The organism is Methylophaga sp. UBA678, from assembly GCF_002299105.1.
Taxonomy (GTDB): Bacteria; Pseudomonadota; Gammaproteobacteria; order Nitrosococcales; family Methylophagaceae; genus Methylophaga; species Methylophaga marina.
Map to the genome: position 1 here is coordinate 1 of NZ_DBNG01000010.1, position 47,236 is coordinate 47,236.

Annotated in this window: 44 protein-coding genes; 20 read left to right on the forward strand and 24 right to left on the reverse strand. The window is 43.7% G+C overall.

Annotated elements, in window-relative coordinates; translation table 11 throughout:
* Positions 1–19 precede the first annotated feature (19 nt).
* Positions 20–574 (reverse strand): NUDIX domain-containing protein, encoded by a 555-nt coding sequence (locus B3014_RS06260; RefSeq protein ID WP_289245260.1) that lies wholly within the window; start codon positions 572–574, stop codon positions 20–22.
* Between the two features lie 109 nt (positions 575–683).
* Between B3014_RS06260 and B3014_RS06265 the strand changes: the two genes are divergently transcribed.
* Entirely contained in the window at positions 684–1,808 is a 1,125-nt protein-coding gene (locus tag B3014_RS06265) for a choice-of-anchor A family protein (protein WP_289245259.1), read from the forward strand.
* 70 nt (positions 1,809–1,878) lie between these two features.
* Here B3014_RS06265 and B3014_RS06270 read toward each other — a convergent pair whose 3' ends face one another.
* Positions 1,879–2,313 carry a hypothetical protein gene (locus B3014_RS06270; protein WP_289245258.1) on the reverse strand — a complete coding sequence of 145 codons (435 nt, stop codon included), beginning with the start codon at positions 2,311–2,313 and terminating at the stop codon, positions 1,879–1,881.
* A gap of 67 nt (positions 2,314–2,380) precedes the next feature.
* Positions 2,381–3,364 carry a helix-turn-helix domain-containing protein gene (locus B3014_RS06275; protein WP_289245257.1) on the reverse strand — a complete coding sequence of 328 codons (984 nt, stop codon included), beginning with the start codon at positions 3,362–3,364 and terminating at the stop codon, positions 2,381–2,383.
* Between the two features lie 123 nt (positions 3,365–3,487).
* On the opposite strand from B3014_RS06275, the gene B3014_RS06280 reads away from it, so the two are divergent.
* Entirely contained in the window at positions 3,488–3,955 is a 468-nt protein-coding gene (locus tag B3014_RS06280) for a hypothetical protein (protein WP_289245256.1), read from the forward strand.
* Positions 3,956–3,997: 42 nt separating this feature from the next.
* Here the strand turns inward: B3014_RS06280 and B3014_RS06285 are convergent, their stop codons facing one another.
* From B3014_RS06285 to B3014_RS06300, 4 genes are all read right to left on the reverse strand, one after another.
* On the reverse strand, positions 3,998–4,219 hold the full coding sequence (locus B3014_RS06285; protein WP_286304756.1) for a plasmid stabilization protein: 222 nt from the start codon (positions 4,217–4,219) through the stop codon (positions 3,998–4,000).
* A 73-nt stretch (positions 4,220–4,292) separates the two neighbouring features.
* Entirely contained in the window at positions 4,293–4,499 is a 207-nt protein-coding gene (locus B3014_RS06290; protein ID WP_289245255.1) for a hypothetical protein, read from the reverse strand.
* A 229-nt stretch (positions 4,500–4,728) separates the two neighbouring features.
* Complete coding sequence (locus B3014_RS06295) at positions 4,729–6,900, reverse strand: TonB-dependent receptor family protein (RefSeq protein WP_289245254.1); 2,172 nt, start codon at positions 6,898–6,900, stop codon at positions 4,729–4,731.
* Positions 6,901–7,408: 508 nt separating this feature from the next.
* Positions 7,409–8,818: a TonB-dependent receptor gene (locus tag B3014_RS06300; protein WP_289245253.1), complete on the reverse strand. Its 1,410-nt coding sequence runs from the start codon at positions 8,816–8,818 to the stop codon at positions 7,409–7,411.
* A gap of 136 nt (positions 8,819–8,954) precedes the next feature.
* Between B3014_RS06300 and B3014_RS06305 the strand changes: the two genes are divergently transcribed.
* Together B3014_RS06305 and B3014_RS06310 are read left to right on the forward strand one after the other, a co-directional pair.
* Positions 8,955–10,454, forward strand: a complete 1,500-nt coding sequence (locus tag B3014_RS06305) for an FAD-binding domain-containing protein (protein WP_289245252.1) — start codon at positions 8,955–8,957, stop codon at positions 10,452–10,454.
* A gap of 162 nt (positions 10,455–10,616) precedes the next feature.
* Positions 10,617–11,801 (forward strand): MFS transporter, encoded by a 1,185-nt coding sequence (locus tag B3014_RS06310; protein ID WP_289245251.1) that lies wholly within the window; start codon positions 10,617–10,619, stop codon positions 11,799–11,801.
* Positions 11,802–11,839: 38 nt separating this feature from the next.
* On the opposite strand, the gene B3014_RS06315 is transcribed toward B3014_RS06310, so the two are convergent.
* Both B3014_RS06315 and B3014_RS06320 read right to left on the reverse strand, forming a co-directional pair.
* A complete protein-coding gene (locus B3014_RS06315; protein ID WP_289245250.1) occupies positions 11,840–13,930 on the reverse strand; it encodes a putative bifunctional diguanylate cyclase/phosphodiesterase in 2,091 nt (696 codons plus the stop codon).
* Positions 13,931–14,327: 397 nt separating this feature from the next.
* Complete coding sequence (locus tag B3014_RS06320) at positions 14,328–14,921, reverse strand: YgjP-like metallopeptidase domain-containing protein (protein ID WP_289286928.1); 594 nt, start codon at positions 14,919–14,921, stop codon at positions 14,328–14,330.
* Positions 14,922–15,036: 115 nt separating this feature from the next.
* Between B3014_RS06320 and B3014_RS06325 the strand changes: the two genes are divergently transcribed.
* On the forward strand, positions 15,037–15,231 hold the full coding sequence (locus B3014_RS06325; protein ID WP_289245248.1) for a hypothetical protein: 195 nt from the start codon (positions 15,037–15,039) through the stop codon (positions 15,229–15,231).
* A 65-nt stretch (positions 15,232–15,296) separates the two neighbouring features.
* On the opposite strand, the gene B3014_RS06330 is transcribed toward B3014_RS06325, so the two are convergent.
* From B3014_RS06330 to B3014_RS06340, 3 genes are all read right to left on the reverse strand, one after another.
* Positions 15,297–15,974: a GGDEF domain-containing protein gene (locus tag B3014_RS06330; protein WP_289245247.1), complete on the reverse strand. Its 678-nt coding sequence runs from the start codon at positions 15,972–15,974 to the stop codon at positions 15,297–15,299.
* A 168-nt stretch (positions 15,975–16,142) separates the two neighbouring features.
* Complete coding sequence (locus tag B3014_RS06335; protein ID WP_289245246.1) at positions 16,143–16,601, reverse strand: hypothetical protein; 459 nt, start codon at positions 16,599–16,601, stop codon at positions 16,143–16,145.
* 365 nt (positions 16,602–16,966) lie between these two features.
* Positions 16,967–18,274 carry a sodium-dependent transporter gene (locus B3014_RS06340; protein WP_289245245.1) on the reverse strand — a complete coding sequence of 436 codons (1,308 nt, stop codon included), beginning with the start codon at positions 18,272–18,274 and terminating at the stop codon, positions 16,967–16,969.
* 212 nt (positions 18,275–18,486) lie between these two features.
* Here B3014_RS06340 and nfsA point away from each other — a divergent pair, with 212 nt between their 5' ends.
* From nfsA to B3014_RS06355, 3 genes are all read left to right on the forward strand, one after another.
* The gene (gene nfsA, locus B3014_RS06345) at positions 18,487–19,218 is read left to right on the forward strand and encodes an oxygen-insensitive NADPH nitroreductase (RefSeq protein WP_289245244.1); all 732 of its coding nucleotides are present in this window, start codon (positions 18,487–18,489) and stop codon (positions 19,216–19,218) included.
* A 186-nt stretch (positions 19,219–19,404) separates the two neighbouring features.
* Entirely contained in the window at positions 19,405–21,708 is a 2,304-nt protein-coding gene (locus B3014_RS06350) for an FdhF/YdeP family oxidoreductase (protein ID WP_289245243.1), read from the forward strand.
* Between the two features lie 233 nt (positions 21,709–21,941).
* Positions 21,942–22,637: a hypothetical protein gene (locus B3014_RS06355; protein ID WP_289245242.1), complete on the forward strand. Its 696-nt coding sequence runs from the start codon at positions 21,942–21,944 to the stop codon at positions 22,635–22,637.
* Between the two features lie 510 nt (positions 22,638–23,147).
* On the opposite strand, the gene B3014_RS06360 is transcribed toward B3014_RS06355, so the two are convergent.
* The 9 genes from B3014_RS06360 to B3014_RS06400 all read right to left on the reverse strand — a co-directional run bounded on the left by B3014_RS06360 (position 23,148) and on the right by B3014_RS06400 (position 32,032).
* Positions 23,148–23,537, reverse strand: a complete 390-nt coding sequence (locus B3014_RS06360) for an Ltp family lipoprotein (protein WP_289245241.1) — start codon at positions 23,535–23,537, stop codon at positions 23,148–23,150.
* A gap of 32 nt (positions 23,538–23,569) precedes the next feature.
* Positions 23,570–23,839, reverse strand: a complete 270-nt coding sequence (locus B3014_RS06365) for a hypothetical protein (protein WP_289245240.1) — start codon at positions 23,837–23,839, stop codon at positions 23,570–23,572.
* 12 nt (positions 23,840–23,851) lie between these two features.
* Entirely contained in the window at positions 23,852–24,169 is a 318-nt protein-coding gene (locus tag B3014_RS06370) for a hypothetical protein (RefSeq protein WP_289245239.1), read from the reverse strand.
* Positions 24,170–24,312: 143 nt separating this feature from the next.
* Positions 24,313–25,146 (reverse strand): SHOCT domain-containing protein, encoded by an 834-nt coding sequence (locus B3014_RS06375; RefSeq protein WP_289245238.1) that lies wholly within the window; start codon positions 25,144–25,146, stop codon positions 24,313–24,315.
* Between the two features lie 324 nt (positions 25,147–25,470).
* The gene (locus B3014_RS06380) at positions 25,471–27,276 is read right to left on the reverse strand and encodes a TniQ family protein (RefSeq protein WP_289245262.1); all 1,806 of its coding nucleotides are present in this window, start codon (positions 27,274–27,276) and stop codon (positions 25,471–25,473) included.
* A 13-nt stretch (positions 27,277–27,289) separates the two neighbouring features.
* Complete coding sequence (locus B3014_RS06385) at positions 27,290–28,249, reverse strand: AAA family ATPase (RefSeq protein WP_289245237.1); 960 nt, start codon at positions 28,247–28,249, stop codon at positions 27,290–27,292.
* Between the two features lie 10 nt (positions 28,250–28,259).
* Positions 28,260–30,281, reverse strand: a complete 2,022-nt coding sequence (locus B3014_RS06390) for an integrase catalytic domain-containing protein (protein WP_289245236.1) — start codon at positions 30,279–30,281, stop codon at positions 28,260–28,262.
* Complete coding sequence (locus B3014_RS06395; protein WP_289245235.1) at positions 30,269–31,063, reverse strand: hypothetical protein; 795 nt, start codon at positions 31,061–31,063, stop codon at positions 30,269–30,271. The genes B3014_RS06390 and B3014_RS06395 overlap by 13 nt, the downstream gene beginning before the upstream one ends.
* A 42-nt stretch (positions 31,064–31,105) precedes the next feature.
* Positions 31,106–32,032 (reverse strand): hypothetical protein, encoded by a 927-nt coding sequence (locus B3014_RS06400; protein WP_289245234.1) that lies wholly within the window; start codon positions 32,030–32,032, stop codon positions 31,106–31,108.
* A gap of 517 nt (positions 32,033–32,549) precedes the next feature.
* Here B3014_RS06400 and B3014_RS06405 point away from each other — a divergent pair.
* From B3014_RS06405 to B3014_RS06430, 6 genes are all read left to right on the forward strand, one after another.
* Complete coding sequence (locus B3014_RS06405; RefSeq protein ID WP_289245233.1) at positions 32,550–33,146, forward strand: TetR/AcrR family transcriptional regulator; 597 nt, start codon at positions 32,550–32,552, stop codon at positions 33,144–33,146.
* A gap of 139 nt (positions 33,147–33,285) precedes the next feature.
* The gene (locus B3014_RS06410) at positions 33,286–33,939 is read left to right on the forward strand and encodes a nucleotidyltransferase family protein (RefSeq protein WP_289245232.1); all 654 of its coding nucleotides are present in this window, start codon (positions 33,286–33,288) and stop codon (positions 33,937–33,939) included.
* 52 nt (positions 33,940–33,991) lie between these two features.
* Positions 33,992–34,444 (forward strand): (2Fe-2S)-binding protein, encoded by a 453-nt coding sequence (locus B3014_RS06415; RefSeq protein WP_330109863.1) that lies wholly within the window; start codon positions 33,992–33,994, stop codon positions 34,442–34,444.
* 21 nt (positions 34,445–34,465) lie between these two features.
* Entirely contained in the window at positions 34,466–36,676 is a 2,211-nt protein-coding gene (locus tag B3014_RS06420; protein WP_289245231.1) for a xanthine dehydrogenase family protein molybdopterin-binding subunit, read from the forward strand.
* A gap of 22 nt (positions 36,677–36,698) precedes the next feature.
* Positions 36,699–37,697 (forward strand): XdhC family protein, encoded by a 999-nt coding sequence (locus B3014_RS06425; protein WP_289245230.1) that lies wholly within the window; start codon positions 36,699–36,701, stop codon positions 37,695–37,697.
* Between the two features lie 12 nt (positions 37,698–37,709).
* On the forward strand, positions 37,710–38,867 hold the full coding sequence (locus tag B3014_RS06430) for a cysteine desulfurase family protein (RefSeq protein ID WP_289245229.1): 1,158 nt from the start codon (positions 37,710–37,712) through the stop codon (positions 38,865–38,867).
* 149 nt (positions 38,868–39,016) lie between these two features.
* Here the strand turns inward: B3014_RS06430 and B3014_RS06435 are convergent, their stop codons facing one another.
* Positions 39,017–39,826: an SDR family NAD(P)-dependent oxidoreductase gene (locus tag B3014_RS06435; RefSeq protein WP_289245228.1), complete on the reverse strand. Its 810-nt coding sequence runs from the start codon at positions 39,824–39,826 to the stop codon at positions 39,017–39,019.
* Positions 39,827–40,092: 266 nt separating this feature from the next.
* On the opposite strand from B3014_RS06435, the gene B3014_RS06440 reads away from it, so the two are divergent.
* Positions 40,093–41,040 carry a GlxA family transcriptional regulator gene (locus B3014_RS06440; protein WP_289245227.1) on the forward strand — a complete coding sequence of 316 codons (948 nt, stop codon included), beginning with the start codon at positions 40,093–40,095 and terminating at the stop codon, positions 41,038–41,040.
* Between the two features lie 12 nt (positions 41,041–41,052).
* Here the strand turns inward: B3014_RS06440 and B3014_RS06445 are convergent, their stop codons facing one another.
* Together B3014_RS06445 and B3014_RS06450 are read right to left on the reverse strand one after the other, a co-directional pair.
* Positions 41,053–41,931, reverse strand: a complete 879-nt coding sequence (locus B3014_RS06445) for a PhzF family phenazine biosynthesis protein (protein WP_289245226.1) — start codon at positions 41,929–41,931, stop codon at positions 41,053–41,055.
* A 22-nt stretch (positions 41,932–41,953) separates the two neighbouring features.
* Complete coding sequence (locus B3014_RS06450) at positions 41,954–43,168, reverse strand: MFS transporter (RefSeq protein WP_289245225.1); 1,215 nt, start codon at positions 43,166–43,168, stop codon at positions 41,954–41,956.
* A gap of 97 nt (positions 43,169–43,265) precedes the next feature.
* Between B3014_RS06450 and B3014_RS06455 the strand changes: the two genes are divergently transcribed.
* The 5 genes from B3014_RS06455 to B3014_RS06475 all read left to right on the forward strand — a co-directional run bounded on the left by B3014_RS06455 (position 43,266) and on the right by B3014_RS06475 (position 47,221).
* The gene (locus B3014_RS06455) at positions 43,266–43,850 is read left to right on the forward strand and encodes a TetR/AcrR family transcriptional regulator (protein WP_289245224.1); all 585 of its coding nucleotides are present in this window, start codon (positions 43,266–43,268) and stop codon (positions 43,848–43,850) included.
* An 80-nt stretch (positions 43,851–43,930) separates the two neighbouring features.
* A complete protein-coding gene (locus B3014_RS06460) occupies positions 43,931–45,082 on the forward strand; it encodes an alkene reductase (protein WP_289245223.1) in 1,152 nt (383 codons plus the stop codon).
* 187 nt (positions 45,083–45,269) lie between these two features.
* On the forward strand, positions 45,270–46,511 hold the full coding sequence (locus B3014_RS06465; protein WP_289245222.1) for a DNA polymerase Y family protein: 1,242 nt from the start codon (positions 45,270–45,272) through the stop codon (positions 46,509–46,511).
* Entirely contained in the window at positions 46,478–46,957 is a 480-nt protein-coding gene (locus B3014_RS06470; protein ID WP_289245221.1) for a hypothetical protein, read from the forward strand. Before B3014_RS06465 ends, B3014_RS06470 begins: the two co-directional genes overlap by 34 nt.
* A gap of 12 nt (positions 46,958–46,969) precedes the next feature.
* Entirely contained in the window at positions 46,970–47,221 is a 252-nt protein-coding gene (locus B3014_RS06475; protein ID WP_289245220.1) for a hypothetical protein, read from the forward strand.
* Positions 47,222–47,236 lie beyond the last annotated feature (15 nt).

A 47,236-nucleotide genomic window follows, 5' to 3' on the forward strand; every position in this document is an offset into this window, starting at 1 on the left:
ATTTAATCCGCTTACCCATTTATCGTGCTTGTCTCATCACAGCAAGTTTCAGTAAAGCTGCTACTGACATGGCATCTACGATGTCGCCGTTCATGGCCATTTCAATGGCTGTGTCTACTGAGACCTTTATTAATTCGATATCTTCAGTCTCTTCGAGTTCTTGCTCACCGGCTGTCAGTCCTGTCGCCAGGAAAATATAAGCTTTTTCGTCGGTCACTGAGTTGGAGGTGCGTAACTCCATCAGTGGCTGCCAGTCTGTTGCCGTAAACCCTGTTTCTTCTTTGAGTTCTCTTTTTGCCGCTTCCAGAGGGTGTTCATCCAGTGGGCCACCACCTTCTGGAATTTCGATGGTGGTTTCATTATTTGGATAACGACTTTGTTTGACTAACCAAGTATGATCATTGTCATCAATGGCGATGACGCCAATGGCATGAGACTTGAAGTGGACGACACCATAAATTCCTTCACTGCCATTCGGTCTGATCACTTCTTCATGGCGAATTTGAATCCATGGGTTGTCATAAGGGATTTGCTGGGATGTCTGAACCCAGCCGCCAATTTTAGTTTTTGTCATAAATATTTTTTTCTTTAATTAAAGAAAGAGAAAAAATAGTACTTTAGTACAATACTTATTTAGTTGTGGTGGTTATATAATTTAAGTAATCACATAAATGAAGATTCAAATGCGTTTATCAAAACTTGCCATGGTTGGAGTAGTGACTCTTAGTATTAATCAGTTAGCTTATGCTGATGCTGTTGAAATAGACGCCATGTCTCTTCTTAATCAATACAACCTTATTACCAGTGGCAATGTCATTAGTACCTCTGAAATAGATGGTAACGCATTAATCGGTGGCAATGTTAACGGTGGTATGTACAACATGCATTCCACGTCAAATGTTGCTGTTCCATCGTTAACTGTCGGTGGTGACCTCAAGGGTAGCGTACAGACCAAAGGCAAAGGCCTTAATATCGGTGGTGATGTGTCTGGCTCACTCACCATTAATGATGGTGGCGATGCTTATATAGGCTCTGTCTCTTCCACTGGCAGGGTTGAAAACAATGCTAACCGTGATGGTTCAACCTCTGTAGTTGGCGATATCTCTGGTAGAGTCAATACAAATGGTGGAAATACAACTTTCGGTGGCACCAATACTGGTTTTGCTGGTGCTAACGGTGGTTATAACGTTTCTAACCAACCTGTCTCAGTCCCTTTTGACCCAGCTACTGCGGCGGCAAATGCGGTGAATACATTAGGTCAGTTTTCAAACCAGTTAGCAGGTACTGATTTTAATAGTAACTACACAATTACCGGTGGCAAAGTCACGTTTAATGCGACACCGAATACCGATGGATTAGCGGTGTTCAATATTAATGATGGTGAAAGCTTTTTTACTAGTGTGAATGAGTTTGCATTCAACATCGGTAGTGCAACCAGCATTTTGTTTAATGTCTTTGATGACGCACTTTCTGGGTACGATATCAGCGTGAATTTCCTGGCCAACTCAGCAGTGGATTTAGCTGACATACTGTTATGGAATTTTACCGATGCAGACAGTCTTCACATCACCTCACAATTCGGCGGTAGCATTTTAGCATTGGGTACAGATGTTGTTACTCACGGGAATATTGAAGGTACCTTAGCTGCAAAAACCTTAAACCAGAACGCTGAAATTCACTCACAACCTTCTGGTTTTGTGCCGCCTTCAGCTGTACCAGTTCCTGCGGCTGCCTTTTTATTCGCTCCCGCTTTACTAGGCTTCTTAGGCCTACGTCGCAAAGCGAATACTGTAAAAGCCGCTGCTTAAATCACACTTTCAGCGATACAAAAAAGCCACCTGAACAGGTGGCTTTTTTATGTTTGGTATATCGGTTTTTTTATTGTCTTTCTAATGTTGCACAGCCGGCTGTGGCATGTTTCCAGGTTTCAACATAGCAGGTACCGATAGTGTCATCACCGAGAATTCGACCATGAACATAACCCTGGCTTGGAGTTGATACCCAGGTAAAGGCAGTATTATCAGGATAAATCACACCAAAAAAGTTTTTGGTACCGTCAGCATAGGTAAAAGTGCCACGAAAACGTCGGTCCTGTTGTTCTGTAATGGTGACGGTTTTATCATTCCAGGTTTTATAGCCTTTTTCATCTGAGACGGTAAGATTGACACCACTCCATGTTCCAACCAGGTTTGGAATGTCTTTAGTTTTCACTTCAGCGGTGTAATAGTAATAAGCGACACCAGCGGTATTCACTAATACTAGCAACCATAATAGAAATTGTGTTGCTGTACTGCCAGATTGTTTTCTTGTCATTGTTATTTCTCTCTCTAGTTGGACATTCGCGTATATTTAGGTGAATTAATTCATGTTGGTGCACGAATCAAAAACGTTTTTTTACATGTTCTCGTAACTGCCGTGGCGATAGACCGAATTGGGTTTTAAAGGCCCGGCTGAAGTGAGCCATATCATTAAATCCTGCTTCCAGTGCAAGTTCAGTAATCGTCTGATGCATAGATTGCTGATGCTGTAATCGTCGATACACTCTGTTTAAGCGTTGTTGTGTGACATAACGCATTAATGAGGTTTGTTCGGTTTGAAACAGATGATTAATATGTCGCACTGAAAATCCGACAGCATTGGCAATGATGGCTGGAGATAAGTCAGGGTGATGACAATGATTATCTATATAGCGCTTAATATGAAACAGCGTCGTGTTTTGAGAGCGAGATAACTCAACTGACTGGGGGGAGAGTTGATTAAGCGATAGGGTAAGCATATCAATCAACGGATCAAACATAGACTGGAAAGATCGCGTGTCTAATGTAGTTAATTGTGAAGCGAATGTTTGCAGCGTCTGTGAGGTTACCGCGCCAATACCAGATTTAACTGATATTTTCTTTGCTGTTAGCTCACTCACATGACTAAGCCTTTGTTTGAGATAGTTTCGGGGAATAGAAATTATCACTTTTGACGCTGGTTCAGGCATGGTAATACGATGCCATTGGGTCGCATCGTATAAGGTCATTTCGCCTTTTTCCAGAAACACTTCGCGTCCATCTTGTTCAAGTTTATATCGCCCATCGATCAGCATAACGGCAAAATAGTTATCTTGACTGACTTCTGTTGGCTCTCTGGATAAACGTTCTATTTGCAACGGCTGAGTTTTGATAGGAGAAAATCGTGTGCCATATAACCACGGATAGATGACCATATCATTGAACACAGGCTCATCAGCAATTTGACTCACATCCACATTGGCATATTCGCGTCCAATGATTTCTTTCAACCAGTTCAGCCTCTGTGAGCTCGGTAAATCATCAGTACAGAAACGCTGACCTTGCAATGTGGAAAGCTGGCTATTCATCTTTATCTCTCTTTTATTGACCATCACCTTCTCGGTCAAGTTATTGCACCGTTTCAAACAAGACGTCTTTTTGTATAACTGGATAATAACATAGGAAAAATACAATAAATGCAGGAGAGAGATATGCAAAATACGTCAGCGTCATCCACAAATATCGTTATGCTTCGGGGGGCATGTTTATGGATATTGATGGCTTTATTGTTAGCCTGGTGTCTGGTGGGTTTATATAACCAGCTGGGTTTTTTACAAACCTTGATTCCCGGATCACCTAAGCGGGTGTTACAAGCACATCTTGATTTTCTGATTATGAGTGCCTTGATTTTAGGCTTTTATGCGGCCAAGGTAGCTTTACCATGGCATGTCCGCTGGTCCATGGTGGTGGGTGCGTTTACCAACTCCAGCTTATTTTTAATGTATGCACTGTTTCCGGTACTCGACCCTTTACATGATACCTTCAATCCTGATGTGGCTGGAGGAGGGGTATTTACCTTTTATTTGTATGCCAGTCTGCTGATGACCAGCTACGGTTTTGGTAAAGGGGCTGTGATTATTCTGAAATCCACGCTCACTGAAAAAAAAGAGTCACAATGAGCTAGTAATTAAACAAGAAAAGTCACTGACTTTTTTTGAGAGTCAGTGACTTTTCTTACCACCATTTCGACTGGCACTGTGGTTATCTTTTTTGCCTCGTCCCGAGCCAGATTTGTTACCACCACCGGATTCTTTATTGACGGTTGCCCAGGCTATACTTTCAGCTTCCTCTTCTGAGACTCCTTGCTCTTTATAACTTTCTTCTATGTGCTGAGCTTTACGTTTTTGCTTATCTGTATATTTTTCTTTACTACCTTGCGCCATGATTTCACTCCATTAAAAATAGAAACATGTTCACAAGAGGTGACAGTGGGGGTAAAAGATAGTTTCTGCTCGGTTATTTACCAGAGTCAGGATGGTCGTGTTTTGCCACTAAAAATTCAAGACCAGCACCAATATCTTCCTCGCCACAGGCTGCACTTTCATCAGGACTACCTGCCAGCGCTTCCTCATGCGTTAATATCAAGTCGCGTTGTTGGTGCAGTTGTTTACTGTCACTGTCTTCTTTGTGTTCAGGGGAATAAGTCGAGTGTTTTTGCTGCATGGTCATAGCCTGTGTCACCCAAAAAGTCTTGTATATAGGTTACGTTAACATTCATGCTGACAGATACAAATTTATCACGGATATCCATCATTTTTCCTCGATATAAATGGTTAACCAGGTGAAACCACTAGATGTGTATGAAGGCTGATATTCAGTCAAAAAAAAGCCCGCTTTAAAAAACGGGCTTTTACTAAATGAAAAAACAGTCCATTGTTTTCTTCCCATTTTATTAGAAGTCGTAGGTGATACCACCAAAGAACAAGCGTTCACGACCAACTAATTTACCTTCATTTCGACTGACCAGATACTCTTTGTCGAATAAGTTTTCAACAATAGCAAAGACGGTAATACCTGAGTTCGGCACGGCGTAATTCACACCCGCATTCCAGATAGTGAATCCTGGGATAGTGCCTTGCAGTCCACTGACATCTTCGTTACGAGTATTACCATCATCAACAAATTGTTTACTCACATGCTGGACACCAATTCTGGCATTCACACCACTTTGATGTTCATATCCCAGATCCATATTTAACATATGTTCGGGTGCATACTGCATTCTGTTACCGTTGATTGACGGATTAGGTCCATCTTTGTACTCAGCTGTCCATAAGTTAGTATAAGCACCTGATAGATAGATATTATTTGTCCAGTCGAAAATATCACCAAAGTTGATACGGCCTGAGAGTTCGATACCGGTTTGTTCACTATCACCACTATTATCGAATGTATCACCAAAGTCCACTAAGGTATTTTGAATATCATTGTGGAACAATGTGGCTTCAACATTGATACCTTTGAAGTAACGGCTTCTGAAACCAACTTCATATAAGGTGCTTTCTTCAGGTTCAGCACGACCGCCGTCTTCAGTAAACTCCCTATCAGCCCGAGCTGGTGCGATGCCTTTATGTACTCCAGCAAAGACTGTGGTACCTGTAATCCCATTCCATGCAACGCCAAAACTCGGTAAAAACTCAGTGTATGACAACGCTTCACGGTTATTCTGGACACCGCCTTCATAGAATTCTTCGCTGGTACGAACATCTTCTACGCGAAAACCTGGTGTGAATGACCAGTTCCCTACATACGTCGTATTTTGCAAATAATAGGATAAAGCGTGCGTTTTAATTTTTGCTTCTTCCACATCGCCCGGATTGTTTGCCAGTGCTAATTTATAACTCTCACGCTCAGCAACACTCTGCGACAGGATCTCTTGACGGTGTATGTTCTCTTCATGATAGCGAACACCAAATATGGTGTCGTGTTCTAAGTCAAATAAACTATAAGAGATGTCACCACGTGTTTCTACACCACGCGTGTAATATTGACGAGGTGCATGTCGACCCGCACATAAGCTGGCATTGACATCAGTAGCTGAGACTCCTTCGCCACCTTGTCCTGGGCAGTTTCTGAATAACGACACGATATTACCGTTACTATCCAGATCGCCTTCATTCTCTTCTGTACTGCGTAGACCATTACGGAATGTGTCGGTGTAGTAAGCCTGTGAGGTTAATTTGAATTTATCGTTAACACGGAAAATATGTTGTAACTGTATGACGTCACGATCCTGTTCCCATTCATCATTTTGAATAGAGGGATGCGAGTAAGGATCACGATCATATTCATAGGGTGTTAAATAGGCCTCTGTAGAATTACGTCTGTCACGCGTGTGAACTAATTTCAAGCCTAATGTCTGACGTTCGGTAATGTCGAGCTCACCTTTGAATCGGTAATCTTTGACATCAAATTCACTGTGATCATAGACACCATCACCTTTGTTCTGGGTAAAGCCAAAAGTGAATCCGCCTAACTCGTTACCATAGCCTATCGCACCATCCAGTAAACGATAATTCTGATTACCAAAAGCGGATGTGATGGTACCCTCGACCTTGCCACTTCGAGGAACAGGTTTAGTCACGAAGTTTACCGCGCCGCCTAATGTTTGTGGGCCATATAAAATCTGACCAGCGCCTTTGATGACCTCGATACGACTTAATGCCGTTGATGGTGGAGTGTAATGCACAACAGGATCGCCATAAGGAGCCAGTTGTAGGTGAATACCGTCTTCCATAATCATGGCTTTTGCACTTCGACGTGGGTTTTGCCCCCTGATACCAATATTGGTATCAAAGCCCATGCTGCCATCGGGTACGATATTGATACCGGGTACTGTACGTAACCTTTCTATGTTAGAAATTGGACGACGCGTATCTAAGTAATCCTCATCGATAATATCGAATGAACCGGGAACGGCTTCCAATTTATCCGGAAGAATTCCGGTGACGGTCATCTTGTCTACTTCAACAGCGTCTCTTTCTTCTTCAGCATGAGCACTCAATGAGGCCATGATGATCGATGATAACATCGCGCTTTTACTTAGTTTTTTTCTTAATTCCATCTCTCTCTCCTGCTTGTGGAAGCTGGACTATAGCGATGGAATTAACGTGATTGTTATAGGAGTTACTCCCTTCAGGGCTGGGATGGATATTCTTTAAGTTTAGCTGTTTTCATACTGAGTAAGTGAATGAGTGGTTAAAAATAACCACTGCAACATTTTTGTGATTGATAAACCGTGCGAGCACACTGATAGTATGAATTTACGAATAACTTAAGATGGTTATACACATCCAGTCATGTGGTTAATTTCAACCGTTATGTTAACTAATGTAAAGATTTGATAAGTGTTGTTAATTCACAACAACGTAGTGAATGAATATAAGATAAAAAATAAAAGAGGGGCTAGCGACTGTATTCCGTATAGTGAATGCGTTCATTGCAGTGAATAAACAGGTGAAAAAGAACTTAAACACACTGCTTATTGGATGCAAGATGAACGCATCATTATTCTCTGTGGGAACTCAACACTGGCCTATATAGAGAAAAATATTGGCTAAACCAAGTCATTATTATGGCGACGCTTTATAGCCAAAAAGATGTTGTTTTTTTATTTTCTCAGCGACCACATCAGGCACTAATGTTTCCCAACCATCTTGATTGTCAGTAATCATTTTCAATACGTCTGGAGAAAATATGGGCAAATACGCCTCATTAAATTCTTCGAGTTGTTGAACGTGTTCACCTTGTTTCAAATATTCATAGAGATAGGATTGCTTGGGATCAATATTAAGATTATCAACCTTGTATAAGGTATTGGTCTTTGTATCTTTGTAAGGGTAGATATACAGTCTCACGTTATGTTTAAGTAAGCGGCCAAAGGCTTCCAGAATACCGCCTTGCAGGCTGCTGTAATATTCATCATTAAATAATTCGACCAGACTGGATGCGCCCATGGTTAAGCCAATACGACGATCCGTGTAACGTGAGAGATAAGAAACAAGACGATAGTATTCTGGATAATCAGAAATCATCACGGTATGTCCGGTCGCTTCGAGCACGTCTGCGCGACTGATAAAGTCTTCCAGATCAATACTGTCATTGCCGCTACGCAGATTATGCATGGTGATCTCCATAATGGAGATGGTGTCTGCCGGAGAGGCTTGATTATCTGCATCAAACTGCTTTCTGGCAGCATTGAGCATATCAATGTTCACATGAGTCACTGGTCTGAAACGTCCACGTTCAACCAATACATTTTTCTTACGAAGATGTTCTGAGGGCTGTAATACTTTTCCATCGGCAGAAAACATAGCTGCATCACTTAAGCCTAGCTGCACCAACCGTAAGCTGATAACACGGTTATCAACATGTAAAAAGGCATCACCGTGCAAATCGACCATGTCGACTTCTATTCGATCGGTTGTTAAATTATCGAGGAGTGACTTAACCAGTAAATCCGGGCTGTGACTGTAGTGGAAGGCGCCATAGACAAGGTTGACACCAATTATGCCCAAGGCTTCTTGCTGCAGCGAGTTTTCATTATCGAGCATACGAACATGAATAATGATTTCGCTTGGGGCGGCATGAGGTTCAGTCTGAAAACGAATTCCCAGCCAGCCATGACATTCATTTGTGCCGTGATAGTTACGTGCAGAGACCGTATCAGCAAAAGCAAAAAAGGCCGTTGTCTCGCCTCGCTGTTCGTTTAATCGTTCGATATTCAGGTCATATTCCAGTTTGAGCATATCTTCAAGGCGTTCACGGCAAACATAGCGTGGCGCTTTGCCGTAGATATCATCACTCACTTTCATATCATAGGCTGAGATACTTTTTGCGATGGTGCCGGCTGCACCACCGACTCGAAAGAACCAACGCACGACTTCCTGACCCGCACCAATTTCTGCAAAGGAACCGTAGCGAATGTTATCAAGATTGACTTCGAGTGCTTTGGCGCCGGGGGAGAGGATTTTGTTTTCCATAATTGACCTTTATGAGGTGACAAGTGGATGACGTATGTCGTGTTCAAAAAACGAGAAACAGCATGACTTAACTTATTTTTCACATATTTAATGAAAGTATTCAACCTTAAACTGGTTATTAATAAGTCACTATTCGATGAATATTGTTTGGTTTAAACGCGATTTACGTATTCAAGATCATGGAGCATTGACCCTGGCAGCGGAGCAAGGTCCTATTCTGCCTGTTTATGTGTTTGAACCAGAGCTTTGGCAACAAGGTGATATGTCGCGCAGACAATACCTGTTTCTTAAAGAATGTTTATATGAACTCAATCAGGTATTAACAGCAAGAGGCTGCCCACTCATCGTTCGGGTCGGCGAAGCGTTAAACGTTTTTGAATCATTACGTCAGCAATATGCCGTCACTGACGTCTGGTCTCACCAGGAAACCTGGAATGGCTGGACTTATCAACGAGACATTGCAGTTCAAACCTGGGCTGACCATCACCATGTTAATTGGCATCAACCTCGCCAGCATGGTGTGATTAGACGACTTAAAGGCCGCGATGGTTGGGCCAGACGCTGGTATCAGCATATGAATCAAGCATGTTATGTGTGCCCAGATAAACTCACAGGACCTAGTGAAAAAAATGACTACCTACCTAGTCCGGATAAGCTTGGCTTGAGTGATGATGGATGTAGCCAAAGACAGAAAGGTGGTAGGGAACAAGGACTTCGTCATTTAGATACGTTTTTACATCAGCGTGGGCAGGGGTATACAAAGGAAATGTCCTCACCGCTGACAGCCGTGGATAGTTGCTCTCGACTCTCACCTTACCTGGCATTTGGCTGCTTATCGATGCGAGAGGTTTACCAAGCTACAGAGAATCGTATTGCCAGCATTAAACAGAGTCATATTCCGGCAAAAATTCAGTGGCGACAAGCAATGCGTTCATTCTCAGCGCGTCTTCGTTGGCATTGTCATTTTATGCAAAAACTGGAAGATGAGCCGCGTATAGAGTTTGAGAATATGCATACGATATATGATGGCTTGCGTACACCTGATCTCAACCAGGCTTATTTTGAGGCATGGCGAAATGGGCGGACTGGCTTTCCTATGATCGATGCCTGCATGCGCGCATTAATTGCTACAGGCTGGATAAATTTTCGGATGCGAGCCATGTTAATGAGTTTTGCCAGTTATCATCTTTGGTTAGATTGGCGACAACCTGCGTTATATCTGGCGAGATTATTTACGGATTACGAACCAGGTATACATTACCCTCAGGTACAGATGCAGTCAGGCACAACAGGTATTAACAGTATCCGTATATATAACCCCATTAAACAAGGTATCGAACAAGATCCAGAAGGGGACTTTATCAGGCAATGGATACCTGAGTTGGCTGATATGCCTGCCCCTTTTATTCATCAACCCTGGACGCGTCCGTCATTGATGAATGGGTATCCAGAGCCTATCGTGGAGGAAAAAGCTGCCAGGCAATCTGCTGCTGCAAAGATTTATGCCTTAAGAAAACAGTCCCAACACAGGCAACAGGCTGAGGTAATTGTAAAAAAACACGCCAGTCGTAAACGTACCTCTCATAAAAAGAAACAGAAAACACCATCTTGGCAACAAGGCGAACTTCCGCTATAGATAAAGCCAAGTTGGCGTCATACGCGCTTACAACATAGATGTCATCCATTTCTACTCGCGACATCATGCGCTTATCAGAGCTTAAGTGCTCAGTCATCTTAATATTGGTTTAACCCGGTTTGTGTTACATTGCGCGCCTTTCCGGACAAGCTAATTGAGCAGATGACTTCTTCAGACACTTCAGCACGATCTTATTCACTACCATGGGTCATTTTCGCCCTGGCTATCGGTGGCTTTTGTATAGGTACCACCGAATTTGTGGCGATGGGGCTTATTCAGGAAATCGCTGCTGATCTGAAGGTATCTATTCCTTCTGCCGGACAATTCATCACGGCATACGCATTAGGCGTGACGATTGGCGCACCAGCATTAGCTATTTTAGGGGCGAAGTTACCGCGAAAAACATTGTTGCTAGGCTTGATGGTGTTTTATGGTTTGGCTAATGGATTAACGGCATTAGCTGATACTCCAACATCAATGCTGCTTAGTCGTTTCATAGCAGGCTTACCGCATGGCGCTTATTTTGGTATTGCATCACTGGTGGCTGCCGATTTAGCGGGTCAGCATCGCCGGGCGACAGCTATTGCACAAGTGATGATGGGGCTAACCATTGCCAATGTCATTGGTGTACCTTTCGCCACCTGGCTTGGCCAATCCTTTGGCTGGCGCGCGGGTTTTGAGTTTTCGGCGATGATTGCGTTGGCAACCATATTAGCTATCAGCTTTTTTGTACCACGTATTGATGCACACCCCACAGCGAGTTTTCGTGGTGAGCTCGCTGGGTTTAAGAACATCAATATGTGGCTGACCTTAGCGATAGGTGCAATTGGTTTTGGGGGAATGTTTTCTGTCTACAGCTATGCATCACCCATACTGACCGAATATACGGGGGCTAGTATCAAAGTCGTGCCTATAGCGCTGGCTGTGTTTGGTACAGGTATGGTCATTGGTGGGTTAGTCGCTGGCTGGCTAGCGGATAAACATTTGAATAAAACGATTGTCGCCGTGCTGGTCAGTTCTTCTATTGCGTTTATTATTGCCGGCCTAAGTATGACGCAACTCTATTCAGCGATTGTCGCCTTGTTTTTGATTGGTTTCACGGTGACAGGCTTAGCAGGGGTATTACAGATTCGTTTAATTGACGTAGCAGGAGAGTCTCAAGCATTAGCTGCGTCATTGAATCATTCAGCATTTAATGTCGCCAATGCCTTAGGCGCTTTTTTAGGTGGATTTGTGATTAGTCAACAAATGGGCTGGGTCGCACCTGTTTGGGTTGGACTGTTTTTAAGTTTGTCAGGGCTTGCTGTATTTAAACTGGCTCTACATGTGGAAACACGCACAAACTAATTACTCCAGCAGTAATTAAGCCTCCTACTTTGATAACCTTAGTGAATAGAAGCGCCATCTTTCTCTAGTAACAGCTCGAAATCTTTGCTCGGTACGGGTTTAGAAAACCAATAGCCTTGCGCGTAATCGCAGCCAATCGATTTTAGGAAATTTAACTGTGCTTCGTTTTCAACACCTTCAGCAATGACTCTGATATTGAGTTTGTGTGCCATCACGACAATGGCCTCACACATAGCCTGATCATCAAGGTTGAGGTGGATATTCTGAATAAACGTCCGATCAATTTTTAGGTAATCTACATTCAGCTTTTTTAAATAAGCTAGTGAAGAATATCCGGTCCCAAAATCATCCAGAGAAATTTCAATGCCTGCATGTTTTAGCATATTGAGGCGCTGTTCAGTCATCGGTCCTTCATTCATCATCACGCCTTCCGTAATTTCCAGGGAAATGGCGGTATTGCTAAGTGCTTGTTGTGATAAGAAATCTGTCCACTCTTCTAGATCACAAGATTCATTTTGAAATTGTTTTGGCGAAATATTGATGCTGACTTGAAAGCTATCGATATATTTTTCCTGCCAAGCTTTTACTTGAGAGGCACTTTGTCGAAATACCCAACTACCTAATTCGCATATCAGACCGATATCTTCGGCTATCGGGATAAATTCATCAGGCGTGATATTACCCAGTTCTGGGTGTGTCCAGCGTAATAAAGACTCAGCTTTATCTATAAAGCCGGTCTTAAGGTTAACAATCGGTTGATAATGTATAGAGAACTGCTCAGATCCTATTGAGTTTCGAAGATGTTTAACTATCTCTGTTTTTGTGAGCGCGTTTTGCTCCATGGAAAGATCAAAAAAGGAGAATTTATTACGACCAGAAAATTTTGCATGATACATGGCCTGGTCAGCATGCTTGAGTAATTCTTGAGTTGATTCACCGTGCTCAGGAAATAAGGCAATACCAATACTAAACGAGAAATAGAGTCTTTCTTCTTCTAAGATGAAAGGGGATGTCATGGCATCTAATAGTTTTTGAGCAACAGTGCTGGCGTCATCAGCCGTATTCAGGTTTGTCAGACAAACAGTAAACTCATCGCCACCTAAGCGAGCGATTAGATCATCCTCACGAATACAGGTTTTCAAACGTAATGCTGTTTCTTTGATGACCGCATCACCAATATTATGTCCTAAGGTATCGTTGATATCTTTAAAGTTATCAAGATCCAGAAACAAAATAGCGAATAATGACTGGTCAGCTTTGGAGTGTGATAGGTGTTCTTCAAGGCGTTCCATAAACGCACGACGATTGGGCAGCTCTGTTAGCGGATCGTTATATGTCAATCTACAAATGGCTTCTTCTGCCGCTTTGCGTTCGGTAATATCGGCGAAGATTGAGCAGTAATGTGTGATATCACCAGCGCTGTTAGTAATGGCATTGATAGTTATCCATTCCAGAAACAACTCACCATTTTTGCGTTTATTCCAAATCTCACCATTCCATTTCTTGTCGTGTGAAAGTGCAGCCCACATGTCTTCATAGAATTGTTTATCGTGTTTACCTGAACTGAGAATTCGTGGGTTTTTACCCAAAATTTCATGTTCCTGAAAGCCTGTAATTTGTGTGAAGGCATGATTCACAGCAATAATTTTATTGTCATGACTACTGATTGTCATAGCCACTGAGCTATGAAAAAAAGCGGATGAAGTAATATTAACGATATTATTTTCATCAGACTGATTATGACCAGCCATGACTAAGTCTGAGAGCTTGTCAAAACTGACGGGTTTCAGTGGACATTGTTGCTGGGCTAAACAAGGTAACTCGAATGGCGAAGATATGATGTCATGATTCTCATTCAGTAAAATGATATTGACGTTGTCATTGAGGTGTCGAAACTGATGTATTGCGCAGTTCGGCATACCTCTGAGAAAAGCGGTATCGGCAACGATAGTGTCGATGGCATGCTGTTTATATAACGCTATGGCAGTTTCATAATCCTCTGCAGCCAGATAAAGGTTGATACGAGAACCAAGATAACGACGAATTTTATGCTCCAAAGGCTTATCTTTGCCCAGATAAAGCACACTCAAATCTACCTTTGAAGAGGCGGTTGATATCGTTGAGGTCATTGACTAAAACTCGTTCAGGCTGCTAGAAAATGACCTCGATGCTTTCACTGGGAGAACGAAATAGGACGTGTTTTCTGATAAGAGGTATACGTGGACTTTTATTGATAACTTCTTTTTATCTTGTCCGGTTTGAACATTCGCTGGCACGGTTTTTAAACCTCAAAAAATCGTATTCGAAAATACGAGTATGTTATTAATACACATAATAAATATATGGTTAAATAACCATATGTTTATTGAGGTTGTCAACTAAAAAATCATGACCTTTTTGTAATATTTACAATCTTTACTGAAAGTGAAGAATCTAAATGTTTCTTAGTCTTTCACTTATTCAGATGGGTGGAGTTGTTGAGTCATGTCTGAGTATTAAACCACTTTATTAGAGAATTATAAAACACTAATATAGATCGCCAAATATCTCTAAATGGGTAAGGTAGACCCGCACATCGAACTCAAGCTGATGATAGTCAGGTTGTATGTGGGTGCAAAGTTTATAAAAGGATTTGTTGTGATCTTTCTCTTTTAGATGTGCCAGCTCGTGCACCACAATCATATTTAAAAATGCCTCGGGAGCCGATTTAAATACCGTGCCAATTCGCATTTCATTTTTTGCTTTTAATTTACCGCCCTGAACCCTTGAGACATAACTGTGTAAACCCAGAGCATTGTGAAGTACATCCAACTTGTCATCGTAAATCACTTTGCTGAGCGTATTAGACTGACGTAGGTGTTGATTCTTCATATCCATAACATAATCATACAAAGCCTTATTGCTTTTGATGTTATGTGTATCAGGATATTTGCTAAGCAGATAATGACCGAGTGTTTTCGATGAAATGGCAGCGCTGACTTGATCTTGAACAGGGACAGGGTAGCCTGCTAAATATTTTAATGCCGACATAATGATGCGATTTGTTTCAATTGGTTGATGTGGTGCTGAATTGTAAAACAAATAATAATGAGGAAGGGGACTGAACTCAAAGTATGCCATGTTACAGGTCTTATTCCTTGACTATTGCACACTGAGAAGTCACAAAGGAACATCGTGTTTTATTAGATAACTTTACCGTCAGGTCGTTTATTTTTGGTGGAAAAAAGGAAGCAAAATGCGGAAGGTGTTTGCAAAAGAATCCATGAAGTTTCTCAAGCTTGGTGTTGTCGGATTATTACTCATCATCGTGCTGATTCTGGCAGGTGAAAAACTAAGCGGCATAGAAGCGTTGATACTAGTGTTGCTTCCTTATGTGCTTTATCAGATTTACACGGCCATTCAGTCAGCTAAGAAGCGCAAAAAGAAATAAAGGATAACTTTTCTATAGTGAGCAAGAGCTCGAACCTACAGGGTAATTGTCAAAACAAACTTATATCAGGCAGGTTTACCTAGAGAGAAATTATTTTTACCCTGACGTTTGACGTCATACATTGCACTGTCAGCCACTTTGACGAGACTATCCAGAGTGGTGCCATGCTCAGGGAAAAAAGCGATACCGATACTGACACCTATATTGACTTGTTTAGTGTCGTTGTCTGAAAAAGTGAAATCAATGGGAAGCTTTAAGCCGTCAATTAGTTTTTGAGCCACGGTTTCCACATCGTTACGATCCTTGAGATCATCAATCATAATAACGAACTCATCACCACCAATACGTGCTAACTGATCCGTCTGGCGTAATAAACCACTAAAGCGTTGTGCCACTTGCCTCAGTACCTGGTCACCAGCATTGTGACCCCAAGTATCATTGACCGATTTAAAGCCATCCAAGTCCAAGAACATTACGGCAATTTGTTGCTGCTGACGCTTAGCTTTAGCTAAATAGTCCGTGGCATGTTGTTGTAAATAATGCAGTGAAGGCAGTCCTGTAATGGCATCGAAATGCGCCTGTTTTTTCAATTCAATTTGAGCATGATTAGCAGCATCTAAGGCTTGATGTAGCTCACTGACATCATATTCCGTGACCAACATTAAAAACTCTGCCGTTAATGGGTGGCGTGTGATGCGTATATCCAGCGTATGCTGACGCAAGCCGGCACTGGTTTTCATCATATGTGTCCAGCGTCCAACTCGCTTTTCAGTGGCATCTTTTAGTCGTTCAATACCTTCTTCAAGGTGTTCAAAGCGGGCAGTGAACGCATTTTTATCAGGATCAAGTTGCTGTGGAATGATGTGTTTATAGGCTTCTGTGGCTGCTGGATTTTCGATAACAATGTCACCTTAAAAGGTGAACGTGCTTACTAATACCGTGGTATATCGCATTGCTTCAACGAGGAGTAAGTTTTCAGGTGTTTCACCGAGCTCAACTTGTTCATTCACATAGGCAATAATGGCGCGATGCGCTTCAGGACCGATTAAAACAGATCTGTGCAACATATAGAGTGTTTTGGCCTTACCATCAGGGTAGGTCGTCCACGGGTCAATACTCAGACCATTTTTTGCCGCTAACTCAAAGGTTTGCTGCATCCTATCTCGTGCGCCCTGGGTATCACCTGATAGATCCTTATTGATTAGCTCATCGAGTGATTTCAACCCCCAAAATTTGAGTGCAGCGTCATTTCCCCACCACCAACCATGTCTATCCAAATCAAAAATCCAGACCACAGTGGGAATTAGCTCGTAAAGAGCAAGCTCGTCTAAACTTTTAATATGGGTAAGGTGGCTGTAATCGGTGCTCATGAATAGCGTTAATTGTTTGATTGATACCAAAATAGATAGATGATTATCGCATAAGTACACGTTCAGATAATGAGATGCTTTTCGCTATCAGAGAGCTATGGACTTAGAAAATAGCTATGACTATTCACCAGATTACATTGATGATTACAAACCTAAGTTTTTATTTTTAGTGGTATCCTATTTTAGGAGTGATTTGTTGGAGCAAACTCTTCAGCTCAAGCCAAAGGTTGGTCTCAGAATATAGTCAAATAAACACATAGCCATGTTTAACGACCTTAATCTGCTTCTCAATGAAGTGACTTTGACGTGATACATGCAAGCCAAACTGTCGGCTTATAGTTGGAATTTTATCGCTTAAAAAGAGTTCAGAAGTATTTCATCATAAAACCGATAAGCACAAAGATTGGAAGAAAGCGGCCGACCAAATAAATTCGCCACTCCCACCAATGTGAAGTTGTGCCAAGAACGGAATGTATTCGTGTTGGTGAAATAAACCAACAAAATAGAGTAGCGCCAATGACTCCAGAGATAATAATGATATTGCCTCCGGCAATTCGGTCAATGACGTTGAGCACTGGGTCACCAGCTATTTGTAAGTTGACTGGGGTAAAACTCAAAGCAGATGCTGAACCTAATACCAACATCACTAATGCTACTAATATAACGGCTTTACAGTTAGTCAATTTAAACTCTTCAGAAAAAGTCGAGACCACAACTTTTAAGCCTGCCAGTGTCGAAGTAAACGCAACGGCAAAAAATAAGGTAAAAAAAGCAATACCAATGATTGAGCCGCCTGATAGCTCTGAAAACACCTTGGGCATGGTTGCAAAGGCAAGTTGTGTCCCTTTATCGGGTGACAAGCCTTGACTAAATACAAAAGGAAAAATCATCCAAGCAGCCAGTAAGGCGATGGATGTCTGAAATACAGCGACGATAATACAAGCTCTTGGAAGGTGCGTTTTTCGAGGAATGTAACTACCATAGGTAATTAAATAACCTTGTCCTATCGCCAAGGTATAAAAAGCCTGGCCGAAAGCAAATAACCATAATTGACCGTTCTTTAACTCTGCCCAGTCAAACTCAAAGAAAAAGTCTATAGTTTGCTGCCAGCCAGATGTTTTGCTGGCAGCAATGACAAGAAAAATCATGACTACCAACAATATTGGCATCAAGATCTTTGACAAACTTTCAATCATGTTTAAGCCTCTAATCAGAACGATAGAGGTTAATCCGATAACGATTAGAAAATACCAAAAGCTATTAAATCCTTTGGTAAATTCATCAAAAACTTTTAATTCGCCAAGGCTAGCGTCAACAGAATAGCCGAGTGTCCAACCAGTAATCACCAAATAATAGCTGGTAATGGCACTTGTCAATATCACAACAAACCAACCGTAATATCGGCCCCATTGGTTGATTTGTTTGAAAGTCGCGACGGTATTGCCCTGTGTTAAACGGCCAGACGCTACTTCCAGCATCATAATGGGTAGTACGACTATAAATAATGCCAACAAGTAAGCAACGACAAATACGCCACCACCATTTTCGCCGACGATATAGGGAAATCGCCATAAGTTTCCAAGTCCAACTGCAGCGGCAGCCATGGAAACAATAAAGGCCGACTCAGAACTCCATTGTTTCCTCGATTTGTCGATGAAATTATGAGCTGACATATAAAACTTTTCAGATTATTGAGTTGGGGGTGCGCGTTAGCGTTGTGAATAAGAGACTATCTCTGCATGAGTGACTATATTACATCTTACTTACTCACTCAATTATTCATAGTGCATTAGACAAGTTAGGGTAGTAATCTGACCATGCTTCTTTATCCCATAGATATTTAATTTATTTTCTCCCTTAATTTATTCTTACTAATACAAACTATATGAATGACACAATTAAATTGTTAAAAAATCATCGCTCAATTCGGCAGTTCACATCGGACCCCATCAGTGATGAAATAGTACGTGAGATTATTGATGCCGCTGGCTGGTCAGCCACGTCTAACTTTGTTCAGGCATACACCGTTATAAGAGTTAGAAATCTACAAACACGTCAGCAGATGGCAGAGCTTGCCGGCTCACAAACTTGGGTGGAAACCAGCCCGGTATTTTTAGTGTTTTGTGCTGATCTCAAACGCAACCAGGCTGCCTGTGCTTATGAGAATATGGAAATGGTCTCCGGTTATACCGAGCAGTTCATAATCGCTACGGTAGATGTCAGTCTAGCTGCACAAAATGCGATGATAGCGGCAGAATCGCTTGGCCTTGGCGGTGTTTTTATTGGCGGTATTCGTAATAACCCCGAAAAAGTCTCTGAGCTACTGAAGCTTCCTGAGCAAGTTTACCCTGTGTTTGGCATGTGTCTTGGTTATCCGGCAGCATCGCCTGAGCAAAAGCCAAGACTACCCGTAGATGTGGTATTGAAAGAAGAAACATATCAGCAAAATGAAACACAACTGGAAGAGTATAACGAAACGTGCAAATCGTATTATCAAAACCGATCCAGTGGCTCGCGTGATGAAACCTGGACACATCAAATAGCTACGATGATGAGCAAGCCAATGCGTCCGCATATGAAAGCATTTCTTGAGAAAAAGGGCTTTAAGTTTAAGTAAATATTTGGGCAACAGCCTACTCTAGATGCTTTACCATCTGTTGGAACTATCAGGCTCGCATACAGCCGAACAGATTATCTGATTATGTAAGCAATCCTTTTTGGTGGCAGCTGATTAGGCTTTCATCAGAAAACTGCTTTCGAGTTGTCGGAATCATTCTTATCGCTAATTAGCCTAGGAGGAGGCATGACAAATTCGAATCACAAAAACGACCATTCCCCCATAGAGCAAGATAGTAATACAACCTACGAAAAAGGGCCTGCAGGTGGTTGGGGATCGCTTCGCGGTGTGGCGAAAGTTTTTGGCAAGGTCCACGGTTCTTCCGTTGGGGCGAAAATTCTTTCCAGACTCAATAAGCCTGGTGGTGTGATGTGCAGTTCATGTGCCTGGGCCAAACCTGCCAATCCCTCACGGTTCGAGTTTTGTGAAAATGGCGCTAAAGCAACCTTATGGGAGCTGGATGAGAAAAAGGCCGATGCTAACTTCTTTGAGCAATATAGTGTGTCTGAATTAAAAATCTGGCATGACCATGATCTGGAAAAATCGGGCAGGTTATCTGAGCCGCTTCGCTATGATGCGAAACGCGATCGTTATGTGCCGGTCAGTTGGGATGAGGCAATAAAGGACATTGGTGAAAAGCTTGCTGCCATGAACCCTAAGCAAGCCGTTTTTTATGCTAGTGGTCATGCCGGATTGGAAGCGTCCTATCTCTATGCCCTTTTTGCGCGGACAATGGGGCATCAGAATCTGCCACAGTCATCCAATATGTGCCACGAAACGACCAGTGTGAACTTGAAGACTTTTGTCGGTACACCGGTTGGCACCTGTACACTGGAAGACTTCGAACATTGTGATGCCATTTTCTTTTTCGGACAGAATACCGGCAGCAATTCTCCACGTTTTATGCATATCCTCAAAGACGCTGTTGAACGTGGCTGCAAAATTGTGACCTTCAACCCTGTACGTGAAAGGGGGCTGATTGAGTTCGTTGAGCCACAGAACATCATGCAGATGCTCACCAATAACCCCACCGAGATCTCCAACAAATATTATCAAGTGAAACCTGGCGGTGATATTGCCGTCATTGCAGGTATGATGAAATATGTGCTGGAACGTGAAGAGGCTGCTCCTGGCACCATACTGGATCAGGATTTTATTGCTGCCGAGACAACAGGTTTTAAGGAAACAGTTGAAAAGGTAAAAGCCTTTGATTGGTCAGATATCGAAGCACAATCTGGCCTAACCCGCACCATGATTGAAGAAGCAGCCGAGATATATTGTCAGGCAAAAAATGTTATCGGTATCTATGGTATGGGACTGACGCAGCATGTCGATGGCTGGCTCAATCTGGGGATGTTCTGCAACTTACTGCTGATGCGTGGCAATATAGGTCGTCTCGGTGCCGGTATCTCGCCCGTGCGTGGGCATTCTAATGTACAGGGGCAACGCACAGTCGGTATTGGCGAGAAATCCTCACATATGCCGGCTGACAAATTACATGAGTTATTCGGTATAGATGCACCGACGGATGATGGAAAGAATATTGTTGAAGCCAGTGAAGGCGTGTTGGATGGCACCATCAAGGCTATGGTCTCGTTGGGGGGAAATCTGTTACGGGCTTTGCCTGATCGTGAGCGCCTGGAAAAGGGCTGGTCAAACCTGGATTTGACGGTACACATCGCCACCAAGCCTAATCGATCTCATCTTATACCGGGTAAAGTCAGTTATATTCTGCCTTGTCTTGGTCGTACTGATATTGACCAGCAGCAAAGTGGACCACAGGCTGTTTCTACGGAAGATACGTTCAGTCATATTTATGCTTCAATTGGCGCAGCAGAGCCACCCAGCGATCAAGTCCGCTCCGAGACAGCGATTGTGGCAGCTATTGCAAAAGCCACCTTACCTCCCAACCCTAAACTCCACTGGGATGACTGGGTTGCCAACTACGATTTGATCCGCGATCTGATTGCCGAAACATTCCCTGATGATTTCAGTGACTTTAATAAAAGAATGATGCAGTCCGGCGGCTTTTATCGTGGCAACCCAGCCCGTGAAAGAAAATGGAAAACCGAAAGTGGCAAAGCACAGTTCACACCACCAACAACACTCTCCTCACTGGGGCAGCATCCCAACGGTGAGAATGGTTTTACCCTAATTACATTACGTTCCAACGATCAATTCAACACCACCATTTACGGATTTTCAGACCGGCTACGAGGCTTGGAAGGCAGTCGCGAAATCGTCTTGATCAATCGCGAAGAAATGGCACGACTTGGATTGCAGGAAGGGCAAATAGTCAGCCTGTATAGTCAGGTAGAAGATGGCAATCTGCGTCAGGTCGATGGGCTAAAAGTTACTGCCTATGATCTGCCCGACGGCACAGTAGCGGGCTATTATCCTGAACTCAATCCACTTGTTCCATTGTCCTATCACGAAAAAAATTCTCTCACTCCAGCATACAAAGGCGTGCCTGTAGAAATCAGGCAATGAGTTTCGTAGTTCCGTAGGTTGGGGTGAGCAATAGCGAAACCCAACTTTTTGAAGTTTTAAGCGGTGTGTTGTTATTTGAGGTGACGTTTTGTTGGGTTTCATGCTTCAATCCAACCTACAGACCGTAAATTGTGGATTGATAGATATGCAAAAAGCGTTGTGTTTATTATTCTTAGCTTTCTCTATGTTGATGTATAGATAAAGGCGAGTTGAGCTAAACAGGGACGTGTTGTATGGAAAAGTTTGAGCGGTTATTAAAATTAGCAGCATCGGCTGTGGCACTCGTTGTGCCATGTATTTTGTTATCGGGCTTTAGTTACCATATTGGTCATATTTTTGCGTTTGGGTTAAGTCACGAGCTTATTGATAAAGATATGTCTGATGTCTTGGTAGAAAGCTGGTATATCGGCGTATTAGCCATTGGTTGGTTACTTTCTAAATGGCCATATTTTCTTGGCTTCTTTATATTACTCATTGTTATTGGTTTAGCTGCTTTTTTTACTGCAAGATATGCAAAAGAAAATGGTAAAGATTGGTTTTTCGAAGAACTGAGCAAAGAAAATCAAGGTAGAAAAATATTAGGTATTACTCAATGGCATTGGTGTCAGTTAGGTGAAATGCATGTTGAACTTTCATCTTGGTTTTATTATCCACTGGTGATTCTTTGCTTTATTGGATTATTAACTGCCTTTCCTTATCAAAGAGGCCAGCAAGATGCCGAAAAACAAATGAAAATATTTGCAGAATCAGGCTGCCAGAGTGAAGAAAAAGTTGGCCGTTGTACGTATTTGATCGATACCACCAAGAATAATCAAATGATTGCCAAGGGAATTCTTATCTCTGCTAATGATAAGAAAGTTGCTCTGTACAACAACAAGGTAGAAGTCTGGCCGTTAGTAGATAACTATCTGATTCAAAAAAGTAAATAACGCATTCCGTAGGTTGGGTAGAGCGATAGCTACACCCAACATTTTGATGATTTGATAGGTGTTTTGTAATTTGATGTTTGTTGGGTTTCATTCTTCAACCCAACCTACGAAGGATATGAGTGTTTATTTGTAGGTTGGGTAGAGTGATAACGAAACCCAACATATGTCTAGGAGGGTATAAAACTCAATTCCTCTCACCAAAAGCTTTCAAATCAACCTTCTCATCATATCCCCAGTTTTGATCAATTATTCCATCACGAACAAATTTATGAATACTGGAGTAGGGCCAATCGATGGCTTTATCGACATCATCTGTCGCGCAACTGATTTAGTGACCGTGGGAGACACTATAAATCAAGGGTTTAGGTTTCTACTACACCATCCAGTGACCGTGAGTTTATAACCATCATCTGACCGTGAACCCAATGAAATAACTCAACAAGTGACCATGAACGAGATCACACTAATCAACAGATGACCCTTAGCCTGGAGTAGTGTGTTAAGTCTGAATTAGCAGGCCCCTGCTTGCTGTGCACCATACGTTGCCTGGCTTACTGTGTACTTGTCGCCATAGCTTGATGAAAGCTGTTCAATTAAGCCCTTGCAGGAAAAACCCTGGAAACCGAGATACTGTTTAGCTGATCTGACAGCTTGTTTGTTCCAGTCAACGCGCAGACTATCGACAGCGATAGTGGCGTCATTAACGTTATAGCCATCCCCATAATCTGATGAGAGCTGGTCTATAAGTCCATTACGAGAAAATCCTGTAAAACTCAGATATTGTTCTGCTGATCTGACGGCATTCTTCTGAGGTCCGTTAAGATTGTCTGCCAATATTGGTGTTGCCCCAACAACAAGACTAATAAAAGGAATTCCCAACAAGTTTAATGTGTGCTTCATAGCGATGTCCTTTTGCTAATTGAACATAGTAATTACTCAGCCAAGCTATGGTTACAGTAGCGACAAATCTTGGCGTTTTTCATGATAAATTCCTGACAACTAGGGCATCGTTGTCGACCTGCTTTATTCTCCCGACTTTCTACAGCGTCTTCTGTTGGCGACATCAACAGAGCATGTGGTAGGGCGATAATAAATATCATGGCTCCATAAAACCACCACAGTCCAAAAGAACGACCCTTATGCTGCGCAATGAGTCCGACAATAATGCCGAAAATGATCCAAAGAATGATCAGCTCCATCACTATTTTCCTAAGTTACGTGTCGTATTCTTTGCCGCCAGTCGAAATAAGATAAAGCGAATGACTATAGGGCAGGCGCAAAAGTATTTTTGATTTATTGACTACTCCAGCCATCATCATGCCCCGGCATAAAAGTGAAACAGAGCCAGTCTCTCGCTCACACAAAGCATCGGCACTATCGATAAACTTGGTCTTATTTAGCCTTAAAATAACAACGGTACGGCCATCAGGAACAGCGCCCATAGGCTGAACAACAAAAAGCGTTAATTGCGTATAAGCAATGATATGAATGATGAGAATAGCAGCAAGTGACAACCCAAATTTTTTATTCATGTTTCTTCCTTAAATCATATTAGGCACATGACACCTCTATCAGTGCCGGATGTCACAAAAGCAGTTTAGTCGAGACCACATCTTTAGCCTTATCCACACAAAACCATTGCATTTCAGTAGAAATTTTAACAATTAATAAAAAACTATTTGTTTTTTAACAAGTCAGCTTTCATCTGATTAAATTCGTTTTCAGAGACAAGTCCTTTATCTTTAAGCTCAGCCCATTTGAGAAGTTCATCAGCAATTGAAAACTGTTTCCTCTTGTGACATTTCCAGGGCTTAAAATGAGTTTTGGGATTTAAATTTCTTAATGAATCTGGCGACGTAGAGAAGATTGCATTGCGAGCAACCCATGCTGAATGTCTGCTCAATGGCTTATAAAATAGCGTGCCCACCGCTATAAAATATGCCAAAGCTATTAGCAATCCTATTGATGAGAAGATAAAGCCCTCTTTGGGTTCACTCCATGAATCAACAGTATCAAGAACAGAGTTTCTGGCATCGATGCGGGCTTGAATAATTCTAAATGCGTCATTTGACCCATATTTAGTTTTGATCTCTTCAGGACTCATTGTGCGAAGATCGATTTCTAATTGGGGTGGTGACTCTGTTTCAAAACCATAGCTCTTCCAATACATAGCATTTGTCGCAGCCTGTTCAATATCAACTCGATTTCCTTCAATATGCGAGGGTTGGACATTGCTACGTATCTGGGTCATGGCTTGAGTGTATTCCGCTCCGAAGTACAGAGCAGAGATGAGGCTGCCTATTAAGACGACAAAGGTGAATATCTTAAAATTCTTTACGGCCGCATTGATGTATGCGAAGTTTTTATTCTTCTTCATCATGTATACGCCAAATCCTAGAAATAATGCAGGGACTATCCCGATAAGGAAAAATACTGCTGGTGCTAGAAGGATGATGAAAAATAATAACTTTCCTTGTTCGACTGGTGTCAAAGGTTGGTCTTGCAACATATTTCCCTTTCCGTAGGTTCAAATAATTTGTGACTTAATGTCGAGTCATGTAGGCCCAATGCTCAGGACTCGTGTAATTTCGGGATTAAAATACACAGCTGAAAGTAACTTACCATACTCGGTGTATGTATGGTTTCATATGTGTACGGCTTGAATTGTATTTTGACTAAATATCTGTAAAAAATCTAAATCAGTCAATTCAGATGAGATTAGAACTTTTACTCCAATCATTATGTATCATGGACGAATCTCTAAAGTGTCATGCGAGCAGTAGGAAAAACTTTGAGACTTTAGGCTGAAGAACTACAGGCTTCAGTGGGGCTCCTAATTATCGAACCATCCTTCAGGCAAACCAACTTTTGCTTCCATACGACTTACAGCTAGATCGCCAAAGCTTTTTTTCTCGCGAAGCATGAGTGATAAGGTGCCTTGGGATCCACCGAATTTTCTCGTGAAATTTGAAATCCCTCCGTGATCATTCACAAGCCGAATTAAGTTTTTTACTCTCTTGGATGAAGCGTCTTTTTGGCTGAAAGAAGGCTTCCTTCCAGTTTTGGTCTGGTATGAAGAGATCGATTTAAGCGTCTTGGCTTTGAGGCCGCTCAGTTTGTTTTTCTGGTAGATTTTGACCAGGGTATTGTGGGGCTCAGGCTCAATGCCAATACTGGCTAATTTTTCTGCCAGGTTGGTTGCATTAACATCATATTCATTTGCGATTTTACCCACGACGATATACTTGGCTTTGAATTGCTCTAGAGAGTCACTCATTAGCAAAAGTTTTCTCGTCCCGGAGGCTGGATGTTCCTTTAAAAAGCCATGTTTGATTAGATCAACAATGACGGCATGATAGGTGTCTAGCACCTTAGCAGCTTCTTTTGCAGTCAGCGTTTTTTCAGGGCTGGATTCTTTTCTTTTGGCTTTTGCGGTTTCGGCGTTAGCTACCCATAAATCCGAGATGGATTTGCTGTCGCCGTAGTAGATTGATAGCTTTCCTGCCAGAGCATCACGAGCAATTTCATCGATTGGATAATGCTGTATTTTTGTTAATCGGGGTTGCCCCTCAATCGGATCGGCAGTATCCAATAACTTGCCAATAAATTCGTTTAGTGAATCCAGATCCACCATTAAGAATTTATGACGCTTCTTGTCTGGGCCTTTCTCGTTGAAAGTTTTAGATTTTATATAACGTTTGGCGATAAGCCTTTTAAGCACAAATGCCGTTAGGCCAGCACTTTGAGCTGTTTCATTGATCGGAGCCCACCAGTCTGACTCTGGCAGTACAAAACCCAAATCGGTGCTTCTCTTGGGGGATATAGGCAGCCTAGCCCCTGCAGTGCGGGCACGCTTCTTAAAGACGGTAGACAAATACGGTAAATATTTCCATTTATCAGAAAGTTGGGTCCCGTAATTTGATAGTGCTTGGTAAAACGAACATTCATCTTCACAGGCTGGCCATAGTCGACAAACTACATCCCTCATTTCTGAGACAGTTTTAAGCTGGGGACTGACTCTATAATGCGGACGAAGGCAGTTTGGATTAGTTAAGAACCAGGCAAGCATTAATCGGTCCAGGACTATCTTTAGTTTCTGCCTGTCGTCAATAAGGTTCGATAAAATCTCGGCGCATTTTAGTTCAGCTTCGGATGCGTCAACAATTTGAGCTGGTTTCTGACAACATACACAATATCGAGTGAGCATATGGTTAGTCGAATATTCACTCCCACAGGCTTGGCAGTCATCCACTAATTGACATCGATGCTCTGGGCACGCTGTGACGAATGAAATCATCCAGGCTCTCTGATGCGGACGTCCCTCTCGCACACAGAGTGGGCAGAACCGCCACCGTTGGAAACTGACATAGTCGTCAGAGATAGTGCCGGGAATTGGCTGACGAATATCAAGTGCAGCTTGACGAATCTCTTCTGTTTTTGACTCGGTGAAACTAGCTAAATTGCTTACGTTTAGGCTCCCCTTAGCTAAGAGTTTCATTTGGTTCTTGTCTAAGCCCTTGCCGTTGGTGTTGAGCCCAAAATAACTCGCAATCGAAAACATGCTTCCGTAAGAGTTAATGTGTGTTGCACGTGATAAGAAACCCGGGAGAGATTCACCTTCTTCCAGTGAGCATGGCACAGGCAGGCGAAAGTTATGTGACAAAGATTTCTCCCATCCCCCTCACAATTGGGGCAAGTTCGCGACTTGTTTCGTTATAACGAGAGAATTGACGTACATTTTCCATGCTGACATTGAACGCGTCGGTCAAACCGTCATGACTGTCAATTTGTGTGCAAGCCGCCTTGTGAAGATGTTCCGCTGTGATAGTCTTACTGTTAGCTTTGAATGCTTGCACAACCGCAGTCGTCAGAATGAGTACTAATTGGCGCATAGCGCCACCAGACGCTGCATGACACCTATCTTCGAATTCTTGACAGTCAATCTGCATCCCATGTTCTTCAATGGTATTGATATATCTACGTACAACTTTACGCCATGAACTCTTATCCTTTGGATAGACAAAATGGCTCAAGTAGAAATGCGTTTGAAACCGACTTCTGATCTGTGGATCTGCATTCCATAAAAGCATCAGGCTATCCATTCCAGACAAGATGAAGGACACACCTGTCTCATCCAGAATTTTGAAAGCATTGAGAATATTGTCGATGGTTTTTTTTGATGGATCCCCACCTGGGATTAAATGTTGCACTTCATCAATAATGATCAGACGGCATTGACGCTCCGAAATTGTCGATACTAACCTGCGTTCTAAATCTTTAGTGCTGGATTGTTTTGCAAGGGGATCACCAAATCCAACCAGTAGTTCTGCAAACATGCCTTTGACAGTAGATCCTGTGGTTAATTGTGTCCTGATGACGGAGTCTTCACCATAAAGTTTAGTACCCTGTTTCAGAACCGCTTTGGTTAGGGTCGTTTTACCAACACCACTTTTACCGTAGATAATGATTCCGCTTCCAGGCATGCCGAAATCACGCAGCTTCAGTAATTCCATTGATCGATCAAAAGCCTTCTCGAAATTACCATGAGGTATACATCGGCCAACTATTGCCTCGTTGAGTGTTTTAATTGGATTTTCGGATTGTTTTGCCACTTTTTCCTCCCTAAATTTCAAAGTCATCTGGCATGTCGTCTATCTCATCACCAAGGTCATCATCTGTAATACGTTGTGAAGAGGGCTCAGGACTAACTTCTTTAATGGGCGCGTTTGGATGATGGCCGAATTTAGTTTCTTCATCTTCCATTAATTCCCCGTTGAGCGGAGCGCCATGGATGTAACGACTTGCTTTAGCTGGTAATTTCTTCACTCCTTTTTTTTCTACAAATTCATTAATTTTATTGTCCAAAGCCAAAATGGAGTCGTGGTATGAGCTATCTGTGAGATTGGCTTTCTTGCGGTTTCTTATCTCTCTAAGGACGACCTTATGATTGAATAGGGAACGTCCATGAGCTATCTCATCTTTGGATTCAACAGGAAAGAAAGTATGGTTGAGTTCATCAAACACCCAGATGAGACCAACGTCAGCTGCAGACCATTTAAACTCAGCTTCAGGATTGCCTTTAGGGTAGTCTGAAGCAACTTGGTTTCTGTATCTGGATAACCACTCATTGTTGTACACGAGAGAGTTAAAATGGATCCCGTCAGGCTGAATAGCAAAGCGACGAGGACTTGATTTAGACAGGCATAGTTGGACGTAATCCTGACTCAAGCCAGAACCTGAGAAGCCGTTTTTCTGAATGGAGTTCTCCCAAAGTTGCTGAGGTGTTTGACCTGTGTCAGTAGGGGTTTTATGTGCAACAGTAACAATCCATTGGATGAGAAGCTCAGAAAACTCATCGAAAGTCAGATGTGGGTAATCAAGGCCGTGTTTCTCTGGTTCATACTTGAAGACCTGACCAGGTAGCTTCGCCAAGAGCCGTTTATTGATTACTCCGAACTCACGTTCAACTTGTGATTTATAGTAAGGTTGTCTAGGCGGCGAATAGGTTAGAGTGATACCAAGTTCCAGCGCGGCTTGTTCCAGATCGCGGCTGAGGAAATCTTTGCCATTATCGAGAATTAACTCTTCAGGGATCCCAAACATTGGCCATTGCCATTCTGGTTTTCCACCAAGCTCAGTGATGTTCTTGGGTAAGACAGCCGTTCTCAATGCGTTCATCACTGTTTGAGCTGATGGTGCATCAGGAGAGACCCACACCCCTAGAATTGCCTCACTATACCTGTCGACTAACAGCGTGACCCAAGGCCGGATGAGTACACCAATCCCTAGATCGACATAAGCGTCCGCTTGAGTATGATCTGCTTGTACTTGTTCTAAGTGTTTATGCACGATAGGTGAACTCCTCTGGTAACGGGTCATTTTGTAGGCGTATTCGTGGCTGTACCGAGCTTTGAGCACATCGTATTCATCAAGCTTTTTAATATGAAGACACAGTGTTTTATAGCTTGGAGGTTTGATAAGTTCTTGGCCCCGCCTATGCCGTTCCCGGTTTTCAACATCGATGTTCGCAGCCATGAGTTGATGTGCATCTGTCGCAGGGCGGCGGTCATTATTTAAATGTACGGTTTCGATTGCCCATTCGAGCCAATCTGCTTGCTGCTTGTTGAGCTTTGAATGTCTGTTACCTGAGGGATTTCGTACGAGAGAGAGAACATTTCCTCCGGACTGTTGCCATTTGCGGTACCAGCGTCGAACTGCAGCTTCACTCATTGGCGTCTCTGGTGGGGTGTGGTCTCGTTCTTTACACTGTTTGATATATTTCTTGTGTGTTTGTAGGGCAAAACTAGTTACTGGCTTTTCTGACAGCTTTCCACCATTCTTTCTGTATTCATCCATCTCAGTCATGTAGAAATGACGCATCATAACCTCAGGGTGCTGCTGGGCAGGGACACAAGATAGGTTTATCTGTGTATGTGGCAATTCCCGGTAATAGTCAGAAGTCTCATGCAGCTCAATTTTGCCGCGTTCAGACAAGTCGAATAACTCTTCCGCAGACAGGTATTTCTGTGCCCGTCCTTTGTGCGGGACTAATATGTAGCGTCCACCTGGGCCTTTACCTGCACAGGTATACTTATTACCTAGAATAGAAAGGCAATCGCCATTTGCCAGACTTAATCCAGCCATGAGCCTTTAGTCTTGTTATCGACGGGGACCAATGTCTGCAAATGAATTGCTTTATCCCAGTCAATGGACAATGCTCCGTCCAGAATGAGGCCAGCAATTACTGCACGCACTGAAGGATATGCAGTGGTTAGTGTTAATAGATGATTAAAGTCCAATGGCATGACTTTATGCAGCCAAGCGCTAACTGTATTGATCAACCTTGGTTGAGGCGCTCCCTTGCATAAACTAAGTAAAAAGCGGGCATTCTTTCTTCGCTCAGTCATCAACTCCTCGTCTGTCAGGAGGGTATAACCGATGCCACGTTGCTGAGCGTATTCCTTCAGCGCCCAATATCTTGCCTTGAATTGTGGTGAATGGATATTGGTCTCGTAACGAATATCTACCAATGCCAGACCATCGTTTAATACCAATTCAAAATCAGGATAAACAGTCCTGAATTTGTCTAAAAAATAGAGGCTCACACCATAAGGTTGTGCTCTGTATGACTGTAGTTCCGGATAGGACTCAAATACGGTACAGGCATTTTTTTCGAGGGCGCTTTCAAATGTAATTAAAGCCTGATTGATGCGACTGGCGAAGTAACCCACGAAGTGGGTTCTGAAGCCAGGTTTAATGACTGTCCGAGATACGGTCTGTTTTATCATCTTCACAGGTAGCAGTAATTCGCACCTGGGATCTTCACGAAACAGCGAGTCGAAGACTTCAATCTTTGGCCTATCTTTGGGTATTTCTGTAGAGCCTAAAAATGCCCGATGAGTATTTTGGTGTGTATTATCTGTCATTAAACAATCCATACGTATGGACAAATTTGTTCAAATAAAAGCTCAATTTCTCAATGCTAACTTCAAAAGTTCTCTCAGAAAAGGCTCACCCTCATTAGTGTCATGTTTGGCTCGAGCAGCCTGCCGGTAAACAGTAAGCTCTCCTCCATCGGCCAAACCAATCACCCCGAATGAATTCTTTTCCGTTGAACGGTATGGCCGTGCTTCATCATCAGGCAGAACAAGCCAACAAAAGTCGACATAGTGTTCAGGTGATACTAGTTGGCTAATACTGCCCAGCCCTGACTTGTAATGGAGTTCAAAAATATGAATGTCGACGGGGGATTCAAGGGATTCTTGAACCATTGCAAGTCCGTCATATGACTCTCTGTTATGTTCATCTTTGACGTTATGTAAGACAACGCAGCGTGCTGGTTTTCGGCTGCCAGTCCAAGCGCGGTCTTGGGATAAAGCTAGAATGCTCTCGGCTTCAAACCTAACCGCCGTGTGAACATGAGGCCGAAAGTATGCTGTTCCACGCCCCCGGTTTGTTGCACCATCAAGTGCCGGACGATAGGCGGCCCAGGTTTGTTTGAGTGTGCGAATAGAGATCTGTCCTTTAAGAACTTGCTCTTTGATATTCCCAGTTATTTCGGCAGGGGCGACTCTTTCCAACCGCTCGAGAATTTCCAGTGCTTCAGCAGAAACGTAATCGGGTAGATCGTATAATTCACAGAGAGAGTCATCCGTCGACCGCAGAGAGTTGTAATAGCTTCCAGCTTTTTTATATCGCCAGCATCTGGCTCTGGAAATGTCATAGGTTTCCGAGAGGTTTGCCATCCATTCAGAAAAATTGGCGAAATCCGGCCGCCATAGTTCATTCTGATGAGTCTGCTCTATAAGATGAGCAATTGGTCCCCAGTGCCCACTTTCCAGCTGTTCAATTGCCTGCTCGGTGAGGCCGAATAATCTTTCAGATTTATTGTTCATGAATCTTACAATATAACAATCTAGTCCATCCGTCAAGACTAGGCTGGTAATGCGTTCAAAACGGAAGAAATCTATCGTGCGTTACCACGATTGGATTTATGTCAATTAATGCAAGAGAAACCAACATTAATAAGCTCTGCTACAGTCACGGATTAAGCATTTTGGTTGGGCTGTCAGGATGACAAAACCGCAAACGATTCAAATGTTCCTCCCGTTTGGTAACCCACAAGGAACACGCGTGGCTGGGATAACGACTCGAACAGTCAGGGTCTTTGATACTCCTCTGTAGGGCATGGCAATTAAAGTATGAATCTGCACTATAAAACAATACGTTAGTGTTTTTATGATGACATAAAGAAATGTGAATAAATGCATAAAAAGCTTTAAACCTATTTAAAATACTGTAAATGCATCAAAAACCTATGAATCTCCTTAGCGGGCATGTTCTGGGTGCCAGTATGCAGGTCATAACTGTCTTTGGATTGACTTACAAGACGAACGGTCGTATTATTCTCGTATGAGTAAGATTCCACCTAAATTAAGTAAACGAGAGCAAATACTTGAAGCAGGCGTCAGCCTACTGATGCAGTATGGGTATCATGGCACCGGGCTAAAACGTATTTTAGATGAAGTACAGATTCCGAAGGGCTCGTTTTATGGTTACTTTAAAAGTAAAGAAGACTTTATTGCTGAAGCCATCACCTATTACACAGAAGGGTTTCTTGAAGATTTGAGAGGTTTCCTTAATAACCCATCAGATAATGGCTTCGTAGCTTTAAAGAAGTTTTACAGATCACTGATAAATACAAAGTCCAATAACGACTTCAATAAAGGGTGTTTACATGGCGATCTGATGGGTGAGGTCGCCACAGTCAGTGAAAAATTTAGAGCCAACCTCTATAGGGCTGTTGAAGATTATGTGAAGCTACTTGAAGGTGGTCTTAAGTCTGGACAGGAACATGGGCAGGTCAGAAATGATATTAGTGCCAGAGCCATGGCAGATATGCTCTTTGATAGTTGGCAAGGAGCACTACTTCGCTCCAAACTAAACCAGAGTGTTGCTCCACTGGAGGAGTGTTATACGCATCTTTTTGAGGACTACTTTTTAGTCTGAATTAACGAAAACTGAAAGCAACAAAACTGTTGCTTTTATTTTTCACTAACAATAAGACGACCGGTCGTCGTATGGTAGGTGATGAGCTAATTTACATCTGCCACATTAGATGGACCTTGAAAATGTTTAGTGAGGAGATATGAGTACACAGCAGGCATGTCGTAGTGATGAGATGATCATTAGTAATGTTCAGGCTGTGCTTTTAGCAGCCGGAGCTTCATCACGATATGGTGATGACAAGTTGCTTGCCGAACTTATTATCAACGGCACCAAGCAGTCTGTTATTTGCCACACACTTACTAATTGGCTAGCAGTTTTTGACAACATCATTGTTATGGTTCGTCGTGGGCATATACAGCTGCAAAATCATCTTGAAGGAAGATTTGATAAGGGAAAGATTCAACTTGTGGTTGCAGACGATGCTGACCTAGGCATGGGACATTCAATTGCAGCTGGCGTGAACAAATCCAGTGATTCAGAAGGCTGGATTATCGGACTGGCCGATATGCCTCTTATTCCGAGCAGTGTTATTCAATCGGTTTGTTCGGCCTTGATGAAAGGGGCGCTTATTGCCGTGCCAGTGAGAGAACAGCGTCGAGGTCACCCCGTCGGGTTTGCACGTAGGTATGAGGAACAGCTTCTTGCCCTGAAGGGGGACACGGGAGCAAAAGCCGTCATTACTGAAAACCGTGCTGATGTGACTCAAATACCATCCACAACAGACAGTATTTTTTACGACATTGATAAACCTAGTGATCTAGTTAATGCACCGCAATTCATTGCGGCTAATTAAGGCTTACCAGTCAAGGAAGCTTGCACTACTACAAATTCAACAGGAGAGCGTCATGATTGAATTAAAAGTGAATGGAAAACCATATCAACTGGATGTGGCTGAAGATATGCCTATTCTGTGGGCATTACGTGATGTAATCAAATTAACCGGCACTAAGTTTGGCTGTGGTGCCGCTTTATGTGGTGCTTGTACGATACACCTAGACGGCACACCTACACGCTCTTGTGTTACGCCAGTGTCTTATGCTCAAGGCAAAAACATTACTACCATCGAGTCAATCGGTGAAACTGAAGTTGGTCAAAAGCTCCAGAATGCATGGCATGAGTTAGATGTGGTTCAGTGTGGTTATTGCCAATCTGGACAGATCATGTCGGCAGCAGCACTACTCTCCAACAACAAATCGCCATCAGATGAGGACATTGATAACGCGATGTCGGGCAATGTCTGTCGATGTGGAACCTACTCACGCATCCGTGAAGCCATCAAACAAGCTGCAAAAGCTTAATTAACTGCCAGGGGAATAGTCATGAACTTTAAACTGAATAACCCAGAAACTGATGGCGTTGAACTTCTTACTGATAAAGGTATATCGCGCCGTCGATTTTTAATTGGATCTGCTGGCGCTGGTGCAGGACTGTTGGTGGGCTTTGCTGTATCCCATAAGCTGCTCGCTGGCGTCATAAATGGTGATGAAGCTACTTTTATTCCAAATGCGTTCATTCGAATTTCTACCAGTGGAGACGTCACCCTCATCGTATCAAAAGCAGAGATGGGGCAAAGCGTATATACCTCCCTGCCTATGCTTATCGCTGAAGAACTCGAAGTAGAGCTGGATAAAGTCACGTTAGAGCACGCTCCGGCAGACGACTCAAAATATGCTGACCCAATTTTGGGTGCTCAGGTTACTGGTGCGTCGACCTCTATTAGGGGGGCATGGGAGCCACTAAGACAGGCAGGTGCCGTTGCCAGAGAGGTCTTAATCGCTGCCGCCGCTAAAGAATGGAGCGTGAATGCCTCTGAATGCTATGCCGAAAATGGTGTGGTCAAACTAACAAACTCAGACAGACAGTTCACGTACGGCGAATTAGCAGAAAAAGCGGCCAGTATGCCTGTACCGGAGAAAGTCACGCTCAAGAAACCAGAAGATTTTAAGCTTATTGGTAAACCTATCAAGCGTTTGGATGGTAAAGAGAAAGGTAATGGTACGGCGCATTATGGTATCGATGTCGATTTACCAGACATGAAGATTGCCACTATTGCCATGACACCGATCTTGGGTGGAAAGGTTAAGAAGCTCAATACTCCGAAAGCCAAAGCAATCAAAGGTGTTGTCGAAGTTATCGATATGGGTGACTCTGTCGCTGTTATTGCTACTGATATGTGGACGGCCAAACAGGGTATTGCCGCCCTTGAGATTGAGTGGACGCACGATAAGTTTAAACCACAAAACATGGAAGACATTATTGCTGAACTGGATAAGGCCAGCAAAACAGGTAGCGGCACGGCCAAAGCAGTTATCGCAAGAAACGATGGCGACTTTAGCAAAGCTTATAGTGAAGCATCGGATACCTTTGAAGCCGTGTATCAAATGCCGTTCTTGGCACATTCGCCAATTGAGCCTATGAATGCCACCGCGCTTGTTCAGAAAGATCGCTGTGATATTTGGGCCGGTACACAAGTGCCGACTATTGCTCAAGGTCATGCTGCAGAAATAACCGGTCTACCGGCAAGTCAAATCTTTGTTCATAACCACCAAATAGGCGGTGCATTTGGGCGACGCCTTGATGTCGACTTTATTGATCAAGCCGTGCGTATCGCCAAGCAGGTCAATTATCCAGTCAAACTGGTTTGGACGCGTGAAGAAGATATGCAGAACGATGTCTACAGACCGTATTACTACGACCACCTAAAAGCCGGCTTGAATGACAAAGGCGAACCTGTAGCTTGGCATCACCGTGTAACCGGTGCTTCCATCATGCTTCGTTGGATCCCATCACTGGTTAAAGATGGTCTTGATACGGATGCGGTAGAGTTGGCTCAGAATCCATTCTATGCCCCTGAAAATATTCTTGTTGACTATGTCAGACAGGAAACAAACGGCATGAGACCTGGATGGTGGCGTGGTGTAGGCGCGACGCATAATGCCTTCATGGTGGAGAGCTTTATTGATGAGTTGGCTCATCGTGCCTCGGTTGATCCTGTCACATATCGTCGTAATTTATTGAAGCACCATCCTCGCGCCTTGGGTGTGCTGGAACTCTGTGCAAAGAAGGTCGACTGGGGTAAAAAACTCCCTGCTAATCACGGTCTGGGCATATCTGTGTTCGAAGGTTTTGGAACTTATCTTGCTCAAGTTGCAGAAGTGAAAGTGGAAGATGACGAAGTGAAAGTCATTCGTGTGGTCGCTGCAGTGGACTGTGGAATGGTTATCAACCCTAATCACGTTGTCGCTCAAATCGAAGGTGGCATTGTCTACGGATTAACGGCTGCACTCTGGGGAGAAATTACCATCGAGAATGGTGTTATCAATCAGAAGAACTTTGACACTTACCAACTGCTGAGGATGAACCAATTACCTAACATTGAGGTGCATTTGGTGAAAAGTGCTGAGGCTCCTGGAGGCATCGGTGAACCAGGTACAGCTGGTATCGCACCAGCTGTGACGAATGCCATCTATGCAGCATCGAAGAAACGGATTCGTGAGCTACCTGTTTCCAAGCACTTAGATGCTTATTAAGCAATGATGTTGAGTTACGGTTATGAATTCACCTGACTTAGATGTACTCAAGCGTGCTGAAGAGTGGCTAGCTGCCGGTCACGCAGCATACCTTTTCACTGTCATCAAAACCTGGGGCTCAGCGCCAAGAGTCCCAGGCTCTATTCTTGTCTTACGTGAAGACGGCCATTTAATCGGTTCGGTCTCTGGCGGGTGTATTGAGGATGATTTAGCGGACAAAGCAAAAGCTGGAGCTCTTCCACGTACACCGGAAGTGCTTCGCTACGGCCTCACTCGCGATGAAGCGCAGCGCTTTGGTTTGCCCTGTGGTGGCGAGTTAGCGATATTTTGTGAACCATTATCTGATAAAGCCAAGCTGACCAGTATCATCAGTGGTATTGAGTCCCATCAATTACTACGCCGTTCTGTTCATATGAAAACCGGTGAGGTGACGATAGAAAATGCCATTCCAGGCAGTGAGCCGACACTGGAAGGTGACTTTTTTCACAGCTACTTTGGTCCGAAATTACGTTTGATCATCATTGGTGCTAATCAACTCGGCGCGGTGCTGGCCAATATCGCCACGACGTTGGATTATGAGGTCATCGTTTGTGATCCAAGAGAAGAGGTGGCGAGTGAATGGCAAGTATCAGGAAGCCAGTTACTTCAAATGATGCCCGATGATGCAATCGTCAAATTGAACCCGGATTCGCATACGGCTATCGTGGCCGTTACACATGATCCCAAGCTTGATGATATGGCCTTGTTAGAAGCTCTAACGAGTAATGCTTTCTATGTCGGTGCACTGGGCTCTAAAAAGAATCAGGTTAAACGTCGAGAAAGAATGAGAATGTTTGATCTAACTGAGGCAGAAATTTCTCGCCTCAGAGGACCTGTAGGCATAGCCATTGGTAGTCGGACTCCTGCCGAGATAGCTGTATCGATATTGGCAGAAATTATTCAAACTCAAACTCAGCAGAGAGAAACCGCTAGTTCGCAGGAGGAAATAACACCCACTGCTAAAGCATCGGCGTGTGGCTAATCTGGAAAACTCATGCAAATCGGCCAAACAATTTATTTTGATTATCAAGCATCCACACCTCTCGCTCCAGAAGTCTCTGCGGCCATGCAGCGGGTTCGACAGAATAGCTTTGCCAATCCGCATTCAACTCAGCACATTCTGGGGCGACGATCTGCAAGTGAAATCGACCAAGCTCGAAAAAGTATTGAAGATGTAATTGGTGCGGCACCAGAAGAAATTATCTTCACATCAGGCGCTACAGAGGCAAATAACCAGGCTATAGCCAGTGTTATGTTTGGTAACACCTCTGGACGTAAGAAAGTCCTGATCAGTGCTATCGAGCACAAATGCATCAAGAATGCCGCCTACTTTTATGCTCAAAAATTAGGATATGTTGTAGAGGAAATTCCAGTACTAGCAACGGGTATCATCGATATGAAGGCCTATAAAAGCATGCTCTCTGAGCAGGTTTTATTGGTTTGTATCATGGCGGTGAATAACGAAATCGGTACGATACAGCACATCAGTAAACTGGCATCGCTCGCCCATGATTGCGGTGCCTTATTTCACTGTGACGCAGCTCAGGCTCCAGAAGCTTTAGATATAGATGTAAAAGCATGGAATGTAGACATGTTGAGCCTGTCCGCTCATAAGGTCTATGGCCCGAAGGGGATTGGTGCACTGTTTATGAAAAACAGCTTGCAGGCTGAGTTGCCACCATTAATAAATGGTGGGGGGCAGCAAGCTGGAATGCGCTCAGGCACTTTACCAACGGAGTTATGCGTCGGTTTCGCGACAGCATTAACGCTGTCCAAGCAATGGGCAAATGATAGAAGACCAAGACTGAAAGAGCTCAGAGATTACTTTGTAACTGAACTCACAAACTCAGATATTGATTTTCGAATTAATGGGCACTCGCAATACCGTCATCCTGGTAACTTGAATATCCAGCTTCTTGGCTGTAATGCGTCAGAGCTGCTGACAATGATGGAACCTTATGTCTGTGCATCTACCGGGTCAGCATGCAACAGCGAAATGCTCCTTCCATCACATGTACTCAAATCAATAGGCTTGTCAGATGAAGAAGCGACTTCATCTATACGGTTTAGCTTGGGCAGATACACGTCATATGCCCAAATTGATGCGATAGTAGAAAAGCTGTCGGTGAGTATCAAATCACTCTGCGTATAAGCACTAAGGCAAAAAAAAGAGGAGCTCGGGGTACAAACGAGCTCCTCAAAAACACTACTAGAGAGAGGAAAAGTAATCCTTGGCAGAGGCCTCTCTTTGCTTCCTGAGGCGAGAAGCCTACAGCCAAGTAAGCTGAAACAAAAAGGGGCTTATGCTGTGGCTAAGCCATAACGAGGTGCTGGTTCAGGGTTCGCAAACTTGGGAGTCAGCTCGCGACGAGCAGCTTCCCAACGTGCCCAGTCTTCACCATCTTGCAGAGTAGGAATAGTCACTAACTCACCCTGGTCAAGCCCTGCCAGTGCAGCGTCAACCAAGTCTTCTGCAGTCATCATTTTTGGTGACTCTTTTTGCTTGGCATAACCTGCCACATCCCAGAATTCGGTAATTGTGCCGCCAGGTAAGACTGTCTGAACTCGAACACCTTTATCGGCGAGGTCACGCTGTAGAGTGTGGCCAAAGCTTAATACATACGATTTAGAGGCACTGTAAACACCGTTCAATAATTCAACGGCAATACCAACTACAGAGCTGATATTGATAATGGTGCCTGCGTTTCTTTCAACGAAAGCCGGTGCAGCTGCGTAGGTCAAACGTGTCAGGGCAGTGATATTGAGATTAATCATTGCTTCCATTTCATCAACATCGTTATCCAGCACAGAGGAAACAGCGCCAACACCAGCATTATTAACAAGCATGGTTATGCTCTTGTCAGCTTTAAGCGTTTCTTCAACATCATGCAGTTCGTTTTTATTGTTCAAGTCGGCAGCAATTGTTTTCACTGAGCGACCGGTCTCTGAAGTTAGCTTACTGGCGAGCGTATTTAGACGATCTTTATTGCGGGCTACCAAAATAAGGTCATAACCACGCTTTGCAAGACGATCAGCATAGATGGCACCAATACCTGTTGATGCGCCGGTGATTAATGCTGTTCCTTTAGTTGAGTGTGTTGTAGCAGTCATAAAAGTTCTCCTTTAAGGAAATTGCTCGACGAAAAATGTCTGAGTGAGTGTTATTCTGAACCTCACGCGAAATGACTGCAATGACATATATACAAGCATTTAGGACAATCTTTTGTTTTCTGCTTGTAATGGGGGTTTAGAGAGGTTTATGTAAGTTATGTGGTTGTAAATTCTATATTTGTAGTGATTTCTATGCAAGCTTTGTTATAATTAATAAGTGTCTTTATATGTATGTATACAATAAATAATGTCTACAGGGGTTTGTCATGCATAAAATTGGCTTGGTCGTATTTCCTAACTTTCAAACACTCGGTCTTGCGGTGGCAACCGTGTTTGAATACGCGAATCTTTTACACACCGAAGCTGTATATGAGTTTCACCTCGTATCAGAGCATGGTGGCCCTGTAATGACGTCTCAATCATTCTCGGTAAACACTGAACGATTAACGAATAACTCCTATGACACCTTAATAGTCGGAGGAGATAATGACTGCAACATTCCATCTGAAAGGTTGATCGATTACCTAAGAAATGCCCCAGAACAGATAAGACGAATCGCGTCGATCTGTACTGGGGCTTATTTACTTGCAGAAGCGGGGTTGCTTGATGGGAAACGTGCCACAACGCATTGGTATCATGCCAATGACTTTCGCAAACGCTACCCTAAGATTGAACTTGATGAAGACCGTATCTTCGTCGTCGATGGACAAATATGGACATCAGCAGGATTAAGTGCGGGCGTTGATCTCGCACTTGCGATTGTTGAAAAAGACTTAGGCGCTGAGCTTGCTCGGCAGGTAGCCAGAAAGTTAGTCGTCTACCAACGCCGTGGTGGTGGACAATCGCAGTTTTCAGCACTGCTAGAAATGGATGCCAAGACTGATCGCGTGCAAAGTGTATTGGCTTATGCCAAGGAGAATCTGCGAGAGGAGTTATCAGTGGAGGCACTCGCGGAAGTCGCTAGACTCAGTCCACGTCAGTTTAGCCGTGTGTTCAGAGAGGAGACGGGGCAGTCACCTGCGAAAGCCGTGGAGCTTATTCGTGTTGAAGCCGCACAATTAATGATTGAGACAAGCCAGCACCCACTTGATGTGATTGCCCGTGAGACCGGCTTTGGCGACCGAGAGCGAATGAGGCAATCCTTCATTCGCGTGATTGGTGAATCACCACAGGCTATCAGGCGGGTATCATCAAAAGCCAGGGTATCAATTTGAGTCTTCGATCAATTAAAAGTTAAGGTGGCCATCAACACAAGTAATAGCATTTCCGCCAACTCTAATCGCTTCAGTCGTTATGGAAAGTTTGAGTTGTCCAGCCCGGCCAAGCACTGAACCTTGCGAAGCGAGTAGCTCATTACCGAACTCAGATGTTTGCCGCGTATGTTGAATATAAGCAGCAACACTTCCATTGCCACTTCCGCAAACGGGATCTTCATTGACACCATGTGCAGGTGCAAATGCTCTTACTTCAATTGATGAGGGTTTTCCTTCGGGCTGTTTACCGAAGATCACAACGCCCGTGCGATTATCGATTTGATCATTTATTTTCATTCGTTGCAGGTCGGGCTCACACTGAAGAACATGGTAGGAACTAGGTAGTTGTGCGACTAGCCAACGTGGACCTACATCTACGATATAGGGCGGCATATCTTGTTGCAGATTTGTGCCTAAAGTAGATTCCAATTCTGCAGTTTCATCACTATCCAATGCTGAGAATTTAGGTGTAGGCAGATCGAAGAATATCCACTGTGCACCGTCAGTTGTCTGCTCGATATTTAACGTGACTAGGCCCGCACCACATTGCTGAACCAGCTTACCTTCTCTAGCCTTGACCAAACTGGCTTCCAATAAAGCATGCGCAGTACCGATAGTCGGGTGACCGGCAAAGGGCAGCTCGGCATTGGGCGTAAAAATACGCACATGATAGTCGGCGCCTTCTTCCGTCACCGGTACGATAAACGTCGTTTCCGACAAATTTGTCCAGTTAGCAATCTGCTGCATCTGCTCGGTCGACAGTCCCTTCGCGTCGAGGATGACTGCAACCGGGTTACCCTTGAAGGGTACGGTCGTAAAGACATCGACTGTTTTATACGCTAGCTGATTCATAGTGTGACCTTAGTATTTATTTTTAGGCTGTGGCGAAAACCTGTTTCGGGTGCTGCTCACGAATAGGCAGGTTAACCACTGCCGCAATAGCAGCCAATACAATATCGGCATACCACATCCATTCGTAACTACCGCTTTGTGCCAGGGTAATGCCACCTAACCAGGCTCCAAAGAAACCGCCAATCTGGTGGCTAAATAAGGCAAAGCCAAACAGCGTCGCCAAGTAACGTGCGCCGAATAATTTACCAATCAAACCGGCGGTCGGAGGAACAGTAGCAAGCCAGGTCACACCAAGCACGGCAGCAAAGAGATAAAAGGTAAATTCTGTTTTCGGCGCCATTAAATAGATAATGATGGCGATGGCACGCGATGCATACATCCAGAATAAGATCATTTTCATCCGCCGTGTTTGGCCAAGCCAGCCTGCCCAGATACTGCCCACCACATTGGCAAGACCAATAATCGCGAGCGATGTTGAACTCACGGTGGCAGGCAGGTGGCAAAGGCCAATCTCACCCGGTAAATGGGTAACCAGAAACGCGATATGGAAGCCGCAAGTAAAAAAGCCAACATTCAGGCAAAAGTAGCTTTTGTCTCTAAAAGCAATCTTAAGCTGCTCACGTAAGCCTATTGATGGCGTGTCATCAACAACCTGCACCTGCTTTTTATGGTGTTTATCACGTAGTGGCAAGGCCAGAAGAATGGTCGAAAGAGACGTTACTGCCAGGGTAATAATGGCAACCACCCAGTTAAAGGAGTTAATCAAGGCCTGAGTGATGGGGGCAAAAATAAACTGCCCCATAGAGCCGCCCGCATTGATATAACCTGACGCCATCGAGCGATGCTCTGCCGGTAAGCGTCTTGCCGCCGCACCGATTAGGATTGAAAAACTGCCCGCGCCAGCCCCGGCAGCGGTGAGAATTCCTATCGCAAAGACCAATCCAAAACCCGAACTCATATAGGGTGTCATAGCTAAGCCAAGGGCTAATATCAATGTTCCAAGTACGATGACGCTGAATGATCCGACACGATCAGCCAACATGCCGAACAATGGTTGGGCTGCTCCCCAGGTGAACTGTGCAACAGCCATGGCAAAACTGATGGTAACGATACCCAATCCAGTGAAGTCATTTATCGGCGAGACGAACAGTCCCATGGACTGGCGTATTCCCATGGTGATGGCGAGAATCGCTGCGGCAGAAAGGACTAATGTCCAGAAGGCTGTGCGTTGGTTCATGAAGTTCACTTAAAGTAATAAGATTTAATTCAATCAAGTATTGCAATTATGTAGCCGTGACTATATATTTATTTTTCAGAATCTACAAGAGGTAGGTATGGCTGGTCGCCCAAGACAATTCGACATTGATAAAGCAGTAGAAAGCGCGCTGTTCCTGTTCATAGAAAAAGGCTATGAAGGAGCTACTTTTGCTGAATTAATCAGTGCAATGAAGATTAGTCCTCCTAGCTTTTATGCCGCTTTTGGCAGTAAAGAACAGCTATTCCATAGGGCTTTAGAGTTGTATGTTGCCAGGATCAGGGCGATCAGAGACGAAGCAATAGCAAAGCCTAACGCCCGTGCAGTTGTTGATCATTTGCTTCATGAACTGAGCAAAGAAGTCAGTCGGGACTCTTCTGCTAAAGGTTGTCTCCTCGTACAAGGTGCACTGGTGTGTAGCGATAATGCAGTACGAGTGAGAGATGAACTTCAACGTGAGAGAGAGGCAATGACTTCAGCGTTGACTAAACGTTTTAGACATGCAGAAAACACTGGTGATAGTAGTCTGCCAGGTTCGGCAGATGATATTGCTCGACTTACAACGATGGTTATTGCGGGCCTTGCTACCCAGGCTGCGAGTAAGGTTCCGATGGACTTGATCGACGCGGCTATTAAGTCTTACATAGCTTTATTTAAAGAGTAAACGAGAGGGAATCTGGTGTTCCCTATTTTTTCGCCTAATTATGTAGCTACAGCTACATAATATTTATTGAGGTATCTGATATGAGAAAAAATCTATTCCAACCATTGAAATTAGGACGCTATGAACTAACCAACCGCATAGCATTGCCACCATTAACCCGTTGCCGAAGCACACAGCCCGGCAATATTGCTAATGAGCTCATGGCTAGCTATTACCGACAAAGAAGTAGTGCTGGTTTTATGGTGACAGAAGGTACAGTCATTGAGCCGCGAGGACGCGGCTATGCGTGGACACCAGGAATCTATACACCAGAGCAAGTTGAAGGTTGGAAAAAAGTTACAAAAGCAGTGCATGAGGAAGGCGGTATTATTTTCGCCCAGCTATGGCATGTGGGACGTGTTTCGCACACTGCACTGCAGCCAAATGGAGATGCACCGGTGGGCCCATCAGCAATTACTGCTAACCAAGTGAAGGTATTTATCCCTACCGGTCCGGGCGAGGGGGCACTGGCGGAACCAACAGCACCAAGAGCTCTGAGTAACAGTGAAGTTAAGGATGTGGTTAAGCTCTATGCGGATGCGGCTCGAAATGCACTGGACGCAGGATTTGATGGTGTTGAGATCCATGGTGCAAATGGTTATCTACCAAACCAGTTCCTTTCGATTCATACGAATCACCGTGATGACGAGTATGGCGGCTCATTAGAAAATCGTTTGCGCTTTTTAAGTGAAGTGGTGGAAGCCGTTGCGGCGGTAGTAGGACCTGATCGAATGGGGGTGCGATTTGCACCACTCTTTACAAGCACGGACGACAACACTCGTACCTATCTTGGTCTTGTCGAGGATGATCCTCACACGACTTATATTGAGGCAATAAAGGTTCTCGAAAAAGTAGGCATAGCTTATGTCTCATTGGCTGAAGCAGATTGGGAGAACGCGCCAGAGATGCCTGAAGACTTCCGACGAGCCGTAAGACAAACATTCAGTGGAAGCATCATGTATGCAGGTAAATATACGGCAGAAAAGGCAGCTCAAATCATTGAGAATGAGTTAGCCGATTTGGTCGGTTTTGGTCGGCCATTTATTGCTAATCCTGACCTGCCTGAGCGTATTGCCAACAGATGGCCATGGAACGAACTTAATCCCGCGACGTTGTATGGCGGCGCTGAAGAAGGCTATACCGACTATCCCACGTATACCAGTCAACAAGACATTAGTTTGGCCGTAGGCTGAAATATGTTAAACATTGGGTCATTGGGCTAGAGCGAGCAAGAACTTGTATTGTTTCTCGAATTTTTATTGAATTGAACTGATGAAGTTTTCTTGATCAATATATAAATGTTCTCTATATTTTCTCATTATGGAAAGCCTCTTTTATGAGGCTTTCTGTTTTCAGAAATTTGGGAGCAATTATTGATTTATGCGTGCTGGCACTGGCGAGCAATCATGGCAAAAAATGATCGCCCTAGTGGATATGAACTGTTTCTTTGCTCAAATCGAGCAGCAGGATTATCCATATTGGCGAAACCGGCCCGTAGGTGTGACCAATGGGAAGTTAGGTAGCACCATCATCACGGCTTCATACGAAGCTCGCAGCTATGGTGTTAAAACGGGGATGAGACTAAAAGAAGCCCGACAGCTATGCCCTGACATCATCCAAGCACCTAGTAGGCCCAACCGTTATGCCGATGTTTCCTCGGCCATCATGGAATCATTATTGGCTATATCACCAACTGTAGAGGTGTATTCAGTTGATGAGGCTTTTCTGGATTTAACAGACTGCCAGTCAATTTATAAGGGCGCTGAACATATCGGACGCCTGATTAAAGACACCATAAGCGAAGTATCAGGGCTCACCTGCAGCGTAGGCATCAGCGGTGATAAAACGACGGCTAAATTTGCAGCCAAGCTAAATAAACCGGATGGCTTAACCATAATAGAACCTTGGAATGCTGAAGCTCGCTTAGCCAATGAAGCGGTCACTGAATTGAGTGGCATCAATACAGGAATAGCGAGCTTCCTAGCTCAGTACGGCATCTATAAATGTGGTGATATGAAAAAGGTGCCTATGAGCCTTATCGCCAAACGGTTTGGTAACCCGGGACGGCGAATCTGGCTAATGGCCCAGGGAAAAGATCCAGAACCTGTGATGACAGAAGTGAAAGATCACAAATCGATAGGTCACGGGAAAGTTATGCCACCAGGCACAAGAGACAAGACCATCTTGTTGACCTATTTTCAACATATGTCTGAAAAAGTAGGCATCAGGCTAAGGATGCATCAGTTCCAGTCAGATACCTTCTTTATTGGCGTTAAGACACAACTGGGCTGGCTCTCAACAAAGATTAAGTTGCAAAACACTACTGATGACGGTGGCACTATCTATAAAGTTTGCCTGGACTTTGTAGATGAGCAATACCGTGGTCAGGAGTGTCGCCAAGTACAAGTCACAGCGCTTTCACCTGAACAAGGTAAACAGCAGGATCTATTTATCGATAACAACGCTAAGCAGAGGCGTGAATCGTTAAATCAGGCTATGGATGATATAAATCAACGCTATGGTGAGTTCACTGTGGCACCGATGCGTGTCATTGGCAGGAGCGAAATGCCAAATGTGATCGCGCCGGCATGGAAGCCTACAGGGCACAGGAAGACTATCTGATGTGCGGTGGTGTGTACTTCCAGCATGGTGATGATGTCCTAAGGATTTTTTATCCCAACCCTAAGGCTGTGCTACCCATTCTCATGACCGACGGTGAAGTACAGTTGATTGCATGGGGACGAAGGCAGAAACAGACAGGTAACCTACCAATGACAGGTTGGGCGAGGCTAGATTCTATCTATGCTGGCAGGTGGGACAAGTACTTTCCTAAGCCTGTGAAGATACCTGTTCTTAGTTTCATGGAAAAAGACTTGGAAGGCATGAGCCACTGGTATGACTTACAGAAAGGACAATTTATCCAAGGGCTGCTAGCAAAGGATGGCAATGAAAGGCGAGTCTATGTCGTGACTATTGAGCCAGAACTTGAGGATGCTCAAATTCACAGTCGTTGGCCACGAATCGTTCAAAAAGGTGAACGTTCGAGAATTAATCAATTTGATATGTAGTTAGGAATGTAGGTGAAAGGACTTAAAGCAGATTTATTTTTGGCGGCATTATTGCTGCCATTTACAGTAACCGCAGAACCAACAGAATCATTCAGCAAGGCCAAAAAGCTGATGATGGAGAAGGTCTACTTTGACCATAAGGAAACGCTGTATTGTGGTGCAGCCTTTGATGAGAAGAAGCGGGTCACCTTGCCCTCCGGCTTCTATACAGAAAAGCATAAAAAACGAGCGAATAGAGTTGAGTGGGAGCATATTTTATGTTGACTTAGCAACATGTTA

What these genes read in the sequence shown, in the direction of transcription:
- B3014_RS06260 (WP_289245260.1), bottom strand. Translation starts at nt 574, where the DNA reads ATGACAAAAACTAAAATTGGCGGCTGGGTTCAGACATCCCAGCAAATC.
- B3014_RS06265 (WP_289245259.1), top strand. Translation starts at nt 684, where the DNA reads ATGCGTTTATCAAAACTTGCCATGGTTGGAGTAGTGACTCTTAGTATT.
- B3014_RS06270 (WP_289245258.1), bottom strand. Translation starts at nt 2,313, where the DNA reads ATGACAAGAAAACAATCTGGCAGTACAGCAACACAATTTCTATTATGG.
- B3014_RS06275 (WP_289245257.1), bottom strand. Translation starts at nt 3,364, where the DNA reads ATGAATAGCCAGCTTTCCACATTGCAAGGTCAGCGTTTCTGTACTGAT.
- B3014_RS06280 (WP_289245256.1), top strand. Translation starts at nt 3,488, where the DNA reads ATGCAAAATACGTCAGCGTCATCCACAAATATCGTTATGCTTCGGGGG.
- B3014_RS06285 (WP_286304756.1), bottom strand. Translation starts at nt 4,219, where the DNA reads ATGGCGCAAGGTAGTAAAGAAAAATATACAGATAAGCAAAAACGTAAA.
- B3014_RS06290 (WP_289245255.1), bottom strand. Translation starts at nt 4,499, where the DNA reads ATGCAGCAAAAACACTCGACTTATTCCCCTGAACACAAAGAAGACAGT.
- B3014_RS06295 (WP_289245254.1), bottom strand. Translation starts at nt 6,900, where the DNA reads ATGGAATTAAGAAAAAAACTAAGTAAAAGCGCGATGTTATCATCGATC.
- B3014_RS06300 (WP_289245253.1), bottom strand. Translation starts at nt 8,818, where the DNA reads ATGGAAAACAAAATCCTCTCCCCCGGCGCCAAAGCACTCGAAGTCAAT.
- B3014_RS06305 (WP_289245252.1), top strand. Translation starts at nt 8,955, where the DNA reads ATGAATATTGTTTGGTTTAAACGCGATTTACGTATTCAAGATCATGGA.
- B3014_RS06310 (WP_289245251.1), top strand. Translation starts at nt 10,617, where the DNA reads ATGACTTCTTCAGACACTTCAGCACGATCTTATTCACTACCATGGGTC.
- B3014_RS06315 (WP_289245250.1), bottom strand. Translation starts at nt 13,930, where the DNA reads ATGACCTCAACGATATCAACCGCCTCTTCAAAGGTAGATTTGAGTGTG.
- B3014_RS06320 (WP_289286928.1), bottom strand. Translation starts at nt 14,921, where the DNA reads ATGGCATACTTTGAGTTCAGTCCCCTTCCTCATTATTATTTGTTTTAC.
- B3014_RS06325 (WP_289245248.1), top strand. Translation starts at nt 15,037, where the DNA reads ATGCGGAAGGTGTTTGCAAAAGAATCCATGAAGTTTCTCAAGCTTGGT.
- B3014_RS06330 (WP_289245247.1), bottom strand. Translation starts at nt 15,974, where the DNA reads ATGATGAAAACCAGTGCCGGCTTGCGTCAGCATACGCTGGATATACGC.
- B3014_RS06335 (WP_289245246.1), bottom strand. Translation starts at nt 16,601, where the DNA reads ATGAGCACCGATTACAGCCACCTTACCCATATTAAAAGTTTAGACGAG.
- B3014_RS06340 (WP_289245245.1), bottom strand. Translation starts at nt 18,274, where the DNA reads ATGTCAGCTCATAATTTCATCGACAAATCGAGGAAACAATGGAGTTCT.
- nfsA (WP_289245244.1), top strand. Translation starts at nt 18,487, where the DNA reads ATGAATGACACAATTAAATTGTTAAAAAATCATCGCTCAATTCGGCAG.
- B3014_RS06350 (WP_289245243.1), top strand. Translation starts at nt 19,405, where the DNA reads ATGACAAATTCGAATCACAAAAACGACCATTCCCCCATAGAGCAAGAT.
- B3014_RS06355 (WP_289245242.1), top strand. Translation starts at nt 21,942, where the DNA reads ATGGAAAAGTTTGAGCGGTTATTAAAATTAGCAGCATCGGCTGTGGCA.
- B3014_RS06360 (WP_289245241.1), bottom strand. Translation starts at nt 23,537, where the DNA reads ATGAAGCACACATTAAACTTGTTGGGAATTCCTTTTATTAGTCTTGTT.
- B3014_RS06370 (WP_289245239.1), bottom strand. Translation starts at nt 24,169, where the DNA reads ATGAATAAAAAATTTGGGTTGTCACTTGCTGCTATTCTCATCATTCAT.
- B3014_RS06375 (WP_289245238.1), bottom strand. Translation starts at nt 25,146, where the DNA reads ATGTTGCAAGACCAACCTTTGACACCAGTCGAACAAGGAAAGTTATTA.
- B3014_RS06390 (WP_289245236.1), bottom strand. Translation starts at nt 30,281, where the DNA reads ATGGCTGGATTAAGTCTGGCAAATGGCGATTGCCTTTCTATTCTAGGT.
- B3014_RS06395 (WP_289245235.1), bottom strand. Translation starts at nt 31,063, where the DNA reads ATGACAGATAATACACACCAAAATACTCATCGGGCATTTTTAGGCTCT.
- B3014_RS06400 (WP_289245234.1), bottom strand. Translation starts at nt 32,032, where the DNA reads ATGAACAATAAATCTGAAAGATTATTCGGCCTCACCGAGCAGGCAATT.
- B3014_RS06405 (WP_289245233.1), top strand. Translation starts at nt 32,550, where the DNA reads ATGAGTAAGATTCCACCTAAATTAAGTAAACGAGAGCAAATACTTGAA.
- B3014_RS06410 (WP_289245232.1), top strand. Translation starts at nt 33,286, where the DNA reads ATGAGTACACAGCAGGCATGTCGTAGTGATGAGATGATCATTAGTAAT.
- B3014_RS06415 (WP_330109863.1), top strand. Translation starts at nt 33,992, where the DNA reads ATGATTGAATTAAAAGTGAATGGAAAACCATATCAACTGGATGTGGCT.
- B3014_RS06420 (WP_289245231.1), top strand. Translation starts at nt 34,466, where the DNA reads ATGAACTTTAAACTGAATAACCCAGAAACTGATGGCGTTGAACTTCTT.
- B3014_RS06425 (WP_289245230.1), top strand. Translation starts at nt 36,699, where the DNA reads ATGAATTCACCTGACTTAGATGTACTCAAGCGTGCTGAAGAGTGGCTA.
- B3014_RS06430 (WP_289245229.1), top strand. Translation starts at nt 37,710, where the DNA reads ATGCAAATCGGCCAAACAATTTATTTTGATTATCAAGCATCCACACCT.
- B3014_RS06435 (WP_289245228.1), bottom strand. Translation starts at nt 39,826, where the DNA reads ATGACTGCTACAACACACTCAACTAAAGGAACAGCATTAATCACCGGC.
- B3014_RS06440 (WP_289245227.1), top strand. Translation starts at nt 40,093, where the DNA reads ATGCATAAAATTGGCTTGGTCGTATTTCCTAACTTTCAAACACTCGGT.
- B3014_RS06445 (WP_289245226.1), bottom strand. Translation starts at nt 41,931, where the DNA reads ATGAATCAGCTAGCGTATAAAACAGTCGATGTCTTTACGACCGTACCC.
- B3014_RS06450 (WP_289245225.1), bottom strand. Translation starts at nt 43,168, where the DNA reads ATGAACCAACGCACAGCCTTCTGGACATTAGTCCTTTCTGCCGCAGCG.
- B3014_RS06455 (WP_289245224.1), top strand. Translation starts at nt 43,266, where the DNA reads ATGGCTGGTCGCCCAAGACAATTCGACATTGATAAAGCAGTAGAAAGC.
- B3014_RS06460 (WP_289245223.1), top strand. Translation starts at nt 43,931, where the DNA reads ATGAGAAAAAATCTATTCCAACCATTGAAATTAGGACGCTATGAACTA.
- B3014_RS06465 (WP_289245222.1), top strand. Translation starts at nt 45,270, where the DNA reads ATGCGTGCTGGCACTGGCGAGCAATCATGGCAAAAAATGATCGCCCTA.
- B3014_RS06470 (WP_289245221.1), top strand. Translation starts at nt 46,478, where the DNA reads ATGGAAGCCTACAGGGCACAGGAAGACTATCTGATGTGCGGTGGTGTG.